This window comes from Chrysiogenes arsenatis DSM 11915 (assembly GCF_000469585.1).
Taxonomy (GTDB): domain Bacteria; phylum Chrysiogenota; class Chrysiogenetes; order Chrysiogenales; family Chrysiogenaceae; genus Chrysiogenes; species Chrysiogenes arsenatis.
Map to the genome: position 1 here is coordinate 162,095 of NZ_KI273144.1, position 57,671 is coordinate 219,765.

51 protein-coding genes (2 of these 51 running past the window's edge) are annotated in these 57,671 nt (G+C 51.1%); 19 read left to right on the forward strand and 32 right to left on the reverse strand.

The features are described from left to right. Window positions 1-3,055, reverse strand: partial view of a DEAD/DEAH box helicase gene (locus P304_RS0111925; RefSeq protein ID WP_084417705.1) — the 5' portion only. Its footprint begins 371 nt before the window's first position; 3,055 of the gene's 3,426 nt are visible here — the first part of the coding sequence; it begins with the start codon at window positions 3,053-3,055; its stop codon lies beyond the left edge, outside the window. 178 nt (window positions 3,056-3,233) lie between these two features. On the opposite strand from P304_RS0111925, the gene purF reads away from it, so the two are divergent. The 3 genes from purF to P304_RS0111940 all read left to right on the forward strand — a co-directional run bounded on the left by purF (window position 3,234) and on the right by P304_RS0111940 (window position 5,315). Continuing rightward, window positions 3,234-4,613 (forward strand): amidophosphoribosyltransferase, encoded by a 1,380-nt coding sequence (purF, locus tag P304_RS0111930; protein ID WP_027390717.1) that lies wholly within the window; start codon window positions 3,234-3,236, stop codon window positions 4,611-4,613. A gap of 142 nt (window positions 4,614-4,755) precedes the next feature. Then, window positions 4,756-5,040 carry a type II toxin-antitoxin system RelB/DinJ family antitoxin gene (locus P304_RS0111935; protein WP_027390718.1) on the forward strand — a complete coding sequence of 95 codons (285 nt, stop codon included), beginning with the start codon at window positions 4,756-4,758 and terminating at the stop codon, window positions 5,038-5,040. Continuing rightward, window positions 5,037-5,315, forward strand: a complete 279-nt coding sequence (locus P304_RS0111940; protein ID WP_027390719.1) for a type II toxin-antitoxin system RelE/ParE family toxin — start codon at window positions 5,037-5,039, stop codon at window positions 5,313-5,315. The genes P304_RS0111935 and P304_RS0111940 overlap by 4 nt, the downstream gene beginning before the upstream one ends. A gap of 225 nt (window positions 5,316-5,540) precedes the next feature. On the opposite strand, the gene P304_RS0111945 is transcribed toward P304_RS0111940, so the two are convergent. Further along, the gene (locus tag P304_RS0111945) at window positions 5,541-7,160 is read right to left on the reverse strand and encodes a fumarate hydratase (RefSeq protein WP_027390720.1); all 1,620 of its coding nucleotides are present in this window, start codon (window positions 7,158-7,160) and stop codon (window positions 5,541-5,543) included. A gap of 237 nt (window positions 7,161-7,397) precedes the next feature. On the opposite strand from P304_RS0111945, the gene purK reads away from it, so the two are divergent. From purK to P304_RS0111970, 5 genes are read left to right on the forward strand one after another with little or no spacing between them, the layout of a single operon-like run. Beyond that, window positions 7,398-8,591 (forward strand): 5-(carboxyamino)imidazole ribonucleotide synthase, encoded by a 1,194-nt coding sequence (gene purK / locus P304_RS0111950; RefSeq protein ID WP_084417706.1) that lies wholly within the window; start codon window positions 7,398-7,400, stop codon window positions 8,589-8,591. Next, a complete protein-coding gene (purE, locus tag P304_RS0111955; RefSeq protein ID WP_027390722.1) occupies window positions 8,584-9,102 on the forward strand; it encodes a 5-(carboxyamino)imidazole ribonucleotide mutase in 519 nt (172 codons plus the stop codon). The genes purK and purE overlap by 8 nt, the downstream gene beginning before the upstream one ends. Then, window positions 9,103-10,065, forward strand: a complete 963-nt coding sequence (locus P304_RS0111960) for a sodium-dependent bicarbonate transport family permease (protein ID WP_034765446.1) — start codon at window positions 9,103-9,105, stop codon at window positions 10,063-10,065. Then, window positions 10,065-10,367, forward strand: a complete 303-nt coding sequence (locus P304_RS0111965; RefSeq protein WP_027390724.1) for a P-II family nitrogen regulator — start codon at window positions 10,065-10,067, stop codon at window positions 10,365-10,367. Before P304_RS0111960 ends, P304_RS0111965 begins: the two co-directional genes overlap by 1 nt. Window positions 10,368-10,389: 22 nt before the next feature. Next, the gene (locus P304_RS0111970) at window positions 10,390-10,716 is read left to right on the forward strand and encodes a helix-turn-helix transcriptional regulator (RefSeq protein ID WP_027390725.1); all 327 of its coding nucleotides are present in this window, start codon (window positions 10,390-10,392) and stop codon (window positions 10,714-10,716) included. Between the two features lie 137 nt (window positions 10,717-10,853). Here P304_RS0111970 and P304_RS0111975 read toward each other — a convergent pair whose 3' ends face one another. The 5 genes from P304_RS0111975 to P304_RS0112000 all read right to left on the reverse strand — a co-directional run bounded on the left by P304_RS0111975 (window position 10,854) and on the right by P304_RS0112000 (window position 18,776). Then, a complete protein-coding gene (locus P304_RS0111975) occupies window positions 10,854-11,522 on the reverse strand; it encodes a hypothetical protein (protein ID WP_027390726.1) in 669 nt (222 codons plus the stop codon). A gap of 2 nt (window positions 11,523-11,524) precedes the next feature. Beyond that, window positions 11,525-12,388 carry a hypothetical protein gene (locus P304_RS0111980; RefSeq protein ID WP_027390727.1) on the reverse strand — a complete coding sequence of 288 codons (864 nt, stop codon included), beginning with the start codon at window positions 12,386-12,388 and terminating at the stop codon, window positions 11,525-11,527. 499 nt (window positions 12,389-12,887) lie between these two features. Continuing rightward, a complete protein-coding gene (locus tag P304_RS0111990; RefSeq protein ID WP_027390728.1) occupies window positions 12,888-13,472 on the reverse strand; it encodes an indolepyruvate oxidoreductase subunit beta in 585 nt (194 codons plus the stop codon). Continuing rightward, complete coding sequence (gene iorA / locus P304_RS0111995; RefSeq protein ID WP_027390729.1) at window positions 13,469-15,265, reverse strand: indolepyruvate ferredoxin oxidoreductase subunit alpha; 1,797 nt, start codon at window positions 15,263-15,265, stop codon at window positions 13,469-13,471. The genes P304_RS0111990 and iorA overlap by 4 nt, the downstream gene beginning before the upstream one ends. Before the next feature lie 139 nt (window positions 15,266-15,404). Further along, window positions 15,405-18,776: a transglutaminase family protein gene (locus tag P304_RS0112000; protein ID WP_027390730.1), complete on the reverse strand. Its 3,372-nt coding sequence runs from the start codon at window positions 18,774-18,776 to the stop codon at window positions 15,405-15,407. A gap of 254 nt (window positions 18,777-19,030) precedes the next feature. Here P304_RS0112000 and P304_RS0112010 point away from each other — a divergent pair, with 254 nt between their 5' ends. Both P304_RS0112010 and P304_RS0112015 read left to right on the forward strand, forming a co-directional pair. Continuing rightward, a complete protein-coding gene (locus P304_RS0112010; protein ID WP_027390731.1) occupies window positions 19,031-19,291 on the forward strand; it encodes an FmdB family zinc ribbon protein in 261 nt (86 codons plus the stop codon). 16 nt (window positions 19,292-19,307) lie between these two features. Next, window positions 19,308-19,796 carry a DciA family protein gene (locus P304_RS0112015; protein ID WP_027390732.1) on the forward strand — a complete coding sequence of 163 codons (489 nt, stop codon included), beginning with the start codon at window positions 19,308-19,310 and terminating at the stop codon, window positions 19,794-19,796. A gap of 21 nt (window positions 19,797-19,817) precedes the next feature. On the opposite strand, the gene P304_RS0112020 is transcribed toward P304_RS0112015, so the two are convergent. From P304_RS0112020 to ribD, 4 genes are all read right to left on the reverse strand, one after another. Then, window positions 19,818-20,123, reverse strand: coding sequence for an RNA-binding S4 domain-containing protein (locus tag P304_RS0112020; protein WP_027390733.1), 306 nt, complete (start codon window positions 20,121-20,123; stop codon window positions 19,818-19,820). A gap of 79 nt (window positions 20,124-20,202) precedes the next feature. After that, on the reverse strand, window positions 20,203-21,156 hold the full coding sequence (locus P304_RS0112025) for a peptidylprolyl isomerase (RefSeq protein WP_027390734.1): 954 nt from the start codon (window positions 21,154-21,156) through the stop codon (window positions 20,203-20,205). 17 nt (window positions 21,157-21,173) lie between these two features. Continuing rightward, a complete protein-coding gene (locus P304_RS0112030) occupies window positions 21,174-22,010 on the reverse strand; it encodes a peptidylprolyl isomerase (RefSeq protein ID WP_027390735.1) in 837 nt (278 codons plus the stop codon). A gap of 79 nt (window positions 22,011-22,089) precedes the next feature. Beyond that, a complete protein-coding gene (gene ribD, locus P304_RS15490) occupies window positions 22,090-23,178 on the reverse strand; it encodes a bifunctional diaminohydroxyphosphoribosylaminopyrimidine deaminase/5-amino-6-(5-phosphoribosylamino)uracil reductase RibD (RefSeq protein ID WP_034765451.1) in 1,089 nt (362 codons plus the stop codon). A gap of 110 nt (window positions 23,179-23,288) precedes the next feature. On the opposite strand from ribD, the gene folE reads away from it, so the two are divergent. After that, window positions 23,289-23,894, forward strand: a complete 606-nt coding sequence (gene folE, locus P304_RS0112040) for a GTP cyclohydrolase I FolE (protein ID WP_051321657.1) — start codon at window positions 23,289-23,291, stop codon at window positions 23,892-23,894. Here folE and P304_RS0112045 read toward each other — a convergent pair. The 6 genes from P304_RS0112045 to P304_RS0112070 are packed head-to-tail and all read right to left on the reverse strand — an operon-like array spanning window position 23,884 to window position 28,914. Then, window positions 23,884-24,837, reverse strand: a complete 954-nt coding sequence (locus P304_RS0112045; protein WP_027390737.1) for a Ppx/GppA phosphatase family protein — start codon at window positions 24,835-24,837, stop codon at window positions 23,884-23,886. The genes folE and P304_RS0112045 overlap by 11 nt on opposite strands. Beyond that, window positions 24,824-25,354, reverse strand: coding sequence for a gamma carbonic anhydrase family protein (locus P304_RS0112050; protein WP_027390738.1), 531 nt, complete (start codon window positions 25,352-25,354; stop codon window positions 24,824-24,826). The genes P304_RS0112045 and P304_RS0112050 overlap by 14 nt, the downstream gene beginning before the upstream one ends. Next, entirely contained in the window at window positions 25,351-26,205 is an 855-nt protein-coding gene (gene hflC / locus P304_RS0112055; protein ID WP_027390739.1) for a protease modulator HflC, read from the reverse strand. Before hflC ends, P304_RS0112050 begins: the two co-directional genes overlap by 4 nt. A 23-nt stretch (window positions 26,206-26,228) precedes the next feature. Next, the gene (gene hflK / locus P304_RS15495) at window positions 26,229-27,299 is read right to left on the reverse strand and encodes an FtsH protease activity modulator HflK (RefSeq protein WP_051321658.1); all 1,071 of its coding nucleotides are present in this window, start codon (window positions 27,297-27,299) and stop codon (window positions 26,229-26,231) included. Window positions 27,300-27,307: 8 nt separating this feature from the next. Continuing rightward, window positions 27,308-27,901, reverse strand: coding sequence for an NUDIX hydrolase (locus P304_RS0112065; protein WP_027390740.1), 594 nt, complete (start codon window positions 27,899-27,901; stop codon window positions 27,308-27,310). 8 nt (window positions 27,902-27,909) lie between these two features. Beyond that, window positions 27,910-28,914: a DctP family TRAP transporter solute-binding subunit gene (locus tag P304_RS0112070; protein ID WP_027390741.1), complete on the reverse strand. Its 1,005-nt coding sequence runs from the start codon at window positions 28,912-28,914 to the stop codon at window positions 27,910-27,912. Between the two features lie 101 nt (window positions 28,915-29,015). On the opposite strand from P304_RS0112070, the gene sppA reads away from it, so the two are divergent. After that, a complete protein-coding gene (gene sppA, locus P304_RS15500; protein WP_051321659.1) occupies window positions 29,016-29,840 on the forward strand; it encodes a signal peptide peptidase SppA in 825 nt (274 codons plus the stop codon). Window positions 29,841-30,032: 192 nt separating this feature from the next. On the opposite strand, the gene trmB is transcribed toward sppA, so the two are convergent. The 9 genes from trmB to trpD all read right to left on the reverse strand — a co-directional run bounded on the left by trmB (window position 30,033) and on the right by trpD (window position 37,280). Then, the gene (gene trmB, locus P304_RS0112080; RefSeq protein WP_027390742.1) at window positions 30,033-30,698 is read right to left on the reverse strand and encodes a tRNA (guanosine(46)-N7)-methyltransferase TrmB; all 666 of its coding nucleotides are present in this window, start codon (window positions 30,696-30,698) and stop codon (window positions 30,033-30,035) included. Further along, window positions 30,699-31,172 (reverse strand): chemotaxis protein CheX, encoded by a 474-nt coding sequence (locus P304_RS0112085; protein ID WP_027390743.1) that lies wholly within the window; start codon window positions 31,170-31,172, stop codon window positions 30,699-30,701. Continuing rightward, window positions 31,141-31,314, reverse strand: a complete 174-nt coding sequence (locus P304_RS17720) for a Trm112 family protein (RefSeq protein ID WP_425479997.1) — start codon at window positions 31,312-31,314, stop codon at window positions 31,141-31,143. Before P304_RS17720 ends, P304_RS0112085 begins: the two co-directional genes overlap by 32 nt. A 71-nt stretch (window positions 31,315-31,385) precedes the next feature. Continuing rightward, window positions 31,386-32,225 carry a hypothetical protein gene (locus P304_RS0112090; protein WP_152514547.1) on the reverse strand — a complete coding sequence of 280 codons (840 nt, stop codon included), beginning with the start codon at window positions 32,223-32,225 and terminating at the stop codon, window positions 31,386-31,388. Continuing rightward, the gene (locus P304_RS15505; protein WP_051321660.1) at window positions 32,200-34,050 is read right to left on the reverse strand and encodes a polysaccharide biosynthesis protein; all 1,851 of its coding nucleotides are present in this window, start codon (window positions 34,048-34,050) and stop codon (window positions 32,200-32,202) included. Before P304_RS15505 ends, P304_RS0112090 begins: the two co-directional genes overlap by 26 nt. Next, on the reverse strand, window positions 34,031-34,873 hold the full coding sequence (locus tag P304_RS0112100) for a YihY family inner membrane protein (protein WP_051321661.1): 843 nt from the start codon (window positions 34,871-34,873) through the stop codon (window positions 34,031-34,033). The genes P304_RS15505 and P304_RS0112100 overlap by 20 nt, the downstream gene beginning before the upstream one ends. Next, on the reverse strand, window positions 34,870-35,496 hold the full coding sequence (locus tag P304_RS0112105; protein ID WP_027390746.1) for a phosphoribosylanthranilate isomerase: 627 nt from the start codon (window positions 35,494-35,496) through the stop codon (window positions 34,870-34,872). Before P304_RS0112105 ends, P304_RS0112100 begins: the two co-directional genes overlap by 4 nt. Next, window positions 35,497-36,255, reverse strand: coding sequence for an indole-3-glycerol phosphate synthase TrpC (gene trpC, locus P304_RS0112110; protein WP_027390747.1), 759 nt, complete (start codon window positions 36,253-36,255; stop codon window positions 35,497-35,499). Next, the gene (gene trpD, locus P304_RS0112115; RefSeq protein WP_027390748.1) at window positions 36,249-37,280 is read right to left on the reverse strand and encodes an anthranilate phosphoribosyltransferase; all 1,032 of its coding nucleotides are present in this window, start codon (window positions 37,278-37,280) and stop codon (window positions 36,249-36,251) included. Before trpD ends, trpC begins: the two co-directional genes overlap by 7 nt. 307 nt (window positions 37,281-37,587) lie before the next feature. Between trpD and rplM the strand changes: the two genes are divergently transcribed. Further along, window positions 37,588-38,013 (forward strand): 50S ribosomal protein L13, encoded by a 426-nt coding sequence (gene rplM / locus P304_RS0112120; protein WP_027390749.1) that lies wholly within the window; start codon window positions 37,588-37,590, stop codon window positions 38,011-38,013. Window positions 38,014-38,024: 11 nt separating this feature from the next. Further along, window positions 38,025-38,414: a 30S ribosomal protein S9 gene (gene rpsI / locus P304_RS0112125; protein WP_027390750.1), complete on the forward strand. Its 390-nt coding sequence runs from the start codon at window positions 38,025-38,027 to the stop codon at window positions 38,412-38,414. Between the two features lie 123 nt (window positions 38,415-38,537). Here rpsI and P304_RS0112130 read toward each other — a convergent pair whose 3' ends face one another. Continuing rightward, window positions 38,538-41,078, reverse strand: a complete 2,541-nt coding sequence (locus tag P304_RS0112130; protein WP_027390751.1) for a bifunctional aconitate hydratase 2/2-methylisocitrate dehydratase — start codon at window positions 41,076-41,078, stop codon at window positions 38,538-38,540. A gap of 224 nt (window positions 41,079-41,302) precedes the next feature. On the opposite strand from P304_RS0112130, the gene P304_RS0112140 reads away from it, so the two are divergent. From P304_RS0112140 to ccsA, 3 genes are all read left to right on the forward strand, one after another. Continuing rightward, a complete protein-coding gene (locus P304_RS0112140) occupies window positions 41,303-43,879 on the forward strand; it encodes a sugar phosphate nucleotidyltransferase (RefSeq protein ID WP_084417710.1) in 2,577 nt (858 codons plus the stop codon). A 7-nt stretch (window positions 43,880-43,886) separates the two neighbouring features. After that, window positions 43,887-45,932 (forward strand): glycoside hydrolase family 57 protein, encoded by a 2,046-nt coding sequence (locus P304_RS15510; protein WP_051321662.1) that lies wholly within the window; start codon window positions 43,887-43,889, stop codon window positions 45,930-45,932. Window positions 45,933-46,114: 182 nt separating this feature from the next. Next, on the forward strand, window positions 46,115-49,003 hold the full coding sequence (gene ccsA, locus P304_RS15515) for a cytochrome c biogenesis protein CcsA (RefSeq protein WP_051321663.1): 2,889 nt from the start codon (window positions 46,115-46,117) through the stop codon (window positions 49,001-49,003). Between the two features lie 53 nt (window positions 49,004-49,056). On the opposite strand, the gene P304_RS15520 is transcribed toward ccsA, so the two are convergent. From P304_RS15520 to P304_RS16380, 5 genes are all read right to left on the reverse strand, one after another. After that, window positions 49,057-50,973: an ATP-binding protein gene (locus tag P304_RS15520; RefSeq protein WP_027390754.1), complete on the reverse strand. Its 1,917-nt coding sequence runs from the start codon at window positions 50,971-50,973 to the stop codon at window positions 49,057-49,059. After that, window positions 50,970-51,527, reverse strand: coding sequence for a YfiR family protein (locus P304_RS15525; protein ID WP_051321664.1), 558 nt, complete (start codon window positions 51,525-51,527; stop codon window positions 50,970-50,972). The genes P304_RS15520 and P304_RS15525 overlap by 4 nt, the downstream gene beginning before the upstream one ends. Before the next feature lie 47 nt (window positions 51,528-51,574). Continuing rightward, window positions 51,575-53,593 carry a TonB-dependent receptor plug domain-containing protein gene (locus tag P304_RS0112165; protein ID WP_027390755.1) on the reverse strand — a complete coding sequence of 673 codons (2,019 nt, stop codon included), beginning with the start codon at window positions 53,591-53,593 and terminating at the stop codon, window positions 51,575-51,577. A gap of 81 nt (window positions 53,594-53,674) precedes the next feature. Further along, window positions 53,675-54,919 carry an MFS transporter gene (locus P304_RS15530; RefSeq protein ID WP_051321665.1) on the reverse strand — a complete coding sequence of 415 codons (1,245 nt, stop codon included), beginning with the start codon at window positions 54,917-54,919 and terminating at the stop codon, window positions 53,675-53,677. Beyond that, a complete protein-coding gene (locus P304_RS16380) occupies window positions 54,916-56,028 on the reverse strand; it encodes a class I SAM-dependent methyltransferase (RefSeq protein ID WP_051321666.1) in 1,113 nt (370 codons plus the stop codon). Before P304_RS16380 ends, P304_RS15530 begins: the two co-directional genes overlap by 4 nt. Window positions 56,029-56,143: 115 nt before the next feature. Between P304_RS16380 and P304_RS0112180 the strand changes: the two genes are divergently transcribed. Then, window positions 56,144-56,548 (forward strand): pyridoxamine 5'-phosphate oxidase family protein, encoded by a 405-nt coding sequence (locus P304_RS0112180; RefSeq protein WP_027390756.1) that lies wholly within the window; start codon window positions 56,144-56,146, stop codon window positions 56,546-56,548. 94 nt (window positions 56,549-56,642) lie between these two features. Next, window positions 56,643-57,671: the beginning of a glutamate synthase large subunit gene (gltB, locus tag P304_RS0112185; RefSeq protein ID WP_027390757.1), read on the forward strand. The gene runs 3,399 nt beyond the window's last position; 1,029 of the gene's 4,428 nt are visible here — the first part of the coding sequence; the start codon lies at window positions 56,643-56,645; its stop codon lies off the right edge, out of view.

Below are 57,671 nucleotides of genomic sequence, written 5' to 3' on the forward strand. Positions count from 1 at the left end.
TGGTGGTCGATCCGGTCAGCAATGAATAGGAAATATCCCGCTTTTGCAATTCCGGCTCAATAAGATCAAGCATAGAGGTAAACTGGGAAAAAAGAAGGATTTTCCGTCCCTCTTCCACCATTTCCGGCAACATACTCAAAAGGAGCTCAAGTTTGGCCGACTGTGTCACTTTTTTAGCCCTTTCGAGTTTGACCAATCGCGGATCGCAACACACTTGGCGGAGTTTCAAGAGTGCGTCAAGAATCATAATTTGCGAACGCGCGGTTCCCTTTTTCGATATTTCTTCGCGCACTTTGGCATCCATCGCTAAACGGACGGTTTCGTATAAATCACGCTGCGAACCTTCCAGTGCTACACTTTTGATAATTTCGGTTTTTTCGGGAAGTTCAGTCGCCACTTCTGCCTTGGTGCGGCGCAACAGAAAAGGGCGGACGCGACGGCGCAAAAGTTCTTTGCGGGTAAAGTCACTGTGATGTTCAATGGGGTTACGAAAAATCGTCGTAAAGCGTTTGTTGGTTCCCAGAAAGCCTGGCATCAGAAAGTGGAACATCGACCAAAGCTCGCCAAGGTGATTTTCCATCGGCGTACCAGTTAAGCAGAGGCGATGTTTAGCGCGCAGTTGATAAATGAGCTGCGTCGTTTTTGTTGTCGCGTTTTTAATCGATTGCGCTTCGTCAAGAATCAGATAGTTCCATTGAACCGCACGGATAGTCTCTTCATCACGCCGCACAAGGGCGTACGTTGTCACAACGATGTCATACGTGCTGATGGAATCAAAATTCTCTTTGCGCTCCGCGCCATGCTGTATCAGTACACGCAGTTGTGGCGCAAAGCGTTCCGCTTCGCGTCGCCAATTGCTCATGAGGCTCGTTGGAGCGATAATCAGCGAAGGGCCTTGCAGCGTTCCATTTTCCTTGGCGTGCAACAGCAGCGCCAGCGCCTGAATGGTTTTGCCCAACCCCATGTCATCGGCCAATATTCCACCGAAACCAAATTCACTCAGAAAATTCAGCCAACTCAACCCTTCGCGCTGATACGGACGAAGCTCGGCTCGGAGCCCTACTGGCGGTTGAACGTGCGCAATGCCGTTAAAGTCGTGAAACTTCTGCCGCATTTCGGCCATTTTTCTGCTGACTTTCCATTCCAGCGCAGGGTTGTTCAGCAAGTCATCAAGGAGCGAAATCCCTTGCGACGCATGGATAGCCAAGCTGCCATTTGTATCCAGCGCATCACGATTATAGAGTTCGATCAGAGTGTCAAGAATAGAACTGATGCGCGAAGATTCAATCTTTGCCCAACGGTCTTTTCCGATAGGAACGGCACAGTACTCTTGTTGCTTTATCCTTTCAGAAAATGGCGTTACGTCACTCATACCGCTCAAGAGGCGCACCAAGATCGGCAAAAGATTGACGGTCTCTTCGCCAATACGGATTCCAAGATTCAGCTCAAACCACTCGCTACTCTCTCCCTCTTCAAAAGTGCCAATCCATTCGTCAACTCCTTCAATCGTTAGGGCAAAAGAAGGATCAAAGGTGATGATCCATCCCAGTTCGCGCAATTTTGGGACGTGGCTTTCGATAAATTCATTCCAGCGTTGGATGGCATCGAAATCGGTATTCGCGGCATACGCGAGTGTCAAATAGACGTTTTCATGATAGGGAATGGGGCCGTCATGCGCGCGCAGGGTTTCAACAATAGCCAATTCGGCGCTCTGGTCACGCAGAATACGGTAGCGTGCCTCAGCCGTTTTCCAAATCATTTCCGATTCAAGCGGATCGATACCAATCACATGTGCGCCATAATGCACATTGAGCGAAGCGATACGCCTTTTCTCTTGACCACTTTCGGTCATTATAGAACGAAATACCAGCTCTGGAACGGGTCGACAATTTTCCACCACTTCGAGCGCACGTTGTTTACCGGAAAGCGGGACTGGCACATCGGCTTCGCCGAAGAGTTCACTGATGACCTCGCTGACCCGCTCAGCTTCGCTGCGGGGGATTGCTGGCGCACGCAACAGCGCAAGGATTTGTTCCGAACACAAATCAGCCCGTTCGAGTTTGCCACACAATGGCGTTGCCAAAGCGTCGCGATAATAGAGCTGCGAATCAACCCAAAAATACTCCGTCATGGCCGGTTCGGCTGACATCTCAAACACATAATTTTTTTGTTCTTCACGCCACGCAAATGTTAAGCGGCGCGACTCACCGCGTGTGAGTGGCTTATCCATGCCACTCCACGCTTCAAACGTAACGTAAAAGAGCCGCTTGCTTTGGAGAAGTTTCTCAAACAGCAGTGGGGCTTTATCGCCTACCAGCCAATGCGAACGGGCACCGGTACGAGAGTACGACCCCGCAACCTGAGGAATACGGTGGTACAGCAAACTGGCAATTTCGATATCAAGATCATCGTAAGCAAAGGTTTTTTTCTCTTTGATACCTAAAATTTTCTCAGGGGAGAGGTGTGTGATGTTTTTGCGGTAGATCCCATTGATAAGTTGTACCGCCTTCGCGCACGTCACCATTGCCACTGGGCGTTTATCGCTCAGGGTATCGACACTCAGCAGATAAACGATTCCCGCGGCATGTGCCGTCTTGCTGAACACTTCATTCAGGTATGTTGGCAACGCTTCTGGCTCTTGGAGTGAGTGAAGCCACACATCAATTGCTGAGAGTTTGGTGTGTGTTTTACTGGCCGGATGAGTTTTCGTTACATCGCTCGCCAATGCGGCAATCACCGCGACGGCGTGCTTGCACTGCGGGCCGACGGGACAATTACAGTCGCAATCGAGCAGCCGAGTCGGCAGGCAGTCTGACATAATGAGTTTGACACGATATGGCGCACGCGCTGTCCCTTCAACCAACGCAGTAATAATCACTTGCGATGAGCCACGATAGATTTCCGGTTTGTGTACCGTAAGATTCATAACCCGCTTTTCATGAAAATAGCGCATGCCGCGTTCTATCGCATCGTGATAAAAATATGTACGTATCAGGGTGAAGTCAAAAGGCGACCGCTGAATTAAGGACATGAACTCTTCTGAAAGCTGCTTCATCTATTTTTACTCGCAAATTTTATTCTTATGCTTATAGACAATTGAGGATAATACACTCCGTCTCAAATGGCAATTATCGACAAAGAACTTGCTGGCAGCCGGAAAAAGGTTTACAAATTTCAACGATATTGTCATTTCTGGCCACAAAAACTGGCTATTTATCTGAGGAGCTTTTTGTATGCTCGATTGTTTTCACGACGAGTGCGGAGTTGCCGCGGTTTACGGAAATCCTGAAGCCGCCAACCATGTGTATCTTGCGCTGTACGCCCAACAACACCGTGGGCAAGAATCTGCCGGTATTGCTTCGTGTTTCCCTGGCGACGATTTTATCATCCGCAAGGGTCAAGGATTAGTCTCCGAAATTTTTGACCAAAGCCAACTCGCATTGCTAAAAGGGACTATTGCCGTAGGGCATAACCGCTACTCAACGAGCGGGAAAGCTATTCTGGAAAATGCGCAACCATTTGTAATTCAATACCGCTACGGCCGTTTAGCACTTGCGCATAACGGAAATCTGGTGAATTCCGATGAACTCCGCGCGATGCTGGAACATCGCGGTGCTATTTTTCGCACCACCAACGATTCGGAAGTACTGCTCCACCTGATTGCCCATTGCAATGAGCCTGACTTTATCAGTGTACTGCGCTCGGTTATGTCACAAGTACGCGGCGCATTTAGTATTGTTCTGAGCGATGGCGAACGGGTGTACGGCCTGCGCGACGCTCTTGGCATCCGCCCGCTGGTGCTTGGCGAACTCGAAGAAGGTTTTGTGATGGCGTCGGAAACCTGCGCCCTTGATCTGATTGGTGCACGTTTTATCCGTGAAATTGCCCCCGGCGAACTCTTGATTATTGACGGCAAAGGGTACGAATCGGTACAACTCCTGCCGAAACTTCCCAGAACTGCCCACTGCATTTTTGAACACATCTACTTTGCCCGTCCCGATAGCTATTTGTTTGGCCATTGGGTGCACGATGTTCGCAAAGAAATGGGACGGCAATTGGCACGTGAGAGCCATATCGAAGCCGATGTTGTTATTCCCGTCCCGGATAGTGGCATCATCGCTACCTTGGGATATTCGCAGGAATCGGGAATTCCGTTTGAACTCGGCCTCATTCGCAACCACTACGTTGGGCGGACATTCATCGAACCCAAACAGTCGATCCGTCATTTTGGCGTTAAAATTAAACTCAACCCCGTCAAAAGCATTTTAGATGGCAAGCGCGTTGTCGTCATCGACGACTCCATTGTGCGCGGAACCACGTCGCGTAAAATCATCAAAATGATCCGCGACGCTGGCGCCAGCGAAGTGCATCTGCGGATTGCTTCGCCACCAACTATTTGCCCGTGCTTTTATGGCGTCGACACGCCAACGCGCTCGGAGCTGATTGCCCACAACCATACCGTTGAACAAATTTGCACCTACGTGACCGCAGATTCATTAGCCTATCTCTCGCACGAAGGGATGTTTAATGCGGCTGGAGGCGGGGGCGAAACGTTCTGTTCAGCATGTTTTGACGGAAAATATCCCGTAGAATTTTCGGGAATGGACACCTAGCAAAGGGCATACTGTCTGATAATTTAATTAGCTTCAGCACAAGATTAACGGGATCGAGCTACGCTTGATCCCGTTTTACGATTTGCTTGCCGCCTTGCGTTGTGCTAACTTTTGTGAGCACATTAATTTTAGGAGTTCGCTTATGGACACCAGAATACAATTTCGTGTTGATGAAGAAACAAAGCGCTTAGCTCAAAAAATGGCTGAAAGCCAAGGGCGCACCCTAAGTGATGCCTGCCGTGAACTTGCCGAGCAATTAGCTGATCAGCAACGAAAGTTATTATGTCACGACACATGGTTAACTGAGCAAATAAACCTCGCATTTGAGAATGTTGACTCGGGAAAAACCTCTTTTGTTGATCACAAGAGTGCTAAAACACGAATGGCTGAGTACAAAACAAACATCCGAAATCGGCACAAGCAATGATTTTTTGGGAAGAAGAATCCCTCAATGACCGAGAAAAGATCTTTGAGTTTCTTTATAACTTCAATCCTGCCGTAGCAGAAAAAACTGATGCAACCATTGAAGCGAAGGTCGAAAACTTACTCGAACAACCATTCATGGGCGTTCAGCGAGATGGCATCCGGGGCAGGCTGCTCATTATTCCTGAGATCACAATGATCATATCCTATTTTGTTGATGGCTCAACAATTCGTATTATGCGGGTACTTCATCAAAAGCAAAGATTTCCAATTGACTAACGGCGAGTCACTTCGCAGCTAACGCTTCAATCCGCTGCCACGTCAGCTACCCTCGGCGGTAAAAATAGACACGAACGCTTGTCATTTCGACGAGCGCTGCGAGGAGAAATCTGATCTCTCACTCCGTTCGAGATGACGGGTGAGGGCAGCAACGCCTCACGGCAGCTTGAAGTTAACAGAAAAAGGGAGCGGCCAAATGGCCACTCCCTTTTTTATATTTGCGACTTAGCAGCCAATCTGCTTAAAAAAATCGTTTCCCTTATCATCAACCAAGATAAAGGCGGGGAAATCTTCCACTTCAATTTTCCATACGGCTTCCATCCCAAGTTCGGGGAAGTCGATACATTCAACTTTTTTAATATTCTCATCGGCTAGGAGCGCGGCGGGGCCACCGATAGAACCGAGGTAGAAACCACCATGCTTTTTGCAGGCATCGGTTACTTGTTGCGAACGGTTGCCTTTGGCGATCATCACCATCGAGCCACCATGCGATTGCAGCAGATCGACATAACTGTCCATCCGGCCAGCGGTGGTTGGGCCGAATGATCCAGAAGCCATACCAGTCGGTGTTTTCGCTGGGCCAGCGTAGTAGATCGGGTGCTTTTTCAGGTATTCAGGAAGCGGCTTGCCTGCGTCAAGGATTTCCTTGAATTTCGAGTGGGCAATGTCACGCCCAACGACAATCGTGCCGTTCAACAAAAGTGGCGTAGAAACTGGGTGCTTGGTAAGTTCCGCAAGCACTGCGTCCATCCCTTGATTAAGGTCAATCTTCACCCCATGGCTATGTTTGCCACGGAATTGATCTGGAATCAAACGCCCTGGATTGCGGTCAAGCTCTTCGATCCACAGGCCATCTTTATTGATTTTTGCTTTGATATTACGGTCAGCCGAGCAGGAAACGGCAATCCCAACGGGACACGATGCGCCATGACGCGGCAGGCGCACCACGCGGATATCGTGCGCGAAGTATTTGCCGCCGAACTGTGCGCCGATGCCAAGTTTTTGCGCTGCTGACAGGAGTTTTGCTTCCAGCTCAATATCGCGGAAGGCGCGGCCATGCTCATTACCCGTGGTCGGGAGTTCGTCAAGATACTTCGCCGTCGCCAGTTTGACAGTTTTCATGCAGGAATCAGCGCTCATGCCACCGATAACAAAGGCAATGTGGTACGGCGGGCACGCTGCCGTGCCGAGATATTTCATCTTATCAACAAGGAATTTTTCCAGTGTTGTTGGGTTCAAGAGTGCTTTGGTTTCCTGATACAGCATGGTTTTGTTGGCAGAACCGCCCCCTTTGGCCATAAAGAGGAATTTGTAATCCGCACCAGTGGTCGCCATAATGTCGATCTGGGCAGGGAGGTTGGTTCCGGTATTCTTTTCGTCGTACATGTTCAACGCGACGGTTTGCGAGTAGCGGAGGTTCTCTTCGGTGTAGGTTTTATACACGCCCTTTGAAAGGAACTCTTCGTCGTTAACGCCCGTCCATACATTCTGCCCTTTTTTGGCAATAATCGTGGCGGTTCCGGTATCCTGACAGGTTGGCAGTTGATATTTGGCAGCTACTTCAGCGTTGCGCAGGAAAGCAATCGCTACCCCTTTGTCGTTCATGGACGCTTCAGGGTCGCTCAAAATTTTGGCAACTTGTTCGTTGTGGCTGGCGCGCAGGAGGAAAGATACGTCCCGCATAGCGTGATTTGCCAGCACGGTGAGTGCTTCCGGAGCAACTTTCAAAACTTCTTGACCATCAAAAGTCGCAGTGCTGACATATTGCTGGGAGTCTGGTACGAGGGTGTACTTGGTCGAATCTTTGCCGAGTGGAAATGGATCCTGATACGTGAATTCGGGCATAGTCCTTCTCCTTTACACTATTCTTAGGGGTATTACGGGAATACGACCATAATGTTACCAAAAATTTCACGAATGGAACAGCGTACTTTGTCGCCGCCAACACACCGAGACTATTCACCAAAAAAAATTATTGACTTCTCCCTTACAACAAGATATTCGTTTCGCGTCTAATCTTTCGCGAAAAAGATTTCGCATTTTAAGCCTCGTTTCCCCTGAACGAAGAAAGAGACCTCACTCATGCCCAATCTCGATCATTGCCAACAGCCAACACTCAGCAAACGCTCAATTGGCCAGCCCACGCGCCTAGGGATCATCGGCGGCGGTCAACTGGCCAAAATGCTTACTATGGAAGCCAAAAAACTTGGTTTTTCGGTGCAGGTGCTCGATCCCACCAGTGATTCGCCAGCAGGTCAAGTCAGCGATAGACAGATCGTCGGCGGTTTTTTCGAGCACGACAAACTGCGCGAACTGGCTACAGAAAGCGATATCCTAACATATGATCTTGAGCATATTGACACCACATCGCTACGCACGCTGGAGGCAGAAGGAGCCATCATCCATCCTGCGCCCGATCTGCTGGAAACGTTGCAGGACAAATGGCGACAAAAAGAGCTGTTCGCAAAGGCGGGTCTGCCGCAACCTGCCTACGAGCGTATGGATACCCTTGACACTGACGCCATGCGCCGTTTCGGGTTCCCGCTGGTGCAGAAAATCCGTCGTGGTGGTTATGATGGTCGTGGCGTGGTAATTCTGCGTGACGCTTCCGAGCTGCACCGCGCCCTGAACGGCCCCAGCCTGCTGGAGCGCTGTGTTCCACTGGCGAAGGAGCTAGCGGTCATGGTAGCGCGCACCAAAAGTGGTGAAGTGCGGACATACCCGGTAGCTGAAATGATTTTCGACTCCCGCAGCAACGCGCTCGATATTTTGCTGGCACCAGCACGCATCGACGATCAACTTGCTTCACGGGCGCGTTCACTGGCAAAGCAAACCGCCGAAGCCTGCGGAGCAGTTGGTATTTTCGGGGTCGAAATGTTTCTGACTCAAGACGGTGACATACTGGTCAACGAAGTAGCTCCACGCCCCCACAACTCCGGCCACTACACCATCGAAGCCTGCCGCACCAGCCAGTACGAACAGCATTTGCGTGCTATTTCTGGCCTGCCGCTGGGGCTTACCGATCAGCACACCCCGGCAGCCATGATCAATCTGGTTGGCGAGCCGGATGCGCACGGCCAGCCGCTCGTCGAAGGGCTGGCGGAAGCACTGGCACTGCCCGGAGTCAGCGTACACCTCTATGGCAAACGCGAAGTGCGTCCTTTCCGCAAAATGGGTCATGCTGTGGCCGTTGACCCTGACCCAGAAAAAGCACTGGCCGTTGCCCGTACCATAAAGCACATCATTAAAATACAAGGAGACAAGACACATGAGTAAAGCAGAAGTCGGCATTATTATGGGCAGCGATTCCGATCTGCCAGTGATGCAACAAGCCGCAGAGATCCTAACACAACTGGGCGTAACGTACGAACTTACCATTGTTTCGGCGCATCGCACGCCCGAGCGGCTGATAACCTATGCAACCACGGCGGCAGCGCGCGGCCTGGACGTTATTATTGCCGGAGCTGGCGGCGCCGCTCATCTTCCTGGCATGGTGGCAGCCTGCACCTCGTTGCCAGTTATCGGTGTGCCGGTCAACGCCACCGCACTACAGGGGATCGACGCCCTGCTTTCCATTGTCCAGATGCCGCGCGGAGTGCCAGTGGCCACCGTCGCCATTGACAATGCCCAGAATGCCGGATTGCTGGCAGCCCAGATTATGGGCGTCAAACGCGCCGCCGTGCGCCAGGCAGTCGAAGCGTTCAGACAGCGCCAAACACAACAGGTGCTGGAAAAAGCCGCCGCGCTCGAAAAAAACACACCAGCATGCAGCGGAGTCAGCACGTAAATGTTCGATAACTTGCTTGATCCCGTTGTGTTATGTTTTGTCGTAGGCGTAACCGCCGGGTTACTGAAGTCCGACCTACGCTTTCCCGATCAACTGTACGAAAGCCTTAGCATCTACCTGCTTTTTGCCATTGGCCTCAAAGGCGGTATCGAACTTTCTCGCGCAGCTCCGGGCGAAGTGTTTGTGCCAGCGCTCGCCACCATTGCGCTGGGAGTCATCATTCCCGTGCTGGCCTACAATGTGCTCAGGCGCTTGGGTCGCTTCAATCAACCGGATGCCGCTGCCATTGCCGCCCATTACGGATCGGTGAGTGCCGTCACCTACGCCGTGGTGATCGCGTACCTTGTGCGGCTTGGGCAGAGCTACGAATCGTACATGACGGTGCTGCTCGTCGTACTGGAGATCCCCGCTATCGCCATCGGTATCCTGATCGCCCGCCTGCGCACCAGTTCTGGCAGCATCAAGTGGGGTTCACTGCTACACGAAGTGTTCCTTGGGAAAAGCATCTACTTACTGATGGCTGGCCTGCTGGTTGGCCTGCTTAGCGGTGCTGAACGGAGCGAAGCCATCGCCCCGCTTTTCAGCGGCCTGTTTAAAGGGGCACTTGCCCTTTTCTTACTGGAAATGGGGATTATTACGTCGCGACGTTTAGGCGACCTGCGTCAGGCAGGCCCTTTTCTGATCGTCTTCGGCATGGCGATGCCGCTGTTCAGCGGTGCGCTTGGCACCATCGCAGGGGTACTCAGTGGACTTTCTCTGGGCGGCACTACTGTGCTTGCCACCCTTGCGGGGAGTGCGTCCTACATCGCGGCGCCAGCGGCCATGCGGATAGCTGTACCCAAAGCGAACCCTACCCTCTATTTAGCGGCATCGCTTGGGGTTACGTTCCCGTTTAATATCATCGCAGGCATTCCCATCTATTATGCGATGGCGAATTTTGCCCACAGCTTAGGAGGTTTCTGATGCCACCAATTCAACGCAAACTGATTACGATCATCGCGGAGTCTGCTTTGGAAAACCGGCTGGTGCGCGATATGAAAGGCTTTGGCGTGAGCGGCTATACCGTTTTTGACGTGCGCGGCGAAGGGACGCGCGGCAAACGCAAAGGGGACTGGGATCATAACCGCAGCGTCTGCCTGACCAGCATTTGTCAGAGCGATTTGGCTCATGCTATACTCGACCACATAGCCGCCACCTATTTTGAGGATTATGCTATTGTCGCCTACCTAAGCGATGTTGAAGTACACCGTGGCAACAAATTTTAACCCCTTGCACAGCGAGAAACCTATGCCCACACACGAGAGCCAACCAGAGCGGAAAACCCCTGGCGGCGAATGGACCTTTCTGAATAATCACACGCATGTTTTGCTGTGTCTGGCACGCGAGCCGGGAGCCAGACTGCGCGACGTCGCACAGCTTGTCGGCATTACCGAGCGCGCCGTGCAGAAAATCGTGCGCGAACTGGAGGAAAGCGCGGTTCTGCAACGCTTTCGCGATGGCCGCCGCAATCGTTACCAGATCGACCTGCAACAACCGTTGCGTCATCCACTGGAGAGCAACTTCACGGTAGGGGAGTTGCTGGGGCTATTTTTTCATAAAGAGGAATCGAATTGACGGCTCAGTTTTTCCGGATTCAGGTCGGCTGAGTCTGTTCTGCGTGATTATGTCGCGATCGTGTGACGTTGCAACTCACGAGCGCCATACTCGTAGTAGTGGAGAGTATGGTGCCCGTTAGTTGTCGATTGTTAGATCTAATGTTGTATTTCATCACCAAACTGCACCTTCTCGTTACGAGCCAGTCGCTCTAGAACGAGCCTAGGGATAACTTGAGCAGCGTACTTGGCAAACACGATCCATTGCATAAAGCAGAGTAAAAGAATGCCTGAGCCAAGAATTGCGAAATCCGCAATATTGGGGGTCGCTAGACCTAGAAGGGAAGAAATAATTAACACCAGTGACAAAAGCCCAACTCCATTTACGAGCGTAATTCTCTTCATGTGTTCATTCTTCTGCTCGTTTGCTGCGTTGGCGATATAAATACGCATCGCCGGCCCGCCCATACTCTCCACCGGATATTTGGAATTTATTTTCTTTACATAGTCTTCCATGTTCTTCAGAGATGCCAAAAAGGTGTACGAAGCTCTGGATATTTTTCTGTAGGCGGATATGGTGAGCAAAGTAAGCGCGCCTGAGCATAGAAAGTCCAAAACGCGTATCTTGGTTAGGGTTGCTTCATCCGAAAGAAGCAAATCGCCGACACTCTTATATAGTATTGACCCCCATACCCCACCATCGCCTGTGCACATAAGCGCATGTATGGCAATGAGATAGACCAGGAAGGCCAGCGCCTCAAAGAAAGTGAACGATAATCCAACCTCCTCAGAATACTTCTCTTTAAGTACGTCAAAGATATCCGACATTGTTAGCCTAGTAAATCTATGAAGTAAATATCTCCGGCATTCGGATCAAAAGCGCCATATTCAATAACGGGAGCACCAATGAATATCATATCATCATTGTTGCCAAGATAAGGATGAGCCTTAACAAAGTCTTTGTCATGTAGAAAGTGGACTATTACGGCTTTGTCATTCTCTAGGTTAACCACTTTTCCATTAAGGCGATCACGGTCTAGCTGCCGAACACGCGCAACGTAGATTACTGGTTCCCCGACTTCTCGACGCGACACAATTGAGTGGAATCTTTCACTTTTGTGCTTATTGAATTTATACTTAAGCAACTTGTCCCCATGAGTCTCTATCTCCAAAAAACTCTCTCCCGAGTTTTGAGAACGAATAATGGATAACACTTGGTCGATCTCTCTATTGATTGAACGATCCGCATAAGTCCGGATGACCTTCTCCCCAGGATTATCGATAAGAGCCCGAAAAGGTGTCGGCTCCAAAATCCCATGTGCGAGTTGATTTTTTCTACTTTCGACTTGCTGCGACATTGAATAAGCAACCTCCTCGCCTTCAGCCAACACACGTTCCATGGCAGGGGTTAGCGCTGAGGAAATTCGATTAACGATCTGCTTTCCTGCGTCAGATAATAGCCTTTGAACAAATCCTCCTTCTTCTGGATAGAGGGCAACAAAGTCTGCGAATGGGTAATCCTCCCCTCGCATGCGAGCATATTTCCATAGATTTCCATACTTTAAATCTAAATATGCTCGATCAATAGCATTCTGTGTATGGACTAGCGATTTACCGAGAGTTCTCGCAGAGACCATGTGATCTACGACGATCTCGCCTTCAAAGTGAAGAGATAGGCTACCATTATTTTGCACAGTCTTTCCTCGCTTCTTTTTGATCTAACGCCACATTGCAGCAGCTTGTCCGCTACAATGCTTTTTAAGCCATCTGTTCACAATGCATGCAGCTATTCTCAGCAAGCTTGCTTTCGCCTTATATTTAAACATATTACGAACACCTTAGCCTTTACCCTGCCCAGTATAGACAGGTCAGTCTGTACTGACTTAAATCCATCAATCAAGCCGAGAAATGCTGCCTTATAGCACATTGCCATTTGCCCTATCACCTGTTTTTTGCGCCGTTTTCTAAAATAAACAAATATCGTTACGCAAAAGACACGAAAAAGCTATAGCATCAGCCCTACATTTATGATCATAAGCACTCTGACGTATGCGCGAAATATGACGATTGATGCGTGATAAATACGGGAAAAATTACTGGTTAAAAGCTTTCGCCCCTTGCCGCAGAACGCAGCAAGGGGCGAAACTATGAAAATCAATCAAGTGAAGAGAGTTTCCCCTCTGGTATAACCAGTTACTGCGCTACTGCGTTGTAACCAAGTTCAAATGCTTTCGTGTTCACGGCCACGGTTTTTGGCGGCACTTTTTCCTGAATAACATCCAGCCAGATCTGCTTGTCATAGTGCATCAGTCGCGCGAGCGAGCCAATCAGCACCACGTTGGTGGCTTTAATCGTTCCCGCCTCAGTCGCCAACTGCGACGCATCGACGAGAAAGTACTTTTTCATGTTCTGCTGGAAATAGGCGTCAAGGTCTTCGGGGTAGCTGTCAATCCCAACGTTCACATTGGTGGGGACAATACGGGTATCATTGATGATACTCACGGTTTGCGGCCCGATCAGCCCCTGCCAGCGGAGGGTTTCCATCTTTTCAAAGGAGAGTAAAAAGTCGCTCGCTCCTTGCGCAATCAGTGGCGAAAAGACCTTTTCGCCAATGCGCACGTGACTGACAACCGAACCGCCACGTTGTGCCATGCCGTGCACTTCGCTTTTCTTGACATCAAGGCCGAGGCGCAGCGCGATTTCGCTGAGAATTTCGCTGGCCAGCAGAATTCCCTGTCCACCCACGCCAGCAATCAGGATATTGGTTATTTTACTCATACTTCACCACGATTCTTTTTTTCCGGAACAATAAAGGCATCAACTGGGCATTCTGGAACACAAACATCGCAACCGGTGCAAAGGGTAATATCGACGGTCACTTTTTTGCCTGCGCCATCCCACACGAGTGCAGGGCAGCCAACTTTCAGGCAGGCTTTGCAACCGATACACTTGAGCGCGTCAATGGTCAGTGGTTCTTCGATGATTTCGCGGAAAGCGAGAACGCACTCTTTTTCCACGATAACCACGCTCAGCTCGTCGCGCTCGATTTCGCGCTTTGCCAGCTCATGCAATTTTACCGTATCAAACGGGTTGCCTTTGTACACGTGCTCCACGCCAACCGCGCGGCAGAGCGCCACCATGTCGACATTGTTCGTCGCTTCGCCCATCAGCGTGGTGCCGTAGCCCGGATTTTCCTGCTGGCCTGTCATCGCGGTGGTGCGGTTATCAAGGATAAACACCGTGCCAGTTGATTTATTGTAGACCATGTTAATGAGTGAGTTGATGCCAGTGTGCAGGAAAGTAGAGTCGCCAATCACGGCCACAACTTTCTTCTTCTCCGCACCACTGAGCACATGCCCCATCCCGTGCGCCATACCAAGGCTGGCACCCATACACACGCAAGCATGAATACCGTCCAGCGGCTTATTGACCCCAAGGGTATAGCAACCGATATCGCCGGAAACAAAGGTTTTGAGTTTTTTTAGAACGGTAAACGTGCCACGGTGCGGGCATCCAGGGCAGAGCACTGGCGGACGCGGCGGCAACGCTTTGGCAGGGATCGTCGTCGAAGACGATGGAATACCGAACCCTTTTGCTACAAGGTCGGGATTTAACTCGCCTTGCAAGCCAAACAGGTTTTTGCCATCGCACTTGAAGCCGAGCGCTTTCACGGCGGTTTCAATATAAGGATCAAGTTCTTCGACTACGATGACACGCTCTACGCTGGAGCAGAAGCGGCTCAGCACATCGTCACTCAGCGGATGAATCATACCGAGTTTGAGAACGCTCCAGTTTTCCGGAATCACTTCCATCACGTATTGGTAACTGGCACCGGAAGTAATGACGCCAACCGAACGATCGTTTTTCATGTCAGTTCGGTTCAGTTCACTCTCGGCAGCGTGCAAGCGCAGTTTATTCAACGTCTCTTCCAGCACCACGTGACGCGCGCGGGCAAAAGCGGGAATCATCACGTATTTCTGCGGATTGACTTCCAACGAACAGTGGCGACCGCTGAGGTCAAGCGGTGCGGCGCGGTGAACGACCCCTTTCCCATGGTTCACACGTGTAGTCGTACGAACAATAACGGGGATATCAAATTCCTCACTCAGATCGAATGCCATGCGGGTAAAATGGTACGCTTCGTCAGAATCCGATGGCTCTAGGATCAGCACTTTAGCGGCTGGCCCGTAGTGGCGGTTATCCTGCTCGTTCTGACTGGAATGCATGCCGGGATCGTCGGCGCAAATAACGACCAAACCACCACGCACGCCGGTATAGGCGGCGGTGAAAAGTGGATCGGCGGCCACGTTCAGGCCAACGTGCTTCATGGTTGAAAGGGCGCGTGCTCCGGCAAACGAAGCGCCAATACACACTTCAAGGGCTACCTTTTCGTTCGGCGCCCACTCGCAATACACGGCGCGATATTTCGCCAAATTTTCTAAAATCTCGGTACTCGGCGTTCCTGGGTAGCCAGATGCCAATTTGACGCCCGCATCGACAGCGGCCATAGCAATGGCTTCGTTGCCGGAAAGGAGAACCTTCTCGGCATATTCAACAGTGGTTTGTGTCATAGAACATTACTCCATATAAGATCAATCAACTGCGCGTGAGTTATACGCGAAAAGCGTGTACGGCTCAAGTGCTTCCGATGCAAACGGTTGAAAGCAGGGGGCGGACAGCATAGGGGCTGCCCGCCATTCCCGAGTATTCCTATTGCTGCGGCTTGCGGCGCAGATCTAGGGTGTACGGATGTTCGGGGTCGATACTCTCGCGCAGCGGTTCGCGCGTTTCAATCCGTCCATTCGGCGCGTAGTCAGCGAGTTGCACCATCCCGCCCTGAGCTGATACTTGCCCCGGCGTGTGGCCATAGCCCCAAAAGCGGCTGATGCGGCGCGATTCGGCTTCATACGCATTGACGGGGAAGGTTTCGTAGCTGAGTCCGCCGGGGTGGGCGACATGGTAGGTGCACCCGCCAACGCTGTGGCCGCTCCAAGTGTCGATGATATCGAGCACGATCGGGGCGTGCGGAGCAATGGTCGGGTGCAACGCTGATGGCGGCTGCCAGGCGCGGTAGCGAATCCCCGCAACATATTCGCCCTGCGTTCCGGTATTGCAAAGCGGCACGCGCCGCCCGTTGCAGGTCAGCACGTAGCGACTGTCAATCATCCCTTTGACGCGCACTTGCACGCGTTCAACGGAGGAATCAACATAGCGCGCGGTTCCCTGCCCCGTCACCTCTTCGCCCAGCACGTGCCACGGCTCAATCGCCATCCGCAATTCCACTTCCATATCGCGAATAATCACGCGACCATAATGCGGGAAGCGGAATTCAAGGAATGGGTCAAACCAATCAAGCTGAAAAGGGAACCCAGCACGATTCAGGTCGCCGACGACATCGGCAACGTCACGATGCACATAATGCGGCAGCATAAAGCGGTCGTGTAACTGTGTCCCCCAGCGGACGAGTGGTTTTTCATACGGCGTCTGCCAGAACCATGCGAGCAGCGAACGAACCAGCAACATCTGCACGCAGCTCATACGAGCGTGTGGCGGCATATCAAAGGCGCGCAGTTCGACAATCCCCAGTCGCCCCGTACTGGAGTCAGGCGAAAAGAGTTTATCGATGCAAAATTCAGCGCGGTGCGTGTTGCCGGTGATATCTACCAGCAGATTGCGCAGCAGGCGATCAACCATCCAGAACGGTGTGTGCTGATCTTTATCCGGCATTTCTTGGAACGCAATTTCGAGTTCGTAGAGCGTTTCGTGGCGCCCTTCGTCAACACGTGGCGCTTGCGATGTCGGCCCGATAAACATACCGGAAAAAAGATACGACAGGCCGGGATGATGCTGCCAATAGGTGATAAAGCTGCGCAGCACATCAGGACGGCGCAGCATTGGGCTATCAGACGCCGTTGCACCACCAATCGTCACGTGGTTGCCGCCGCCAGTTCCAACATGGCGCCCATCAAGCATAAACTTTTCCGTGCCAAGGCGCGAAAAATGGGCATGTTCATACAACGTAGTCGTGTTGCGCACGATTTCGTCCCAGTTATTCGCGGGGTGAATGTTGACTTCGATAACGCCTGGATCAGGCGTCACCATCAGTTGTTCCATGCGCCAGTCACGCGGGGGGTTGTAGCCTTCAAGGATAACCGGAAGTTTCGTAACGCGAGCCGTTGCTTCGATACTGGCGATAAGGTCAAGATAATGCTCTAGATATGCCATTGGAGGGAGGAAGATGTGCAACCGGCCATCGCGTGGTTCCACGCACAGTGCCGTAGGGAACACAGCGGTTTCGCCACTGGCAACCTGATGCGTGTCGGCATATTCGGCACCCGCCGTGCGCTCGTCGACCAGTTTGCTGTAGCGTCGCGTTACTTCACCGTACATGTCGCCAAGTGGAGGCACTTTATCAAAAAGACAACGGGGCTGGATTTTTGGACGCTCTTCCGGTGCGACCCACTGCACGGAATCAAGTGGCAGGCGAAATCCCATCGGTGAGGTGCCGGGAAGAAGAAATAAATTTTTACGCCGGAACTCCCAGCGGCACGAACGCCATCCGGTGCGTTGGTAATCCCATGCCAGCGGGATTACATAGCCGGTTGGAACATCGAGCCCACGCTCAAGGAGCTTGGCAAGTTGCTGTCGTTCAAGGTCATCCTTCAGGTTGACTTTCAGTGGGTCGACGTTGACGGGGAGATTTTTCTCTTTCCACAGGTGATACCATGTGTCTTCATACGCTGGCTGTGTAAAGTTTTTCGCAATGCCAAGATGGTCGGCAAGTGACTGTATGAATTGCTCAGCGTGCTCGATACCGTGCTTGTAATCGACGGCTGGACTGGCGAGAAGCTTGGGGTTGCGCCATACTGGCTGACGATCTTTGCGCCAGAAACAACCATACTGCCAGCGGGGAAGCGGCTCACCGGGATACCATTTCCCCTGCCCGTACTGCAACACGCCACCAGCACCAAAGGCTTCACGCAGTCGCAGAATCAAATCCTGTGCGAGCGCTCGTTTCTGTGGGCCATCGGCGGCAGTGTTCCATTCGGGCGCTTCCATATCGTCAACCGAAATAAAGGTTGGTTCGCCACCCATCGTCAGTCGCACATCGTTGGCATCAAGCACTTCATCAACTTTGTATCCGAGCGCTTTCACCGCTTCCCACTGCTCATCGGTATACGGCTTCGTGGTGCGGGGGTCTTCGTGAATGCGTGTGACGCGGTTTTCAAATTCAAATTCAGTCTCGCATTTGTCGGTCATCCCGGTGACGGGGGCGGCGCTGATTGGGTCGGGCGTTCCCGCCAATGGGATATGCCCTTCGCCCGCAAAGAGGCCTGACGTTGGATCAAGACCAATCCAGCCTGCGCCGGGGAGATAGACTTCTGTCCAAGCGTGCAGATCGGTAAAATCTTTTTCAGGACCGGAAGGGCCGTCGAGCGACTTGACATCAGCGGTAAGCTGCACGAGATAGCCAGACACAAAACGCGCCGCCAAACCGAGGTGACGCAAGATCTGCACCAGCAACCATGCGGAGTCACGACACGAACCAACACGCGATGCCAGTGTTTCTTCTGCCGTTTGTACGCCGGGCTCCATGCGAATGGAATATCCAATATGTTGTGAAATAAGGCTGTTGACTTTCACTAAGAAATCGACACTGCGGAGTGGCTCAGAAGTATCAATTTGTTTCAGCCACTTCAGAAGGAGCGGGCCGCGTTCCGTCACTTCCATATACGGGATGAGTTCTTTTTTCAGTTGCTCTTTATAGGTGAAAGGAAAAGTTTCTGCATATTCTTCGGCAAAGAAATCAAACGGATTGATAACCGTCATATCTGCCAATACTTCTACTTCTACGGTAAGTTCACGGGTTTTTTCGGGAAAGACAACCCGAGCAAGAAAATTGCCAAATGGATCTTGCTGCCAATTGATAAAGTGTTTTTCCGGTGTAATCCGCAGCGAATATCCTTTGATCGGGGTGCGGCTATGCACCGCAGGACGAAGGCGAAAGATATGAGGGGAAAGCGAAACGAGGCGATCAAACTTGTAGACCGTACGGTGATGGATGGCGACAGAAATGGTCATAAAGCCTCCTCATAATGTATATACAACTGATTCGTACGTTGAAATATGCCGGCAACTATAGCATGATGCCACCTTACCAAATATCAAAATCAGCCCAATGCTGATAAAATCTCTCGAATACCACGCCAGCACAGGAGAAAAGCACAAAACACCAGAGATTTTGCGCAAACCTATTGCGTTTTTTTTGTACTTTGGAGTAATTTTGACGGCGCCAAATGGTTGCATTTTCTTATTGAATAAAGGAGCACAGCAATATGCCAATTTATGAGTACACGTGTCACGAATGCGGAAAAACTTTTGAAAAAATAGAAAAAATGGATGCCCCGAAAGAGACCGCCTGCGTAACCTGTAGCGGCACCGCACACCGCATTCTGAGCCTTGCAGCATTTAGCCTGAAAGGAAGTGGTTGGTACAGCGATGGCTATAGCGCAAATGCACAGCCAAAATGTTCGCCAGAGAAAGTGGAATCGTGCGGTTGTGCTGCCAGTGGCTGCCCCGCCGCTGCCGCCCAGTAAGCACAGTAGGAATGTAATGGATCGTTTCCCCCAGAAAATCAGCACGCTGCTGCGCTCCACGCTGGAGCAATTTGGTCTCCAAAAAGGGGTCGAATCGTATCGCGTCGTGCATAGCTGGGGGAAAATTGTTGGTGTGCCGCTGTGCAATCATACGCGCGTGACGGGCATTCAGGGGGAAACGCTCTTCGTTGCGACAGATGATCACCGTTATCTGCATCATTTAACGATGTTAAAGCCACAAATCATACGCAAGCTGGCCAGTGACGGGGCGGGCACGTTTCGGGATATCGTTTTTCGTTATTCACAACGATTTCCCGTGCCAGTAGCGGTTCAACCAACCGTCGCCCCCCCTCCCGCGCCACTTAATGCTGAGGAAGAGGCATGGTGTAGCGACCTGACAAAGGAACTTAATCCGGAAATTGGCGAAATCATGGCACGGGTACTGCGGAAAGATTTACAGGCCAAACACGTTACAAACGATCATCCTGAGACGCTCAGCACCTAACCGTTTTGCACCTGCGCGTGCTCAAAATTCATCATCGTCGTCATCGTTAAACCAATCGGCAATATCAAACTTCTTCGTTTCGTTACGCAAAAGCGTGTAGAGCGTGGCCGCGTTTTCTTTGCGCACATTCCCCTCAGGCAAGATGGCAATAGTGACTTCCACCAAGCGCGTTGCCGAATCTACCATCAACGTATCGCCCACCTTGAGCTTGGTGCCAGCTTTGGCTATTTTTCCATTCACCTGCAAAAGTCCGTTATCGCACATCTGCTTGGCAACGGAGCGCCGTTTAATCAGGCGAGATTTCTTCAAAAAAAGATCAAGTCTCATGAATATCTACTCTCCGGTTGACTGACATAAGAAAATCCCCTGCAAAGATAACTTCGCAGGGGATAGAGCCGTTGTTCAATTACTGTGGGATCTTATACGAAATGGTGGCCTGCTTGCGCAGCCCCTGCACAAATTCTTGCAGGGAAGCATTCTGCCGTTCGCGCATCAACATCATCTTGGTACGCGCCGCATCTTCTTCGGTCATTTCACGGTTAAACGTAATGTCTTCCAGTTGGACAATGTGATACCCCACCGCACTGTTCACAAGACGGACTTCGCCTGGTGTCATGCTAAATATCGCCTCATCCAGCTCTTTGAGGAGCCTACCGCGCTTAATGCCGGTCATTTTGCCACCATCATCCGCCTGTGGCCCTTCGGAGTAGGTTTGAGCCGCAGCGGCAAAAGATATTTCGCTGCGAGATATCCGCGCCGCAAGTGCCGTAGCAATCGCCTGCGCCTCTTCATCCGTTTTACCGTCGCGACTAATCAGAATATGGCCAATATCCGCAAATGGTACGCGATAGAAACGTCCAGAGCGGAACGCCGAAGCGATCTCTTCGTCTGAAAGTACTATTTCGCGCGAGACTTGTCGATTGACTTGGAGCATCAGAAGTTGCTGACGAAGTTCCTGGCGATAGTGAGCGACTGATACCCCTTGTTGCGCCAACAACTTTTCAAAGGTTGCCAGATCGACATTGTTGTTGCTGGCTACCTGCTGCATTGCCTCGCTGATTTGCCCTTCGCTCACGCGGAGATTATTGCGTCTGGCATACTCATCAATCAGTATAAGGTCGATTTTTTCCTGCAAGGCTTGCCGCACAAGGCGATCCACTGCAGCGTTTGCTTCCGCCGTGGAAAGTTGCAGGTTTGCCTGGCGAATTTGATCGACATAGAGGCTTTTCAGCTCAAAAATCGTTATCGGCGTCCCATTGACCACCGCCGCCAACCCATCAATAACGGTTGCCGAAGCGAACGGAGTCGCAGCGAGCGTCAAGCCGCACACCAGCGAGCACAGTACTTTGCGTCCCTTCATCAGACCCCCTTCGTCAATTATTTCAGGTTATCTTTATACAGCTTGACTGAATGCTTCAGTTCGAGTTCCTTTACGAGCTTCTCAAGGGCTTCACCTTTAGCGCGATTTTCCAAAGCATGGGAAATTTGCTCTTTTACTTCGGCATAGGGAACCGTGCGCGCAGGATTTTTTGAATTAATCTTCAGGATATGATAGCCGAACTTGGTTTGCACCAATTCTGGCACAACCCCGATAGACCCTTCAAAAGCTGCTTTTTCAAATTCGGGAACCATTTGTCCGCGACCAAAATCGCCTAGCTTACCGCCGCGAGTCGCCGCGCCTGGCTCTTCAGAATGCTGCTTGGCGAGTTCACTAAAATCAACCTCTGGCTTTTTTGCCTCTGCCAGAATCTGTTTGGCCTTCGCTTCATCTTTTAAAAGAATATGGCTGGCGTTCACGCTTTCAGCTTCCACAAACTGCGCCTGATTTTCCTTATAAAACGCTTCCATATCTTTTTCAGAAACTTTGGCATTCTTTTCAAGGTACTCTTCAACAAACGCGCCAACCATCAGGTCTTTCTTAATAGACTCCAGACGCTCCAACACTTTCTTGTTCTTGGCATATCCCGCTTTTTCGGCCTCTAGGTATACCAGACGCTGCTTTACCAGTTCATCAAGCAACAAACTTTTCTGGTCTGGAGATTGAGCCAACTGAGCTTGAACCTGCGGTGGGAGCGATTCAAATGATCTATTGAAGTCCTCTTGGGTAATAGGCATTTTACCAACAGTTGCGAGTACGGAACTCTGAGAGGCAAGCGCATACGGCCCGATAAGCAAGGCAGAGGAAAGGGCAACGGCCATCAATGACTTTTTCATGAAAACTCCTCAAAATAATAATAAAAGGCTCTTTTGAAGTAGCAGAATTTATGGGGAAAAGCAAGCTGGAGAAACATCGCTAATGGTTTACCAGAATCAGCTTCACGTCATCGCCCAACGATATCACACGCTGAAAACGCCATTGTGGAGCACGTGCAGGATCGCTCACCCCAACCATTCCATTCCAGCCAATCCCGTCGTTGCCAAAAAGTTTCGGTGCAAGGTACAGGTGAACTTCGTCAAAAAGACATTCTTGAATACACTGCGTTATAATCCCAGCCCCCCCTTCAACCAATACTGAGCAAATACCATGGGTTTCGTAGAGGTACTGCAAAGACGCTCGTATCTCTGGCCGGCCACTCGGCGTTGGAGCAATCACCATCGCCCCCGCAGCGCGCAACTGCTGGGCAGCTTCGGACTGCATCAGTGATCTCTGTGTGAGAATAAAAAGCTGTCGATCACCACGATTTTGCAATAACGCACACGTTAAGGGGGTACGCAAGCGGCTGTCGAATACGATAACATCGGGATGTGGCAAGGGGTGATCGCGACAGGTCAACAGCGGATCATCACTGAGCACCGTACCAATACCAACCGCAATAGCATCATGCAAACCCCGCTCGCGGTGTGCGTCATGTCGCGCCGCAGCGCCGGTAATCCAGCGCGAAGCACCATTGGCAAGGGCAATTTTTCCATCAAGGGTAATCGCGCTTTTCAATGTTACGAATGGCGCCTGGCAAGTAATGTGTTTATTGAAATGTCGATTCATCCATGTCGCTTCGTCAGCCATAATGCCCGATATCACCGATATTCCAGCCGCTTCGAGGATGGCGCGACTACGCCCTGCGACACGTGGATTGGGGTCATCGGCCGCATACACCACCTGTGCGATGCCAGCAGCGATAATCGCCTCGGTGCACGGCGGAGTTTTGCCGTGAATGCAACATGGCTCCAAGGTAACATAAATGGTCGCACCGCATGCGCGCGTGCCAGCATCATGCAAGGCATGCACTTCGGCATGTGGTTCGCCCGCTTTCTGGTGGTAGCCACGTCCAATAATTGTGCCATTAGAGGCGACCACAACCGCACCAACAGCAGGATTCGGTGATGTATGCCCAAGACCGAGGTTCGCTAACCGTAGCGCTTCTTGCATGTATTTCGTGTGCATAGGGATTTCTCACAGTCGTAACAAGTGTAAATTTATGACGGTTCACCGTGGACAGTGCCGGAAAAAGGGGGTATGATTCGCCACCCCAAAAAGGATCAGGATAGATACTCATGCTCGAACATACGCAATTAACCGTTCCCGAACTCTCTATTTCTCAAGCAGTCAGCCATATTCTTCGCGAAATAGGCGAAGACGAAACCCGCGAAGGGTTAGAAAAAACCCCACAGCGGGTCGAAAAAATGTACCAAGAGCTCATGTCAGGCTACACCACCAATATCGACGATATTGTTAATGGTGCGATTTTTGATTGCCGTGATGATGACATGGTGCTGGTCAAAGAAATCAGCTTTTCGTCAATGTGCGAACACCACATGCTCCCTTTTCTCGGCAAAGTTCATGTGGCCTATATTCCCGATGGAAAAATTATCGGCCTCTCAAAAATCCCCCGCATCGTGGAGATGTTTGCCAAGCGGTTGCAAGTGCAAGAACGCTTGACGTCTCAAATCGCCAAAGCGCTCTACGATCACCTGAAGCCCCAAGGAGTCGCCGTGATGGTGGAAGCTATCCACTTGTGCGCCATCATCCGTGGCGTGCGTAATCACTCCACGTCAATGGTCACGACGTCCCTGCTAGGAGCCTTCCGCAATGACAAGCTGCTCCGCAGCGAGTTTATGGAGCAAACGGCGAAAAGTGCAACCACTTCAATTACGTGGTAGGAAGATACATCGCGATTAAGGCGCCTTCACGCATACCGTAATCGCTGACATAGAAATGGTCTTGCTCAAAACAGAGGTTGACGTTAATGGCGAGGCACATGCCAGCGATAATCAAATCCTCACGCCCTTTTTCGATACCGTAACGCTCAATCCGCCCCGAAAGGCCAAGACTTCCCATCTCTTCGAGAAGTTTTTTGGCATCGCTCACTTTGACACAATACCCGTTAATCAATTTTGGATTATATTCTTTGGCTCCCGATAAAATGAAGCCAACGCTGGTGTACGTGCCAGCGGTACCAATGATGCGAACCCCTTCGAGGGGGAAACGGGTAAATTCGTCATGTATGCGGCTGATTTTTTCGGTTACAAATTCTTGCAGCAGCAAATACTCTTCGATATCCAGCGGAGCACGAGAAAGGAATTTTTCCGTCAATCGAACCACACCGATCTCTCGTGAAACACTGTGCAGGATTTTCCCCTCGCTGTCCACCAGCGTCAGTTCAACACTTCCTCCGCCAATATCAACGATCAGGCGTGGCGTGTGACCGCGAACCGCCGCACCAACACCCAGTGTTGTAATGCGGGCTTCTTCCACGCCGTCGATAACACGAACCGTTAAACCCGTTTCACGAAACACACGCTCTACAAACTCCGCACCATTGTGAGCGTTGCGCACCGCACTGGTGGCAACGATATTCAAATCATCTGGCGTTAATCCAAAATCATCGAAAGATTTCCGGAAATCGCTCATCGCCGCAATTGATTCCTGCATCCGCTCTTCCAGCAAAAAACCCTTATCGAGCCCCTGCCCAAGACGGGTAATGCGACGATCAGAATGGTGCACCTTGATCCCTTTTTGCGGGTCGTAGGTTCCTATAAGCAAGCGGAGTGTGTTCGATCCGATATCGACTGACCCCTTCAAACGCAACTCAGACACTGACATGGTGATACTCCTGTGCCAGCGACACATATGTCTGCGCAGAGGTGCCAAGAAAGGTGATTTCGGCTTCGGTTAAAGAGCGCTTTATCACCGCCGGACTGCCGACAACAAGCGATCCCGACGGAATCTCCATTCCCTGTTTAAGAACACTTCCCGCGCCAATCATGCAGTTATCACCTATCGTGCACCCGTTCAGCACTACGGCATTCATTCCTATGAGTACGCGATTGCCTATCGTGCAACCATGCAGTGTAACATTGTGCCCAATCGTCACTTCGTCACCAATAATGGTCGGATACGAAGGGACGCCGTTGACATGCACCACCGTGCCGTCTTGGATATTCGTGCGGCAACCGATACGGATGAAATTCACATCACCACGAATCACCACACTGTACCAAACATTACTGTCGGCGCCGATAGTCACCCGACCGATCAGCACAGCGTTCTGAGCAATAAACGCTGTGCTGTCAATGGAAGGGCATTCCCCGCGATATGGGAGAATAAGGGGAGAACTCATTTCTTCTCCATCAACCGCTTATAGAATACGGAGTTGTTATCCAAAATAATGGTACTGTTTTCGTGAATTGACGACTTATACAGGTCGAGCTCACGCATAAAGCGATAGAATTCTGGTGCACGTGAAAGGCCATCAGCATAAATTTTGGCAGCCAGCGCATCGCCTTCACCGCGAATCCGCTGTTCATTGCCATACGCTTCCGCCAGCATGATTTCTTTTTCGCGGTCGGTTTCGGCACGAATTTTTTGTGCCTCTTCTTCCCCTTCCGAACGGTAGAGCGTCGCCATTTTTTCGCGCTCACTGCGCATCCGGTCATAAATCGCCCGTTCGTTTTCTGTCGGAAGGTCAGCGCGCTTGATCCGCATGTCTATGATCTGTATCCCGAGGTCGGCCACTTTTTCGGCGGCTCCCTTTGCGATATTATTCATAATTTCCAAACGGTTATGGTTGATAACCTGAATCAGATCAAACGAACCGATTTCGCGCCGTGCTTCGCCGTACATCACATCACCAATACGACGATTCCCTCCCGCTTCATTTTGCACCGATGTCAAAAAGCGGAGCGGATCAGCAATACGCCAAACAACGTAACTATCAACAACTATATTCTTTTTATCCCGCGTAATCATCTCTGTCGGTGAACCGTCAAAGAGCAAAAGACGCTTTTCAAAATACTGAACATCCTGCACGAACGGAAGTCGGAAATAGAGTCCCGGATCGTTGATCGCACGGACAGGTTTCCCCAACTGCGTGATAATGGCGTGTTGGGTAAAATCGACAATAAACATCGAAAATGATGCTACTGCGATAAGCACCGCCACGAGCGGAAAAGCAAACTTAGCAATTTTCATAGGTGAAGCCCCTTCAGTATCAGTTATTGGCTTTTAAGCCCTTGGAGCGGTAAATAAGGGAGAATCCCTTTTCCCGCTTGCGAGTCAATCAGGTAGAGCTTCGCGGTCGGCATAACTTCCTGCATAACATCAAGCAATAAGCGGTCGCGCGTAATTTCCGGCGCCTGTTTGTATTCGTTATACAGCGCCGTAAAACGATCAACATCCCCTTGCGAACGGAAAATCTTTGACTCTTTATAGCCCCGTGCCGCTTCCATGATACGCGCCACTTCACCACGCGTTTGTGGCAGAACAGAGTTGCGATAGCCCTGCGCTTGGTTAATCAGCCGCTCGCGATCCTCACGGGCACTGGCGACATCTTTAAACGCCTGTACGACCTCGTTGGGTGGCTGTACGTCATACAGTTCGACCGCCGCAATATCGATACCCATTTTATATTCGTTCAGGGTGCGCTGGAGCTGGTTACGAATATCAGTCTGAATTTTAAACTTACCAATTGTCAGAGCGTTATCTATGGTTTCGCCACCCATAGTTTCACGAACAGCGGCTTCGGCAGCGTCCTTGATTGTTTCGCTGACATAACGGACATTGAAAAGGAATGCCATGATATCGTTAATGCGATACTGAACAATAACTTTTATATCAACGATATTCTCATCGCCGGTCAGCATCAGTGACTCTTTTCCGACTGTCATGGTGCGGTCGGCCGCCGAGCGGAACCCTATTTCTAAGCGACGCATATTCGTAACACTGGCTTTGTGGTACTTTTCAACGGGGTAAGGAAAGGCAAGGTGCGGCCCCGGCCCGACAACGCGATTGAGCTCGCCAAAGCGGAGAATAGCCGCTTGTTCTTCTGGCTTTACAATAAAAAAACCGGTCGAGAGCCAGAAGAGAAGTAAAACCACGCCAACAATCAGCGGGAGCTTTGTTTCCAGAAAGCGGGGGAGCTTAATCTGGGGCGGTGTTGGCATTTTGAATGGCGTCGGGCCGCGCCCGCCACCGTTGTTTCCGCCGCCTCCGCCACCACTTGGACGTTTCTTCGCCCATGGATTGTTGTATTCAGCGAATAATCGCCCTAAAGAAAATTTCGTCATAACACTCCTTACGATACTTGGTTGAATAGAGAAAAGAACTGCGCAATCATTCGAGCGGTTGCACCCCAAATGACGGCGCCATTATAGTGAAAAATTGGTGAAGCGCAACCGTGGTCTCCCCAAAAGAAAAACTCCACCGACGAAGTGTGGCGATTGAGAAAGTATTCTATCGGCACAAAGAGCGGATATTCCACTTCACGCGGGTCGGGATTCAAGCGTGGCCGCGAGGTGAGAATGGCCAAGTAGCAGTTGATAGTATATGAACTTACCTGAGTATGCGTTATCCCGCAAAGACCCACAACATCGTGCGGCGATAGAACGACGCCCATCTCTTCAAGAAATTCGCGCTCCGCACAGGTACGTGCGTCTTCGCCAGCTTCCTGCCGGCCACCTGGTAAGGCAATTTCGCGTGAATGGTGATAGCCATCTTCTGTGCGACGGAACAATAACAGATCATACGAATCATCCCGCGGCCATAGGGACAACACCACAGAAGCCGCCATCTCTCCAGTCCTCCCAGGTGATGGCACAAGGTTACGCTGCTGCACGAGCACCGCTGTTGCCTGAACAGCATCAAGAATAGGGTATTGAAAATGCGACATAACTATCCTTATTTTTCCGACGGTTTAGCCTCTATCAGCTTCCTGATACTCTCTGGAAGTGTTGCCAGAAAATCTGACGCAACCGGCTTCACTTTCGTGCGCCAATAACGCCGCTGACCGGGTGTAAGATTCGTAATCTGGAGCGCTTCATTCTGCCAAAGTTGCTCTAGTGCATTGGCTTCTTCTGTTACCACCGAGTGATGAATGTGCTCTGTGGCATGGCGCACGGCTTCATCGACTATCTGTTGCTGTGCTTCGGAAAGTGACCGATAGTGCGATTCGCGCATAATAAAGAGATAAACCATCAAGCCGTGGTTGGTGAGAGTCAAATACGGTTGCAAGGGAGCCAAGTCTTCATTCGCAAAGTTGATAACCGTATTTTCGGCACCATCAACAGCGCCAAGGCGAATCAACTGACGCATTTCACGAAACGAAAGATCAATTGCGGTTGCACCATACCGTTGGTAATAGCGACTCATATCTGTGCCCGACATCACGCGAATAGAAAATCCCTGCAAATCCTCAGGATAACTAACTTTTCCAATAGAATTGGATATTTGCTTAAATCCATTATCCCAGAAGGCAAGCAGCCGAATATCTTGCAAACTCAGTTGCTCGCGCAGATATTCACCGAACGGACCTGCCAATAACGCGTAATACGCTTCGCGCGTTTCAAACAAAAATGGGATATCCAGCAGAGCTAACGCGGGGACAAGCGGCGTTATTTTTGTCGTTGTCGGTGCCAGAAAATGCACCGCACCGAACTGCAATGCAGCAATCCCTTCCGCATCATCATAGAGACGAGCCGAATCGTGAATACGGATGGTAATCGCACCCTGACTGGCGGTTTCAATCTCACGCGCAAAGTACTGTAAGGCTTTCCCTTTCGGAGAATTTGGCGTTAAGACATGCGTTAGCAGCCATGTGTGCGAGCTACCAAGAGCCGGTACAGACGTGAGCAGCCAGAAAATAATGCCTGACACCAGAGTGGCTGGGCGAATACGTATTGTCATAGTTGCCTTTTTACGGGTTATCTTCTACTCTAAAGCGCTTCCAGAATTGGAAAGATAGCGCATCGAGTCGGATTTGCCAACTCGGGAATATAGAGGAATACATGATCGGCAAACTGTTTCGTAGTCTCTTTTACATCGCATTTATTGCGGTCTGTACCATCGTTGTTATGAAAGTCACCGAACAAAGCCAAATGATTACCGAACCGTCACTCGCCCTCGTCGAACTCACCGGAGTGATTTACGAAAGTAACACCATTGTCGAAATGCTGCGCGATGTCGAGCGCGATCCAATGGTGAAAGGATTGATGATACGGGTCAACTCACCGGGCGGCATGGTGGCTCCATCACAAGAGATGTATGCCGCCCTGCGCAACGCATCCAAACCCGTTTGGGCCTACTACGACGGCCTTGCGGCCAGCGGTGCCCTTTACAGCACACTTGCCGCTTCGCGTATTGGAACGCAAGGGGGAACGATCACGGGAAGTATTGGCGTCATTCTCAGTTCCGTGAATGCCAGCGAGCTATTCCGTAAAATTGGTTTGGAGCGGATTACCGTGAAAAGCGGGCGCTTCAAAGATCTCCTTGGCAGCGAAAATGGGCTGGGAGAAGAAGGACGCCTTATTCTGGATCAACTGGTCAACGACACGCATCAAGAATTCGTCCAAGCCATATCTGTTTCGCGTAACATTCCGCTGGAAAAGGTGAAAACCTTCGCCGACGGACGCGTTTTCACTGGGCGCCATGCGCTAGAACTAGGGCTGGTTGACGAAGTTACCTCGTTCGCTGAATTCCGCCAGAAAATGGCTGACGAATTAGGCGTTAACTCTGAAAACTACCTTGAAAGAAAGAAAAGCGATTGGGATTGGGTGAGCGATCTTCTCAGCGGAGCAAAAGCGGGAACACAACTCATGTACCTTTTTGACTAGCAAACCCGTGTCAAGACCCCTTCGCTTCGAAATACTGACAGTCAATGCCAGAATTTTTCTTCACTTCAACGCACGGATGATTTTTTGCTTTGAAGTCAAGTCGCCGACAGCCATAAGGGAAATACTGATCCCACGTAATATGAAAATGGCGACAGTCAAGACAGAGCGACCGGCTTCTGGTAGTTGGTGACTTCATTGTACGGGAGCCTTTGCGAAAAGGGCTCCTATCGGGGTAGGAACTTTATAAAGAAACATCTTTTCAAATTCGGTCAGAATATTTTCTGCCGTATATGGCGATTGGTGCAAATCAAGCGTTTCCCACACAATGTCAAATCCCGCTGCAGCCACATTGTCGCGCGCCCAGAGAAAATATTCACGGTGATCCGTCTTAAACGAAATCTCCCCGTCCGCACGCAAAAGCTTCGCAAACTGCTCCAGATTACTTTGCGACATCATCCGATGTTTGCGGGTACGGAGCTTTGACCAAGGATCTGGAAAATTGATAATAATGCGCTGAATCGAGGCTGGAGGGAAAAATTTCTCCATCTCCTCAGCCGGGCATTGAACGACATATCCTTCGCGGCCAATGCGCGCAACTTTCTCCGCGGTTTTGTAGAGTCGCTTATAGCGCAACTCAAATCCAACGTAAAAAATATCGGGATAGCGTGCCACCATTTGTTCCATAAAACCACCACTCCCCGAACCGATTTCAACATAAATCGGGCGATCCGTAGGTAGCGGCGGGAAGGTAGGATAGTTCCCATCGGCATCAGCGGTGATAATGTTTGGATATTCGCGAATTTTCGCGATATAGGGATTAACCTCTTCAGGACGACGGCGCAAAGCAGCAGCTTCCACTTACGGCGCTACTTCTTTGAGCGATACTTCGACAGCGAAATCTCCCACATCATCAATGTGGAAAGGGACGAGAATGCAAGGAACATTTTTCGGGCGGGTCACTTTATGTCCCGCCCCAACAACAATATTCGGTATCGAAAGCTTAAAACGCAATCCAGTTCCCATCAGGTTTTTTTTGGCGCCTCCGGCGATCATATTCACAAACTCACCGACAGCATCCTGCACGTCGTCATCCAGTGCATTCTTAATTTCGCCAATAAAACTGCTTACAACTTTCAGGGCAACGTCTTGAGGGAAGCTAATAACCACCGATCCATGCACATCGCCTGCGATACCAATAATCGCAGAAACATCAAACGCCAAAACTGTTTCAGCTTTCAAAGAGAGCTTACCGCGCGTCGGGGTGTGGCCAGTCATCGTACTAATGACATTGACCGTTGAGTCAATGAATGGATTTATGTGTTCTACTTTCATGGGGCAAAGACTCCAGTCTTATTATTTTCAGACAGTTCGGACAGACCAAGGCCTGCTTTTCTAAGTCACGTTTCGCGTAACGCAGGGACGCCTTGCATACAGGGCAATAGTCAGGAAACTTTTTGACGAAATGTTCAGTCATGCCTCTATCTACCTGAAGCACTCAGGAAATTCAACCGTGAAGTTATCCTTCAGTTTTTTCACGACACGCATTTACCCCAACAATGACAACCGCTTGACCCGCCGTATAACCCACCATCGCCATTTACTGCGCCAGAGCAGCGTTGCCATGAGGAAGACACCAAGCCCACCGAGCACAAATAGAAATCCTGGCTGACGCACCTGAAGCTCCAGCACCCCTTGCGGTGTCACGTGAACCTGGTAATTTAACGTCCCTACCGTTTTTACTACGGCGCCATCTGGGAGCGGTATCCGATGCCGCCCCAACTCAGGGATAATCATCGTCAGTGTTGTGCCACTCGGTGCTACCGAACGAAGGGAAAGTATCCCCTGCGCAATAACACCATCAATCGGTGTTGTCAGCGAAAACTCCGCCGGAAGTGGAATATGGAGCGGAGCGGTCAGGCGCAACGGCTGATCGAAAGAAGTGTTCCCAATCGCGTAAGACAGGATGAGGTATTCGTCACCATGGCTCAGAGTCAGCTCGACCGGTGGCAACTCCGTTGCTACCAGAGCGGGACGAATCAATGGCATATAGTGATAGGTAGGATGAAGCGTAAAGTCAATTAAGGGCGAGAAAAACGTCACGTCATCGCTTGTCACACTCACCAAATAGCGCTGCTCTTCCGCCAACGCATCCAACATCAACGCAAATGTCACCTGCGACGTAAGCAACACCGCAGAGCTCCCTTCGCGGTGCTGCCACACTTGCACCAATGGCGGATCGATCCGTTCCTCCGGTTTCGTCAGAATAGAAACCTGTAACGTCTGAGCGGACAAGGGCAGCGCGTTCATAACCAGCAGCAGCGCAATGAGCCACCATGTGCCGCCCGCAAACCCCATGCGATCACCCATTGTCGCGGCGATGCGCAAATTCCGGCACCATCGCCTTGAGCGCCCGCAACAGTTTTGCATCATGATCTTCCGCAATTGCCAGCCGCAAGTCACTCATGCAAGCGGCAACCACTTCCGGCTGCTGTTCCCGAGCGGCCAGAATCATAATTTTTTGGTGCTCAGTGCGGGCAATATTTTCCCCGTCAATCAGCAACTCCTCGTAGAGCTTCTCGCCTGGCCGCAAACCAGTAAACTGAATATCAATATCCTGATACGGGCTCAAGCCGCCCAACTTAATCAACCGTTCTGCCAGTTGAACAATCTTGACAGGCTCACCCATATCAAGCAGGTATATTTCGCCACCTTTTCCCATACTCCCTGCTTGCAGCACGAGTTGAGCCGCTTCGGGGATCGTCATAAAATAACGTGTCACTTCAGGATGCGTCACCGTTACCGGCCCGCCACGACGAATTTGATCAAGGAAACGGGGTACAACTGAGCCATTTGAACCCAGCACGTTGCCAAAACGCACCGTCGTAAATTTTGTCTGCGAATAACTGCTACTCAACATCTGCACATAAATTTCTGCGGCGCGCTTGGTCGCTCCCATCACATTCGTCGGATTCACCGCTTTGTCAGTCGAAATCATGACAAAATTCTTCACCCCGACCTCTTCGGCACAATCCGCAATCGTTTGTGTACCAAAAAGATTATTGCTGACGGATTCACAGGGGTTCATTTCCATCATCGGAACGTGTTTATAGGCGGCGGCGTGAAAAACCGTGTCGGGACGTTCCAGCGCAAACACCGACCGCAGCCGGTCGCGATGACGAATATCAACAATATACGGAACAACGGCAACAGCAGGAAAGCTTTCGCGTAACTCAAGTTCAATCTGGTAGAGCGGCGTTTCCGCCTGCTCAACCAACACGATTTGGCGTGGCGCAAACCGCGCGATCTGCCGGCAGATTTCCGCACCGATAGAACCACCGGCACCGCTTACCATTACGACTTTCCCAGCGATATATCGCGCAATTCCGTCGGTATCAATCTGCACCGCATCGCGACCCAGCAGATCTTCCATATCGAGCGAACGCACCTGCGACAACAGATCTTCGTGCGCAATCAAACCACGGCGCGGGAGAATACTGAAATTTAAATGTCCCGGCGCACGGTCAACAATCTCACGCACTTTGCGCACCGAAATCTCTTCTTCCGCTATCACCACCTGTTTGACGCCCAGTTTTTCACAGGCTCCGCCTAATACCTCAAGCCCTCCTATCACTTCAACACCGGAAATGAGCTTCCCGCTCGAACGAGTTGCCGTAAATTCGAGATCAATTATACCCGCCACCCAATACGGCGAGTGCGGTGAATACGTGCTTTTAACAAAAGATACCGCCAAATCGTGCGTTCCAATCACGATAATAGGCTCATCCCCGCGATGCTGCTGGAAAAAATACCCATCCTTCAGCATGCGCCACGCCAAACGAATGCCAATCAACAAGCCCGTGGTGAGCAAGAAGTCGAGCAGGATAATCGAACGCGAAAAAGCGCCAAAATGGTTGAGAAATAAAAAGAGCGCAAAGGAGGCAATCGACGCCACCACCGAGGCTTGCACAATTCGCACGACTTCTGGAATCGATGTGTAGCGCACCACGCTACGGTAAATACCGAACAGATAGAAAACCGGTGGTTTCGCAATCAATGCCGCCAAAAGCCCGGTAGAGAACCAATCGAGGTACATCTCACTTTGCAAACCAAACAACTCAAAACGGAGCAAGAAAGCGAGAATCGACGCCAGTATAATGAGCAAAATATCGCAGAAAACCAATATCAGTGTTTTATGATTCAGACGTTTCACGCAACACTCCTGTCACCGTTTCTTCCTGCCACTCGCCAGCGCACAAACGCATACCGTACAAAAGCACGATCCACGAAATATAAATCCACAGGAAAAAGAGCAATACGATGCTAAATGAACCATAAATGCTGGCATAGGCCTTATTCATAACGGCATACATAACAAACGCTTCTTTGGTTATATTCCATGCTATCGACGTTGCCAAAGCACTCCACAGTAAGCGACGATTTGGCAGTGGCGTGTTTGCCGAAATTTTGAAAATGATGAAAAACGACAACCAGACAATCAGGTACGGCATGAGCAACGTAATATCCAGATTGCGCGTATATTCGCTGCTTTGCAGGGCAATTTGCGCCTTGGTTGTGAAATAGAGCGACCCCGCCATCCCCATTGGCACGAGCGAAATCATTGTCCAGTAGGTCGTGATGGAACCCCAGAAGTCACGTGGCGTGGAGCGAAAGATGCGACAAGCAATGTGCTGATAGTTTTTAAAGAAGAAAATCGACGTTACCGCCACGTAGACGCCGCCCGTCATCCCAAGGCGGCCAATATCGTTGACAAACATTTCGAGAAACGCATGTACCGCATCAACATTAGCTGGAATTAAATTGCCAAGGATAAACGACTGCAACTCGCCAAAGTGATCATCAAATCCCGGCAGCCGCGTTGTCACCGATAAGACGATAAACAACAACGGGATAAACGCAAAAATCGTATAGAAGCTCAGACTGGCCGCATAGTAGTTGATTTCCGGCTCGATGAAGCCAAGGACGAGCTTTTTGACCGTCTGGTACAGCCGTTGGACATTCTCGCGTAGACTCACGTGCTTGTCCCCCTTTTTGCTTCCGCGATAAACTTTGCTATCCGCTCACGCGATTTCACCCCACGCGTACTCTCCACCCCAGAACTGACATCAACGCCCCAAGGCGATACTTGCGTAATGGCCAGCGCCACATTCTCCGGCGTTAATCCTCCCGCCAGCAGCAGTGGTGTCTGCTGTGCTAATTGTGCCGCAGCACTCCAATCGGCCTGCACCCCCATACCACCGTGTGCCTCGGTCGCACCATCAAAAAGGATGTGCGCCTGCGGAAACTTGGCGAGCACTTGCTGGGCGATTTGTTCGTCGGCGGTCGCAAAAATAGCTCGTGGATCGGCTTGCAAGAGCACGCCGTACTCATCTGGTGAGCCATAAAATTGAATAACATCGGTGTGTGCCGCTTGCTTCATTGTCAGCGCTTCAGCGGCACTCACTTTCACGGCAAGGCTCACCGTGCCGACCAGTGGTGGCAGTGCTGCCACAATCATTGCCGTGGCCGCTGGTTCGATAAAACGGGGCGATGGCGCGTAATGCACAAAACCAAGCGCATCAGCACCGCACTGCGCAGCGTAAACCGCCATTTCCGCATTCAGCAAGCCACAAATTTTTACCCGCACTGGTGATGACATCTACACTCCGCGCAGCGTACGCAATGCCTGAGCCCGATCCGGCTGACGCATCAAGTATTCACCGATCAAGAACATGCGAATGCCGTTACCCAGCATATACGTCACATCTTCCGCGCCGCCAATGCCGCTTTCACACACAATGGGACGACCCGTATTCTGATGGATGGCGATTGATGTTTCCAAACTGACCTCGAATGTTGAAAGATTACGATTATTCACGCCGACTAAGCCCGTAAAGTTGGCGGGAATCTTGGCCAACTGATCGGCGCTGTGCACCTCAAACAAAACGTGCAGCCCAACTTCACCCGCCACGGCGACGAGCTCTCCGGCCTGAGCAGCACTGAGCGCTTCGCCAATCAACAAAATTGCGTCGGCACCAATTGCTGCTGCCTCGTAAATCTGTAGCGGGTCGATGATAAAATCCTTGCGCAATACCGGAAGCGACACATGACGCCGCACCGCCGTCAAATAGTCGATGCTCCCCTGAAAATAGTCACGATCGGTCAAAACACTGATAGCACGTGCGCCACCAGCGTCGTATTCGCAAGCGATAGCCACCGGATCAAACTCGGTGCAGATAAGCCCCTTGGAAGGGCTGGCTTTTTTTACTTCAGCGATAATAGCAATGTCGCCAAACAGCATATTTCCGGTAAAATCACGTATCTCGGTGCGCTCCGCAGCACGCTGCCGAAGCTCTTTACCGTGGGGCACCAGTGCCGCCACTTCATTTTTTTTTGTAGCCAGAATTTTCGTCAACATGCGCAACTCCGATTAAACGCGATAAACGCTTCACAACTGCGTGCAGCAGCACCAGAATCGATCAGGCGGCGCGCAGATTCTACCCCTTCGCTCACCGAGCCAACCACTTCACATGCTAAGAGCGCAAAGGCGGCATTCAACAAAACAATATCACGGCGCGCCCCCGTTATTGAGCCACGCAAAATGCCTAAACTGAGGTCACGATTGATTTCGGGAGTGCTGCCGCGAATTTCCTCCGGGCTAACCTTATGCAAACCGACCGTTTCTGGATTAAAAATTTCGACGCGAATACCCTGCGCGTCACCCGTCACCACTTTTGTGTCCGTGCACAGCGTCACTTCGTCCATGCCATCAAGACCACTGACGAGGATCACGCGGCGCGAACCAAGTTCCAGCAATACTTCGGCGAGTGTTTCTAAGAGTTGCGGATCAAAAACACCAAGCAGTTGATACGGAGCATTGGCGGGATTTGTCAGCGGCCCAAGGACATTGAAAATCGTCCGGATCCCTAGGCCACGGCGCACCGGCCCCGCATATTTCATGGCGGGATGATGCGTTGCCGCAAAAATAAACCCAAGGCGACATGCTTCAATCGAAGCGGCGATTTTTTCCGGCGTCGCCTGAATGTCCACCCCCAGTTCGCGCATTAAATCAGCGCTGCCGCTTTTGCTGGAAATAGAGACATTGCCATGCTTGGCAACATGCACCCCGCCGTGCGCCGCGAGCAGAAGCGCTACCGTCGTTGAGATATTAAAGGTTGAAGTTCCGTCGCCACCCGTGCCACAGGTATCGAGTAATCGCGGCGGAAGGGTTCTTAATGGGATCTTTACCGAGCGCTGGCGCATGGCCATGGTTGCCGCCAAGATTTCATCTTTCGACTCGCCCTTCATTCGCAGTCCGGTCAGGAGAGCGGCGAGCTGAATCTCGCTGCATTTCCCCTCCATAATATCGTTAAAAACTTCCAGCGCCTGCTCACGGGAGAGGTCTTTTCCGGCAAGTACTGTTTCAATCGCCTTGCGCAGCATCGATAGGCTCCTTCACATCATGAATTAGGTCGTAAATCATAACGGCGAAAAGAATCGTTGTACATGAAAAAATCCTGTGCGCATCGCCTCGTCATTTTGATGCGCTTTGTCCTTCATACACATTTTTCCGCTTGACACTCGCTAGCACTCATCATTACTATGCTCGCTGCTGTTTTTTGCTGAAAGGTGGGTTCAGCGACAGTAATTCCTTGCATCGATACCACTTCCCGTTTGTTGGTATCGCTGTTCACTCCATCAGTTTGCCTTCGACAAGCAAACAAGACTACTGAATCAAGGAAAGGTTCTCATGAAAACCTACGTATCTAAGGGCGAAATTGAAAAGAAATGGTTTGTAGTGGATGCTGAAGGGCAAACACTCGGACGTCTAGCCAGCGCAATTGCTACTATTCTGCGCGGCAAGCACAAGGTAACGTTTACCCCGCACATGAATGATGGCGACTACGTTGTGGTTATCAACGCAGACAAAATCCACTTGACTGGCAAAAAAGCTCAACAAAAAATCTACTATCATCACACTTGGTATACCGGTGGCTTGAAAGCAGAAAGCTTTGCGAGCCTGATTGACAGAAAGCCGGAGAAGGTTCTTATGCAAGCCGTTAAAGGGATGCTCCCCAAAAACCGTCTGGCTCGCCAGATGATTAAACAACTCAAGCTTTACGCTGGTGCGGAACATCCACACGCTGCGAACAAGCCTGAAGTTCTGAAAGTATAAGGGAGTAAAGCATGTCTGAACGTTACTATGCAACCGGTCGGCGTAAAGCTTCCATTGCTCGGGTGTGGCTCACTCCTGGGAATGGCAATATCGTAGTGAACCAGAAACCTTTCGAAGAATACTTCGTTCGCGAAACAACAAAAATGGTGGCGAAGCAACCACTGAGCCTTACCAGCAACCTTGGCAAGTTCGACCTCTACATCACCGTTAAAGGTGGCGGTCTGACCGGACAAGCTGGCGCGTTGAAGCTTGGTATCGCTCGTTGCCTGTCGCAAATCTCGCTTGATCTGCGCAAGACACTGAAGGCTAACGGCCTTCTGACCCGCGACGCTCGCGTGGTAGAACGTAAAAAGTACGGCCTGCACAAAGCTCGTCGCGCTTCTCAGTTCTCCAAGCGTTAATTCTTTCTTGCTACATACATCCCCGGCAGGGCGCACCTTGCTGGGGATTTTTTTATTGCACACGCGCGTATACAAAAAAGCCCCCGACTCTTGCGAGCCGAGGGCTTTTGATTGTGTGCAAAATTATACTGAATAGACAGCCGTTGGGATTTCGTCGAACTGGAGGTACTGATAGATCGCTTCGCTTTTCGGAGCAATCTTCTTATTGTAGGCCTCCAGATATTCCGCTGGAGTTGGGAGCTTGCCCATAACTGCAGCGACCGCACCGAGTTCGGCGGAACCAAGGTAGACTTGTGCGCCGTCGCCCATACGGTCATCGAAGTTCCGTGTCGAGGTCGAGAAAACGTTGACTTTATCTGGCACACGCGCTTGGTTCCCCATGCACAGTGAGCAGCCAGCAATTTCGATACGGCAACCAAAGGCGCTGTACACAGAGAAGTACGCTTCGTCCTTGAGCTTACTCTGATCCATGCGCGTTGGGGGGCAGATCCACGTACGCACGTTCGGATTAAACTTCTCGCCACGCCAGATTTCGGCAGCCGCGCGGAAGTGGCCAATATTGGTCATGCACGAACCAAGGAAGACGTCCTGGATGGAAGTTCCCGCAACGTCAGAGAGGAGCTTGACGTCATCTGGATCGTTCGGGCACGCCAAGATCGGCTCGGTGATTTCGGCAAGGTCGATTTCGATAACCGCCGCGTACTCAGCATTTTTATCGGCTTCGAGCAGCTCTGGCTTCGCTAACCATGCTTCAACTTCAGCAATGCGGCGACGGATGGTATCAGCATCCTGATAGCCATCGACAATCATCTGTTTCATCAGCGCGACGTTCGAGCGGAGGTAGGTAGCGACTGACTCTTTGGAAAGTTGAATGCAGCCAGCAGCGGCAGAGCGCTCAGCAGCGGCGTCGGTCAATTCGAATGCTTGCTCGACGGTCAGTTCAGGCAACCCTTCCATTTCAAGGATGCGGCCATTGAAGATGTTCTTTTTGTTCTTTTTCGGAACGGTCAACAGTCCTTGCTTAATCGCCCAGAATGGGATGGCGTTGACGGCATCGCGCAACGTAATACCAGGATTTAGTTTGCCTTTGAAACGTACTAAAACCGACTCTGGCATGTCGAGTGGCATAAAGCCCATCGCGCCCGCGAAGGCAACGAGGCCAGATCCAGCAGGGAACGAAATGCCGATTGGGAAGCGGGTGTGCGAGTCGCCACCGGTGCCAACGGTATCTGGCAGCAAGAGGCGGTTGAGCCATGAGTGGATAACCCCATCGCCAGGGCGGCAGGCAACGCCACCACGCTCTGCGACAAAGTCAGGCAAGCTCTTGTGCATTTTAACGTCAGCTGGCTTTGGATAGGCGGCAGTGTGACAGAAAGACTGCATGAAAAGTCCCGCTTGGAACTTGAGGCAGGCGAGTTCTTTGAGTTCGTCGGCAGTCATCGGGCCAGTGGTGTCTTGCGAACCAACGGTGGTCATTTTCGGCTCACACGCCGTACCGGGAAGTATCCCCGCTACGCCGCAGGCTTTCCCGACCATTTTTTGCGCCAGCGTGTAGCCTTGGCCAGCTTTTGCGGTGGGGTTATCGGGCAGGGTGAATACGGTAGTAGCCGGCAGCCCAAGCGCTTTGCGAGCCTTGTCAGTTACCGCGCGACCGATAATTAGTGGAATCCGTCCGCCAGCGCGGAATTCGTCCGAAAGGGTATTTGGCGCGATCGTAAAAGTAGAAATGACTTCCCCTTTTTCGTTGCTGATTTCCCCTTTAGCGGTGTTGATGGTAATAACGTCACCATCGTTCATTTTAGTAACATCAGCCTTCAGTGGCAATGCGCCGGAATCCTGTGCAGTGTTAAAGAAAATCGGAGCGATAACACTCCCGATAATCACGCCGCCGGTTTTCTTGTTAGGAACCGCGGGGATGTCAGAGCCAATGTGCCACAACACTGAGTTACAGGCAGACTTGCGTGAAGAGCCGGTGCCAACAACGTCACCAACAAAGGCGACCTGATGACCAGCGGCACGCCAGGCAGCAATATCCTTGAGACGATTCGGGAAGCGAGTTTTCCCCATAACCAGAGCGTGAAGGGGGATATCGGGACGGCTCCACGCATCGCCAGCGGGAGAGAAGTCGTCGGTGTTGATTTCGCCTTCAACTTTGAAGACTTTTACCTTGATCACTTCAGGAACGCCGGCGCGCTTGGTGAACCATTCGGCGTTGGCCCATGATTCAAGTACTTTCTTGGCAGCAGCATTTGAAGAAGCCAAGGCGGCAACAGCGTCAAAACCATCATAGACAAGTGTCATACCGCAAAGAGCACAGGCTGCTTCATCAGCCAGCGCAGCGTCTTTCAGAGCATCAACAAGCGGCATAACGTTATAGCCACCCATCATCGTGCCGAGGATGCGCACGGCATCAACCGGAGCAACAAGCGGAGACTTTTTCTTACCGGTAACGATTTCGGCAAGGTATTCCGCTTTTACTTTCGCGGCAGGGTCAACACCCGGGGAAATCCGCTCCTTCAGGAGGGTAAGCAGAAACGCTTCTTTGCCAGCCGGTGGATTGCTCAGCAATTCGCAAAGTTCAGTGGTTTGCTGTGGTGTCAGTGGCAGAGCGGGAATCCCCATCGCCGCGCGTTCGGCTTCATGGGCTAAGTAGGCTTCAATCATGGGCATCTCCTGTAGAAAATTGCCAGTATCGCAAGGGGCAACCCTTCGCAAATCAAATGGCATTACATTTTTCATCTATATTGTATACAATCGAGGAAATTTTTGTCAAAGGAAAACACTCACCGGAACAATGGTTACCCAAGCGCTCTCGATAAAAAACAACGTTGTGAAATTTTTGCCTTTTTCGTCGATGTTGCTTGATTTTTCACCACACAAGAAAGAGAATGGCGCCATTATTGGCGTTAGCGCGGGGAGCAGGCCGTTGCCAGCGCGTCCATGAAGGAGGAGATATGCAGGCAATATTACTCGCGGGGGGGTTTGGAACACGCATCCAACCGTTAACCAACTCACTGCCCAAACCGATGATCCCCGTTGCTGGCAAGCCGATGATGGAGCATATCGTGAACAAACTGCGTAGCAGTGGCATTCATGAAATCATTATGTTGCTCTACTATATGCCGGAAGTCATCCAAGGGCACTTTGGTAATGGTGATGATTTCGGGGTTTCTATTAAATATGTTGTTCCCGATGACGATTATGGTACGGCCGGAGCCGTAAAGTTTTGCGAGGAGCACATCAGCGAAACGTTCATGGTTATCAGTGGCGATCTGGTCACCGATTTTGACCTCAGTATCATTACGAACGCTCACGAGCGCAGCGGCGATCTCGTTACCATCACCCTCACCTCGGTTCCAAATCCGCTTCAATTCGGCGTCGTTGTCACTGACGAAAACCATAAAATCATCCGCTTCCTCGAAAAGCCAGGTTGGGGCGAAGTTTTCAGCGACACGATCAATACTGGTATCTACATTTTCGAGCCAGAAATTTTCTCGTACATTCCGGAAAAGGCCAATTTCGATTTCAGCAAGGATCTTTTTCCGCTGCTTCTGAAACAGCATATTCCAATTCACGGCTTCAACGCGCGGGGCTATTGGCGCGATGTCGGCAACCCCGACTCGTACCGCGAAGCGCTACAGGAATTTGCCGCAGGCGATTACGCCCTCGACCTCGGTTTCGAGCCACTCCAAACCCCTTCGGCGCGGATTTGGGCGGCCACAGATGCCAACTACGAACAGGGATTTTTTGAAGGCAATGTCGTTATCGGCTCTGGGTCAGCCATTGGGAATTATGCCAAGCTGACCAACTGTATTATCGGCAATCACTGCACCATCGGCGCGGGGGCAGAACTCGAAAACTGCATTCTGTGGGACTACTGCGTGGTTGGCGAAGAGAGTATGCTGAAAGATGTGGCGATGTGCAATCGCATTACCATCGGCAACCAAGTGCAAATCATGCACGGAGCTATCATTGCAGAAAATGTCACTATCGGCGACCGCGTGGAAGTGGAAAAGGACATTACCATCTGGCCAGATAAACACATTGAGGAGGGCGCAATCGTGTCAAGCAACATCATCTGGGGCGATAAATTCAAGGCAAGTCTGTTTGAAGGAGGAATGATTAAAGGATTCACCAACATTCAGATTTCGGTCGACTTTGCGGCCAAACTCGGGGCGGCGTACGCGTCGTTCCTGCCAAAAAACTCCACCATTATCATGAGCCGTGACTACCATAAAGCGTCGCGCATGATCAAGCGCGCCTTCCTAGGCGGCATTTTGTCCGCAGGTGTCAACGTCACCGATATTCGCCTCAGCCCGATCCCGATTACGCGCTATAAGCTCGAAAACAATCAAGACCTTATCGGTGGCGCCCATTTTCGGCAATCAAACGATAATATTGAAGAGACTGTCATTGTTTTCTACGATGCCAAAGGGAACATTATCGATACCTCGGCGGAAAAAGCGATAGAGCGACTCTATTTCCGCGAAAAATTCCGCAAAGCGGGGCATGATGAAGTGGGCGACATCATGGAACAGCCACAACAATTTGGCAGCTATATAGATTCCTTCATCTCCAAAGTGAAGTGCAAGGTCATTGCGGGAGCAAAGTTCAAAATTGTTCTCGACCTGAGCTTTGGCTCGACGATCCGCGTCTTTCCCGAAATCCTCCAACGCCTTGGGTGTGAAACCATCGTATTGAATGCCTATGAGAATGCCAGCGGCCTTTCGCGCTCCGCAACACAGATGGAAGAGGCGATTCGCGATGTGCAGGCTATCGTTCGTTCAACGTCAGCCGATATGGGATTCATCCTCTTCCCAAATGGCGAAAAGTTCTTCATGATCGATAATCAAGGCGAGGTCAAATCCGAAGATAAATTGATGATGTTTATCGTCAAGCTCCTGTTTTTGTCGGTCAAAGGGAATGGCGGAAAAAAACAGGTGTACCTCCCCGTGTCCGCTCCCACTGTGCTCGATAATGAAGTATCAAGCTACGTGCAAATCGTGCGCGGCAAGTTTGTCGGCTTGCAAAGCTCAAATCTGACTGGGATAGACCTTATCGCGTACCATTACGGCCTTTTTGCCTTCCGCGAATTTTCCAGCGCTTTCGATGCGATGTTTACCGTGGCAAAAATTCTGGAAATGTTAGCGCTTGTTGGCCAGAACGTTTCCGAAGTGTACGCACACATCCCACCGTATGCCTTTGCGCATGAACAAATCAATTGCCCAGTCGAAATGAAGGGAATGGTGATGCGCCGCATGAGCGAGGCTGCTATCTCTATGGAAGCCAACTTTACCGACGGAATTAAAATCTTCTTGCAGGGGGGGGGGACCATCCACATGATTCCCGACCAACACAACCCCGCCGTTCACCTCTACTGTGAACATGCCACAGACGAAGGGTGCCGCGCCATCCTGAACGACTATAAGCAGAAAATTAGCGGTTGGCTGAGCGAAGCGTCATGAGGACGTTATGAAGCAAATACCCGTCGTTATCCTTTGGCACATGCACCAACCCTGCTATCAGCATCCTCTTACTGGGCGCTACGAGATGCCGTGGGTGTATCTGCACGCCATCAAGGATTACGGCGACATGCTGCAACTGGCAATTGACGCAGCGATTCCGTGCACGTTCAACCTTGTGCCATCGATGGTAGCGCAGTTGGAAGCCTACGCCAATGGCGAAGCCAGCGATCGCATTCTCGATCTCATCGCCGCCACACCCGATTCGCTGTTTGGCGAAGAGCGGACACTCCTCACCCGTTACTTGTTTTACGCCAACGAAACACACATGATAGCGCCGTTACGACGTTACGCGGAATTACTGGAACGAAAAAAACAAGGCGATATGGTGTTCGATCATCTCGACCTCGGTGACCTGCAAGTGCTTTTTCTCCTTGCATGGTGCGGCAATACATTGCAAAAGCACCCCTTCATCAAAACACTACGCGAAAAAGGCAAATGGTTTACGGCAGCGGAAAAGCAACAACTCTTCGCCGTACTGCGGGAATATGTCGCCAGCATCCTGCCACTGTACCAGCAAGCGGTAGCGTCAGGACTTATCGAAGTCTCAACAACCCCGTACTACCACCCTATCCTGCCACTCCTGTTTGATATGTCCTCAGCACGCGTTGCGATGCCATCTGCTGATATACCGACCATCGACAACCAACTTTTCCGACAAGATGCCTATCGCCACATCGACGATGCGATTGACTTCATGCAAGAACGCGGCTTTGTCACCGGCGGCTTTTGGCCCTCAGAAGGGAGCGTTAGTCCGGCAATTGTCCCAGCGTTGCGCGAACGCGGCGTTCGCTGGATTGCGACTGACGAAGGGGTGCTTGCCCGCTCGCGCTCCCATTTTGATCGCGCTGATATCTACTATCCCTACAACTATCAGGGGATGAACTGCTTGTTCCGCGACCGCGAGCTCAGCGATCTTGTTGGCTTTACCTACAGTAGCTGGCCGCCGGAACTCGCCGCAACAGACCTTATGCGCCGCCTGAACGATATTGCCAGAACTCTCCCCGACGGAGGCTTGATTCCAATTATTCTTGACGGCGAAAATGCGTGGGAGTATTACGCCGACAACGGACGCACCTTTTTTCAGGCGTTTTATGCCCAACTTCAGGCACATGCCACTTTGGTGCCCATGACGGTTTCCCATGCTCTTACACATACACAACTGCGCACCCTTGAGCAGCTTCATTCCGGCTCTTGGATCAACGCCTCGTTTTCCACCTGGGTGGGGCATCCCGAAAAAAACCGAGCCTGGGAATTGCTGAATATGACGCGTGCGTTCTTACACACACGCGATCCGCACCTGAAAAATCCTGTCGCGCGCGAAGCACTGATGCGCGCCGAAGGAAGCGATTGGTTCTGGTGGCTTGGCGACGATCATTACACTGAGCTGGGCGACCTTTTCGACGAACTTTTTCGCGAATACTTACTTGTCATCTACCGCGAATATGGAACGACCCCGCCCTCCATTCTCTACACCCCTATTCGCAGCCAACACGTAGTGAGCCGGTGCCGCGGTCCCGTCGGGACAATTACGCCGGTTATCGATGGAGAGTACGACTCGTTCTTTGCTTGGCTCCATGCCGGCACATACGATTTAAGCGACAACGCCAGCATGCACCGTCACACCAACTTTCAAGCGGTTCACTATGGATATAACAACGCACGTAACCGACTCTACCTGCTCTTGCAAATGCAGAGTGGCGTAAAAATATCCGGACAGGAACTCACCATTGAGATCAATGGCGAAGTCATTGGCCGGATACTCCTTGCAGCCGGAGAACACACGTCGGGAACAATAGTGCGCGCCGTTATCGGCACCACACTAGAGTTTGAAATACGCCTTGATGCGCTCCCCGCGCACTTGCAACAACTCGCCGACCTGCCGATAGCATTTGCACTGTACGATGGAAGCGAACTTATCGAACGGGCACCTTCGCATGGAAATGCGATACTCGAAAAACCACAGGTATATGAACTTACCCACTGGATTGTCTAGCTGCCGTGCAATATCTGCACAGGTGTGCGATATTTACCGTGCACGCCAGTAACGCATTCCGGTAACCTTCTATAAAATAAATCGTTATCGTTGGCACTATTGTTGCTAGTCATTGCTGATTCGTGAATTTGGTTTTCCCCCTGTGTCTGCAGGGTTATTTTGTTGAGTTGGAGTGGACTTTTATGAAGGTTTTGGACGTGCTTTTCTCCATGAAAACCATGCTCGTGCTACTGTTTATTCTAGCAGTGGCCTGTGGCGCGGCAACATTCATCGAAAATGACTATGGACCGGAAACTGCGCGCGCACTGGTCTATAACGCAAAGTGGTTCGAAGTAGTTTTCGCCCTGCTGACTCTGAATTTTGTGGTCAACATCTTCACCTACAGAATGTGGGAAAAAGAGAAGATCTTCAGTTTTATTCTGCATCTGTCGCTTGTACTCATCCTCGTCGGCGCTGTGATCACCCGCTATTTCGGCTACGAAGGGATGATGCACATTCGCGAAGGCGAAACAGTAAATTACATCCTTTCAAGTGAAACCTACGTCGAAGTTCACCATAACGGCCAACCACTCGAAGCATGGCCGGTACTTATTTCCCAACGCGGTAAAAACGATTTCACCTTTTCAACCTCCATTAATGGAAAAGATCTGAAAGTTTCCTACATGGGCCATTCCGGCGGACGCAACAAGCAACTCTCCGCTCTGGTCAATTATGCTGGCGAAACGCAAACGGTACAATTGATCGGCGGGCAAGGGCTGGAAGGTATTCCTGTCAATATCACAATGGGCGGAGAAAATTTGCGCCTGCTCTATGGTGCGATGCGCCTGACGCTTCCCTTTGCGGTTAAGCTCGATAACTTTGTGCTCGAACGTTACCCCGGCTCAAACTCACCCGCTTCATATTCCAGTTATGTTGAGGTTATTGATGATGCCAACGCTGAACGCTTCCCATTTCATATCTACATGAACCACGTACTTGATCACCAAGGCTACCGTTTCTATCAATCATCATACGATCAAGATGAACTCGGAACCTACCTTTCTGTCTCAAGCGACCCGGGGAAACTGCCAACCTATGTGGGGTATTTTTTCTTAACCCTCGGCATCATCGTCAGCCTCTTTATGCCACAAGGGCGCTGCCGCGTGTTGCTGCGTGAGCTTTCTACCTCCAAAGCAGCGCGAAGCGTCGCTATGCTCGCTGCGGCTATTCTGCTGAATATGCATTTCACGGCTCCGGCTCATGCTTTCCCTGAGTATGCCAACCGCGATAGCGCTGAAACATCGGAACAACAAGCAAACACAACGGCTGCCACAGAAGCACCCGCAACACCACGCACATTTGTCCGTCCACCGCTACCCATCCCGTACCAATACGATCTTCAACACGCGGAAAAGTTCGGCTCACTACTCGTGCTTGACACCACGCTTGGTCGCATCAAGCCAATCGACACGTATGCACGCGAACTGCTCTATAAGATCGCTAAAACCGTTGCACTCGATGGATTTACGCCGAATCAAGTTATTCTCGGCATGATGGTCGATCCGTTCTCGTGGCAATTCGTCAACATGATTCGCGTCGAGCACCCACAACTGCGCCGCGTCATGAATCTTTTTGACGACAAACAACGCCGCACCTCATTCGCCAGCTTCTTTTCTGATGTCGATGGCAGCTACGTTCTCCAGCCATATGTCGAGGCGGCCTACCAAAAAGATCCTTCGTTTCGCAACACTTTCGACCGTGGCGTGATTGCCGTCGACGAACGGGTCAGCATTGCCTACATGATTTACGCGGGACTTCTGTGGAACTTCTTCCCGCATCAAGAAGGAACCAGCAATACGTGGTACACCATCAACGATGCCATGGAACAATTTCCCGAAAACGAACGTCGCGATGTAATGGGGATCTTCTCCCGCTACTTCACCGCCGTCGAACACGGCATTGCCTCTGGCAACTGGACCGCTGCCGACGCAGAATTGGCAACGTTTAAACAGTATCAGCGCGAACACGACAACACCTCGGCCATTCCGGCACCCGCCAAAGTGAGCGCTGAAGTGCTACTGAATAAGCTCTCCATCTTTAAGAATGTAACTTTCTACTACCTGCTGACCGGCTTTGTGCTGCTGCTGGGTGCCTTCTATCGCATGTTCTTTGCAGAACATTTTCTGGCGAAAAAAGGGGATGCTAAACTCTTCCGTTATTTCCAAACTGGCATGCTCGGACTTATATGGCTTGGCTTTATCGCCCAAACCATCGGACTTGGCCTTCGCTGGTACGTGTCAGGCTATGCGCCAATGAGTAACTCCTATGAATCGATGATCTACATCGGATGGGCTTCCGTGCTGGCTGGTTTGATGTTCTACCGCACGCACGTCGTCAGTGCTCCCGCTGCCGCCATCATGGGATCGATTGCTCTGATGGTCGCGCACCTGACAGATATGAACCCACAAATCACGAACCTTGTTCCTGTACTTAAATCCTACTGGCTCACCTACCACGTAGCTGTTATTACCGCGAGTTACGGCTTCTTCGGCCTGAGTTTGATGCTCGGCATGATCGTGCTGCTCTTTTATGCCTTCCGTTCGCCTAAGCGACCGCATATTGACGGATCAATCCGCGATATGATGGCACTGAATCAGGTTTCGATGATTGTCGGCCTTGGTCTCTTTACCATCGGTAACTTCCTTGGCGCCGTTTGGGCGAACGAATCGTGGGGTCGCTATTGGGGTTGGGATCCAAAAGAAACTTGGTCGCTGATCATCATCTTGATCTACAGTCTGGTTATCCACCTTGGCGTCATTCCGAAGCTGAAATGGAACCTCTACCCAATGGCTATCGGTTCGGTACTGGCATTCTCAACCGTGCTCATGACCTACTTCGGCGTCAACTTCTACCTTGCGGGAATGCACTCCTACGCCGGTGGCGATCCGGTGCCAATCCCAGGATGGGTCGCTCCGACCTTGGCGGCTATTGCCTTCTTGATTCTCATTGCCTTCCCAAAACGCGACGCTAAATTTCCGCTGGCTGATCCAGCATCGGATCCTGTTCCCACTCCAACGAAAAACAAAAAATAATCTACGCGAAAAGCCCCGGAGCCATAACAAATCCGGGGCTTTTTCATTTTCACTTACACCCAGCGTTCTATTGTTTCAAAAAACACTGTCCGCTTGATCGGCTTGGCTATCGAATCGTTGATTCCCACTTCTGCACCGTGCTGCCGCTCCTCTTCGTGTGTTGCGGCACTCAGCGCGATGATAGGCACCTCGAGACTGCTCTGGCGTATCTGACGGGTGGCTTCAAAACCATCCAAAATAGGCATCTGCAAATCCATCAGAATCAAATCAAAATGGTGCTCCTGCGCTAACCGTACCGCGATTTCACCATTCTCAGCCCACTCGACGTGCGCACCGGCGCGCATAAGCAGGTGTTGCACCACATCCCAGTTGATCGGATTGTCTTCGGCCACAAGTATCTTTTTCCCTTCGAGCCGCGTCTGTTCACTCCCTTCCGCCTGCCCTTTTGACCCCACATCGTGAGATTGCTGTGGAACCTTGGCGATAGCAAAAGAAATCGTTACAGCAATACTGGTTCCTTCGCCGACTTTGCTGTGAATCTCTATGGTTCCATCCATCATTTCGATTAAACGGCGCGCAATCGTCATTCCCAGACCGGTACCACCATAGCGGCGGGTTGTGGACGTATCGCCCTGCGTGTACGGGGTGAATAACCGCGCCATCTGTTCCTCGTTCATCCCTATGCCGGTATCGCTAATAGTAAAACAGAGAGTAACCGACGTTTCAAGCCGTTCGCACACTCGACTCTGCAACGTAACCGTACCCGTTTCGGTAAACTTGATGGCATTCCCGAGCAAGTTGGTCAAGACCTGTGTCAGGCGCGTAGAATCGCCAGCGATCATCGGTGGAATATCAGGGGCGACATCTATGACAAAATCGATTCCTTTGGCTCGAGCGGACGAAGCAAACAAGTCGCGCAGCATGGATGTCACTTCAGCAAAGGCGAATGGCCGCACTTCTAATTCGAGCTTCCCCGCTTCAATCTTTGAAACATCAAGCACGTCGTTGATAATACCAAGCAGAAGATGCGACGAACGCTGAATCTTGGCGAAATATTCGCGGTGCTCGCCATCGCCACACTCGTCGAGCGCTATTTCCGCAAGGCCGATAACCGCATTCATTGGTGTGCGTATTTCATGACTCATGTTAGCGAGAAAATCAGATTTTGCTTGGTTGGCGCGATCGGCCGCTTCTTTGGCATGCAGCAATTCGACGGTCCGTTTTTCCACCTCAGCTTCCAATATTTCTTTATGGCGGCGAAGCTGTTCGTTCTGTGATTCGATCTCGCTGATCATTTCGTTAAAATCGGCGGTCAGCAGGCCAATCTCATCGTTACCACGCTGCACCACACGCACTGAATAATCTTTAAATTCTGATACTTGGCGCGACGCAGCCGCCAGATCAGAAATAGGCTCAGTGATTCGACGACTCAGCCTTCTTCCTAACCAAAGCGCACCTAACATGCTGCAGAGTGAGGCAAAAACAATCAACAAAATCCCCACCAGTAAACGAACCCAAGTGGACGAAATATCGGCCTGCAGCACTAAATAACCAATGTGCTCACTACCCAAAAATATTGATTGATTTAACTCTAGGTGGACGGGCAAAAACGAAGCGACCATTTCCTGAGTGGCTGCGACCAGAGGGTGTACCGAAAGGGGAACCGAGGCTTGGTATTGGGCAAAAAGCTGATTGCTGAGATCGTAGATCTGAGCAGCTTGAACTTCATGGTTGACACGCAGGGCGCCTAACGTGTTTTCAGCGCTTGCCAAATCGCCAAAAGCGAGCGCTCCTTGCGAGTTTTGTGCAATTACTGCAGCCAATATCCGCAGTTGTTCCTGCGTATCGGAATAGACCTTAATCGCCGCCCCACCGCAGAAGACCAGCACCATTAAACTGAACATAACGACCGAAGTCATTGTCAGCAAAAAAGTAAGCTTGCGGGCGAGGGAGTGGCGAAACGTTTTCATTGGAGAACCCTGACCGCCAGACCCAACAACTGTGAGCTAATGTGCATTTCAATCCGCCTTGCTGTGGCAAGGTTAATGTCAAAACGGACGCGCCCATCGTGAATACGCAACCCGATAATGCCACCCTTGTCGGCAAAGTCGGGCATATCGCTGATCGTTAAAATCGGCAGAGTTGCCACTCGTGCCAGAATTTCGCTGACACGCGGCGCTTCTGATTCTGCAATATAGAGAATATCGCACTGCGACCACTCTTTCGCCGGAACATCCAGCCGCACCACAATCGGCCGCCCGAACGTCAATTGCCCTTCAAGTTTCTCAATATCATCCAGTGGTCGTTTCCCGACAACACAAAGCTGAATCTGACCACTCGGAGGTTGACCAGCAACCGGTGGCCATTGGATAAACTTCGTGAAATTGTAAATAAACGCAACTTTTACTTGGTGTTCCGGCGCACTGTTTGCCAATGATGTTGTGCCAATACCGAGTATCAGCAACACCATCAATCCCCATTGACATACCCAGTGCTTGCGGAAAATTCCCTCAGAAATCCCCATATCCCCCCCTTGATACTCCGTCAATCCTTACAAGTCCCCTTTTCGCATTAGTCCCATTGATAGGATAGGGTTGCCATGACGCTCTGCGGCGTACGCCCGACGAGCCTCCACCCGCCACGCGACTCCATTTCTAAATGTTTCGGCGTCAGCAAATCACGCCCCGTCAGTGCCAACTCCACTTTTGGCGTCACCTTCCACGCCGCGCGGAGATCAAGACCCCAGTAAGGATCGATATTGGTTTGTAATATCGCATCCATCGGACTAAAGCCTTTCGTTTTGCCATAGTACCGTCCCCACGCATCCAATGTAATGGTATCGGTCGGCTGATAGCCGACGCGCAGCAGACCAAGATGTTGTGGGGATCTTTTCCAGAGATTTACTTCGTTGTCGGGAGAGATGTTCAGGAAGCTGTACCCCCCTTGAAAAATCCAATTCTCCTTTGCCCACTCGCTACTCATTTCGAATCCACGTGTGCGGTATGCATCTACATTACCTGTGCTAATGCGCCAAATAACTCCACCACTACCATCTGGTACAGCCATCCCGACAAGATTTTCGATAGAGTTTTTATAGCGATGCTCAAACACGCTCACATCAATACTCCACGGCTCACTGATGCGATGCCGAACCCCGAGTTCATAGGCGGTAAGCTTTTCCGTTTTCAAATTAAGACTTCCTAGAATGTGAGCATCCATCGGCGGCTCACCCGGTGGCATATTCAACGGCACTACCAGTACCATTTCACGATCTTTGCGGTTGGGATTACGTACCGCCTGCGATGCGGCTCCCCAAAACGTTGTACTGTCGCTCGGCATCCACGCCACGCGAACATTCGGCTGCAGATCAGTTTCGTCAATGTAATCATTCTGTTCGACTTTTGCACCATACGTGAAAGAAAGCGCTGGAGTCAGTCGGTATTCGTGCTGCCAGAAAGCACTGAGCAGCCAAGCCGCTTCGGTTGGTTCTTGGAAGGACATTCCTCCACCTGATTGCAACGTGTTCTCCGTCCAACGCGCACCCACACCCATGAGGATTTCATGCTTCGGGCTGCCATGCCACAGTCGCGTCGCTTCGATATCGAAAAGTTTGGTTTCAGAAACAACCGGAACTTCGGCCTTGAAGAAGTCATAATACGATTTGACCCGCCACGTACCATTGGAATCGTGCAGGCTGACATCACCCAGTATATTGTGGCTGCGGGCATTTTCTTTATAAGGGGTATTGAGTGGAACCCATCTTTCACTGTGAATCTGTTGCGCGGCCATATCACCTTGCACGGTATAATTCAGCCGTCCCGATTCGCCGTCTACACGAAATCCAGCTTGTTGTGCTTGTAAGCCATCATCAGTATAGGCATCCTGAAAATTACCGCGTTCACGCGATTTCAGATAGACGCGGTATGCAGGGCCATCAACTCCGATACGATCACTAAATGCCGTTTCTGCCACATGTTTATTTAACGACCCGACACCGGCAAAAACTTGCCAGCCATCCTCGGCATTCGCCGCTTTCGTGACAATATTGATCACGCCATTAACAGCATTTGCACCCCAGATGGCACCACCTGGGCCGCGCACGACTTCAATGCGATCAATCGCCAGAATCGGCACATCAACACTGTGCCAATACGTTCCACTAATCGGCCATGAGTACACCGTCCGTCCGTCAACCATAACCAGTAAGCGATTGGAGTAGACATCGCTCTGCCCGCGAATGGAAATTGCCCACGTGTGGGCATTCTGTGCTGCCACGTGCACTCCGGGAATAAGACGAAGCAAATCAGGAATATTCGTCGCGCCGGAGCGCTTGATATCTTCACGCCCAAGGACATATGCCGAAGCAGGCATTTGCTGCAAACTCTGCGGCTTTTTGGCCAGCGCACTCACTTGCACCTGCATAAGGTCTTCTAAACTCATACTTAAAAAGTGTTCAATTGTATCCGAAGTTGTAGCATGCGCTACCCCATGGGGTACAATCAGCAAAGAGGCGGCAGCGACTGCAAGCGCCGCTCGCAATCGGAAGCGCGAGCGTGCTGAAAGCGTATGAATATGAGTATGTGTTTTCAAAGTGACGACCTCCGTAAACGAACAAGAGTCTGAAGCGCTTGCCGTACATTACCCTATACCGCAGGCAAAATAACGCCTGACTTATTTTTCCGTCAAATGCGCAATACGCCGTTCTAAACGTCTTGTTCCAAGTGTACAGAGTGCGACGCAAAAGGCAATATAGAGAATTGCAACAGAACCAATTTCATATACACCAAACCCCGTGTCAAGAGCAAATCCCACCAAAAATGGCGCAACCGCCGTTGAAATTACCATTACCCCTTGTGTCATAGAGCGGATGCCACCCAAAAATTTGGTACCATATATCTCTGCCCATAACGCATTGATAGTGGTATTGGTGACGCCAATCGTCATTCCCATCAAAGCCATATAGAGAAATGCCACCAGCGGTGTATGCAGGAACGTGAATACCGCAACGCCAAGCAGCATTGGTATAAGGATAAACGGTAACACACGCCGTGCACCCCAGCGATCGATCACACCACCCATGATCACAAGCGCGGTAACATGTGCCAGTGCAAAGGCACTAAAGCTGGCTGCCAAGAGTGATGGCGGCCACCCTTTATCCGTTGCAAAAGAAAGTTGATGGAAAAACAAACCGGTAATAACCGCCGGTGTCGCCGTGGCAGCTGGGAGAATCAACTGAAACGCACGGTCGCGCAGCACTTCGCTGGCGCGCCAGTGACGCTCGGCGGCCACATCAGCCACCGTTTCCGCATTCGCCGCTTCCGTCACCACACGGCTTTCCACCGCACTTTTCGCCAACCAATACCAAAGCGGCGCGACCACTACCAAAATGCCAATCGCAAAAACAATCCACACTGTGCGCCATGACACCAAGGCATTCAGCGCTACCGCCGTTGCGGGAAACACCGCTTCTGCCGCGGCAAAACCCATGACCGTGATACTCAACGCCTTGCCGCGATTTGTAGTAAAACAGCGTGCTAATGTTGTTACTGCGGTGTGCGACATCAGCCCTTGACCACAAAGCCGCAGTGCAAAAAAAGCCAGCAACAGTGATGCCCACCCTGCAACACCCGCAAAAAGCAAACAGGCGAGCGCCAGCCCCACGCAAACAGCAAGGGCAAAATAGCGAACATCAAAGCGGTCAACCAGCCGCCCTAACCAAATCAGCGTAATGCCACTCCCCAGCGTTGCCGCCGAGTAGAGCAAACCATACGTGCCATGTGTCAGCTGCAATGCCTGCTGCACATCGGCGTTAAACAATGCCAAGAAATACGTTTGGCCAAAGGCAGAAAAAAATGTTCCCAGAAAACCAAATAACAGCAGACGTGGCGATAAACGAATACATGAAAAATAATTCATGGTTCGAGCAACTTTGCCTGCCGATAGTATTCTGCCCACAGCTCTTCAGGAACGGTTTCGACCCCATCTTCCTGTGGTTCTTCCACCTCGGCCTGGTGATAGCGGAGTTCCAGTACCTTGAAGCGGCTGTCTTCAGTTAGCACGCGCCAACCAATGTTGTGTTCACGGCACAACGCTTCATACGGCAGGAAAAGATTGGCGACAAGGATCATCCTCCCCGTCCCTTTCAGGTGTCGCCCACCATCGAGAATCATAGTACGTGCCGTATCGTATTCCGTAGCAACACCTTGATGAAAAGGGGGATTCAGCAAAATAGTTCCGAACTTCCCTTTGATATGTTGGTAGCGGTCAGAAAGGAGCGGCGGGGCAATCTGCGCCAGTTGTGCTGTCAGACGTGCACTGCGGATCGCCTGCGCGCTGACATCGCTCATCGTGATATTTTTCTGCCCACGCGCGGCGACAAACGCGGCGACAGCACCACCACCACAGGCGAAATCGAGTATCGGTTCCCGCAGTTTCACCGGAAGTGCTTGCAGGAGTGCGCGCGTTCCATCATCAAGCTTGCCTCCCGCAAACGTTCCCGGTAGTGATGCAAAGGAAAACGATACCCCGGCAACGGTTTCCTGAATGATTGCTGGCGTTTGGGAGGCCTCCCACCATGACGCGATCAGCGCATCGTGCGTGGGCTGGCGTTTCCACTCCAGTGTCCGGCCGCCCCCTTTGCTGACGACTTGCCGTGAAGCAATCCCCTGTTTTTTGGCAACCGTTTCAATCGCGCGAATCCCTTCATCATTATAGCCACAAATCAAGAGTGTGCCGGCCGCCGCCAGACGGTTCCAGCCAAAGGCAATGTCAGCCAGTTGGTTATCACGCCCTTTGCGCAGCGCCACGCAGCACACATCGAGATTTTTTGCATTGGGAAATGATGCAGGATCAGTCAAAGCGGCCGGAAATCCCGCTGCTGACCATCGCTCACATTCGCCAAAATGATCGGTACAAACCCCCACAAGCGAAGGTGTGCGAACCAACGGCAAACGATTGATAAATAAAACAGACTGTGGTAATAACGCATTAATGTATTCTTCCGTTTTTTGCCAAAGTTTGGGCATAATGGACACCTTTAAGGAAAAGTTGCTGAACTCTAGCTTTCCGCGATTTATTAGACAAGCAAAATCAGGATTCTCCTGCTTTGCCACCACATCTTCGACAATTAAGGAGCTTACAATGAAAGACTTACAACAGTACTTCACCGAAAAAAGCGGTCACGCTATCTTAGGAACAGCCGACGCCGCAGGCAAAGTTGATATGGCGATATACTCCAAGCCATTCTTCCTTGGAACCGAAGGGGAAATTGCCCTGATTATGGCCAATCGCTTGTCGTATGCCAACATCACCAAAAACCCTCACGCCGCCTATATGTTTATCGAACAAGGGACGGGCTACCATGGCAAGCGACTCTACCTCACCAAAGTGCGTGAAGAAAAAGACGCCGCCCTGATCCAGAAACTGATGGATGAAAAAGGGTATCACTTTACGAAAGAGGAAGACGCCAGCGCGATGACATTGGTGCACTTCCGAGTCGAATCCATCATCCCGCTTGTGGGGCACACCGTAGCAACTGGTGCCTGAACCACACACCCCGGCACATATTTGCGGGGGTAGTAACCGCCTGCAACAGGGGAGCTTCGGCTCCCCTGAACTTTTCTTCTGACAGGACACGCGCATGAACTACGCAGACGATTTTAAAGACAGTTGCGGCTTTGGTCTTCTGGCTCACATTTACAACAAAGCGAGCCACGCAATGCTCAGCGATTCGATTCACGCACTGAGCCGGATGATGCACCGTGGCGCCGTTGCCGCCGATGGAAAAACTGGCGATGGTTGTGGTCTGCTCTGCTCCATGCCGCACCGTTTCTTTCAGAGTATCGCTACGGAACAGGGAGCCAGCCTCCCATCTCAATACGCCGTGGCTGTTTTATTCCTTACCGATCCCGAACGGCAGAAAGCCGTTTTCACCGAATACTGTGAACGTAACGACTTGCGCGTACTCCTCTTCCGTGACGTTCCACTGAATACCGAAGTACTGGGCGAACACGCCCTTGCCATGCTCCCGACTATTATTCAGGCAATTGTTGTTCCCGACTCGATCATTGCCACACGCCGTTTCGACGCCTTGCTCTACCTGACTCGCCGCGAAGTGGAACACACCCTTTCAAACGACAGCGATTTTTACATCCCTTCCTTTTCGCGCCGTGTTATTTCCTATAAAGGGCTCGTGATGCCACGCTACTTGCGCCAACTCTATCCCGACCTCACCCGCACCGATTTTGAAATCAGCTTTGCCCTCGTGCATCAACGCTTTTCCACCAATACCCTGCCGAAGTGGAAATTAGCACAGCCACTCCGCTCCGTCGCCCATAACGGCGAAATAAACTCCATTCAGGCCAACCGCACCAACGCCACCGCCAAAATGGCCGGCGTCCGCAGCAGTGTCTTTAGTCAAGAAGAACTGCAACGCATTTTCCCAATTATGGATAAAGGGGTTTCTGACTCCGGCAGTCTGGACAATATGTTCGAATTCCTGATCGCCAACGGGATGGATTTTTTTAAAGCGATCCGCTGCCTGATACCACCACCCCGCCACAACGTTTCGAATATGGCCGCCAAACTCCGTTCATTTTATGAATATCACGCCGGCGCCTTTGAGCCATGGGATGGCCCCGCGGCCGTCAGCGTCACCGATGGCCGCTAC

Coding starts and splice junctions, on each gene's coding strand:
- purF (WP_027390717.1), top strand. CDS start 3,234: ATGCTCGATTGTTTTCACGACGAGTGCGGAGTTGCCGCGGTTTACGGA.
- P304_RS0111935 (WP_027390718.1), top strand. CDS start 4,756: ATGGACACCAGAATACAATTTCGTGTTGATGAAGAAACAAAGCGCTTA.
- P304_RS0111940 (WP_027390719.1), top strand. CDS start 5,037: ATGATTTTTTGGGAAGAAGAATCCCTCAATGACCGAGAAAAGATCTTT.
- P304_RS0111945 (WP_027390720.1), bottom strand. CDS start 7,160: ATGCCCGAATTCACGTATCAGGATCCATTTCCACTCGGCAAAGATTCG.
- purK (WP_084417706.1), top strand. CDS start 7,398: ATGCCCAATCTCGATCATTGCCAACAGCCAACACTCAGCAAACGCTCA.
- purE (WP_027390722.1), top strand. CDS start 8,584: ATGAGTAAAGCAGAAGTCGGCATTATTATGGGCAGCGATTCCGATCTG.
- P304_RS0111960 (WP_034765446.1), top strand. CDS start 9,103: ATGTTCGATAACTTGCTTGATCCCGTTGTGTTATGTTTTGTCGTAGGC.
- P304_RS0111965 (WP_027390724.1), top strand. CDS start 10,065: ATGCCACCAATTCAACGCAAACTGATTACGATCATCGCGGAGTCTGCT.
- P304_RS0111970 (WP_027390725.1), top strand. CDS start 10,390: ATGCCCACACACGAGAGCCAACCAGAGCGGAAAACCCCTGGCGGCGAA.
- P304_RS0111975 (WP_027390726.1), bottom strand. CDS start 11,522: ATGTCGGATATCTTTGACGTACTTAAAGAGAAGTATTCTGAGGAGGTT.
- P304_RS0111990 (WP_027390728.1), bottom strand. CDS start 13,472: ATGAGTAAAATAACCAATATCCTGATTGCTGGCGTGGGTGGACAGGGA.
- iorA (WP_027390729.1), bottom strand. CDS start 15,265: ATGACACAAACCACTGTTGAATATGCCGAGAAGGTTCTCCTTTCCGGC.
- P304_RS0112000 (WP_027390730.1), bottom strand. CDS start 18,776: ATGACCATTTCTGTCGCCATCCATCACCGTACGGTCTACAAGTTTGAT.
- P304_RS0112010 (WP_027390731.1), top strand. CDS start 19,031: ATGCCAATTTATGAGTACACGTGTCACGAATGCGGAAAAACTTTTGAA.
- P304_RS0112015 (WP_027390732.1), top strand. CDS start 19,308: ATGGATCGTTTCCCCCAGAAAATCAGCACGCTGCTGCGCTCCACGCTG.
- P304_RS0112020 (WP_027390733.1), bottom strand. CDS start 20,123: ATGAGACTTGATCTTTTTTTGAAGAAATCTCGCCTGATTAAACGGCGC.
- P304_RS0112025 (WP_027390734.1), bottom strand. CDS start 21,156: ATGAAGGGACGCAAAGTACTGTGCTCGCTGGTGTGCGGCTTGACGCTC.
- P304_RS0112030 (WP_027390735.1), bottom strand. CDS start 22,010: ATGAAAAAGTCATTGATGGCCGTTGCCCTTTCCTCTGCCTTGCTTATC.
- ribD (WP_034765451.1), bottom strand. CDS start 23,178: ATGCACACGAAATACATGCAAGAAGCGCTACGGTTAGCGAACCTCGGT.
- folE (WP_051321657.1), top strand. CDS start 23,289: ATGCTCGAACATACGCAATTAACCGTTCCCGAACTCTCTATTTCTCAA.
- P304_RS0112045 (WP_027390737.1), bottom strand. CDS start 24,837: ATGTCAGTGTCTGAGTTGCGTTTGAAGGGGTCAGTCGATATCGGATCG.
- P304_RS0112050 (WP_027390738.1), bottom strand. CDS start 25,354: ATGAGTTCTCCCCTTATTCTCCCATATCGCGGGGAATGCCCTTCCATT.
- hflC (WP_027390739.1), bottom strand. CDS start 26,205: ATGAAAATTGCTAAGTTTGCTTTTCCGCTCGTGGCGGTGCTTATCGCA.
- hflK (WP_051321658.1), bottom strand. CDS start 27,299: ATGACGAAATTTTCTTTAGGGCGATTATTCGCTGAATACAACAATCCA.
- P304_RS0112065 (WP_027390740.1), bottom strand. CDS start 27,901: ATGTCGCATTTTCAATACCCTATTCTTGATGCTGTTCAGGCAACAGCG.
- P304_RS0112070 (WP_027390741.1), bottom strand. CDS start 28,914: ATGACAATACGTATTCGCCCAGCCACTCTGGTGTCAGGCATTATTTTC.
- sppA (WP_051321659.1), top strand. CDS start 29,016: ATGATCGGCAAACTGTTTCGTAGTCTCTTTTACATCGCATTTATTGCG.
- P304_RS0112085 (WP_027390743.1), bottom strand. CDS start 31,172: ATGAAAGTAGAACACATAAATCCATTCATTGACTCAACGGTCAATGTC.
- P304_RS17720 (WP_425479997.1), bottom strand. CDS start 31,314: ATGACTGAACATTTCGTCAAAAAGTTTCCTGACTATTGCCCTGTATGC.
- P304_RS0112105 (WP_027390746.1), bottom strand. CDS start 35,496: ATGTCATCACCAGTGCGGGTAAAAATTTGTGGCTTGCTGAATGCGGAA.
- trpC (WP_027390747.1), bottom strand. CDS start 36,255: ATGTTGACGAAAATTCTGGCTACAAAAAAAAATGAAGTGGCGGCACTG.
- trpD (WP_027390748.1), bottom strand. CDS start 37,280: ATGCTGCGCAAGGCGATTGAAACAGTACTTGCCGGAAAAGACCTCTCC.
- rplM (WP_027390749.1), top strand. CDS start 37,588: ATGAAAACCTACGTATCTAAGGGCGAAATTGAAAAGAAATGGTTTGTA.
- rpsI (WP_027390750.1), top strand. CDS start 38,025: ATGTCTGAACGTTACTATGCAACCGGTCGGCGTAAAGCTTCCATTGCT.
- P304_RS0112130 (WP_027390751.1), bottom strand. CDS start 41,078: ATGATTGAAGCCTACTTAGCCCATGAAGCCGAACGCGCGGCGATGGGG.
- P304_RS0112140 (WP_084417710.1), top strand. CDS start 41,303: ATGGCGCCATTATTGGCGTTAGCGCGGGGAGCAGGCCGTTGCCAGCGC.
- P304_RS15510 (WP_051321662.1), top strand. CDS start 43,887: ATGAAGCAAATACCCGTCGTTATCCTTTGGCACATGCACCAACCCTGC.
- ccsA (WP_051321663.1), top strand. CDS start 46,115: ATGAAGGTTTTGGACGTGCTTTTCTCCATGAAAACCATGCTCGTGCTA.
- P304_RS15520 (WP_027390754.1), bottom strand. CDS start 50,973: ATGAAAACGTTTCGCCACTCCCTCGCCCGCAAGCTTACTTTTTTGCTG.
- P304_RS15525 (WP_051321664.1), bottom strand. CDS start 51,527: ATGGGGATTTCTGAGGGAATTTTCCGCAAGCACTGGGTATGTCAATGG.
- P304_RS15530 (WP_051321665.1), bottom strand. CDS start 54,919: ATGAATTATTTTTCATGTATTCGTTTATCGCCACGTCTGCTGTTATTT.
- P304_RS16380 (WP_051321666.1), bottom strand. CDS start 56,028: ATGCCCAAACTTTGGCAAAAAACGGAAGAATACATTAATGCGTTATTA.
- P304_RS0112180 (WP_027390756.1), top strand. CDS start 56,144: ATGAAAGACTTACAACAGTACTTCACCGAAAAAAGCGGTCACGCTATC.